51 protein-coding genes and 1 tRNA gene (1 of these 52 running past the window's edge) are annotated in these 57671 nt (G+C 78.2%); 25 read left to right on the top strand and 27 right to left on the bottom strand.

Going from position 1 to position 57671, the window contains the following annotated elements; genetic code table 11:
• Both ACI79O_RS12690 and ACI79O_RS12685 read left to right on the top strand, forming a co-directional pair.
• Positions 1-1947, top strand: partial view of a GNAT family N-acetyltransferase gene (locus ACI79O_RS12690; protein ID WP_456914321.1) — the 3' portion only. It extends 732 nt beyond the left edge of the window; 1947 of the gene's 2679 nt are visible here — the last part of the coding sequence; the start codon falls outside the window, past its left edge; its stop codon occupies positions 1945-1947.
• Positions 1944-3266, top strand: a complete 1323-nt coding sequence (locus ACI79O_RS12685) for a wax ester/triacylglycerol synthase domain-containing protein (protein WP_456914320.1) — start codon at positions 1944-1946, stop codon at positions 3264-3266. The genes ACI79O_RS12690 and ACI79O_RS12685 overlap by 4 nt, the downstream gene beginning before the upstream one ends.
• Here ACI79O_RS12685 and ACI79O_RS12680 read toward each other — a convergent pair.
• The 6 genes from ACI79O_RS12680 to ACI79O_RS12655 form a co-directional block, all read right to left on the bottom strand.
• Positions 3232-6090, bottom strand: a complete 2859-nt coding sequence (locus ACI79O_RS12680) for an alkaline phosphatase D family protein (RefSeq protein WP_456914319.1) — start codon at positions 6088-6090, stop codon at positions 3232-3234. The genes ACI79O_RS12685 and ACI79O_RS12680 overlap by 35 nt on opposite strands.
• Positions 6087-8471 carry a PEP/pyruvate-binding domain-containing protein gene (locus ACI79O_RS12675; protein ID WP_456914318.1) on the bottom strand — a complete coding sequence of 795 codons (2385 nt, stop codon included), beginning with the start codon at positions 8469-8471 and terminating at the stop codon, positions 6087-6089. The genes ACI79O_RS12680 and ACI79O_RS12675 overlap by 4 nt, the downstream gene beginning before the upstream one ends.
• Positions 8468-8767 (bottom strand): hypothetical protein, encoded by a 300-nt coding sequence (locus ACI79O_RS12670; RefSeq protein WP_456889314.1) that lies wholly within the window; start codon positions 8765-8767, stop codon positions 8468-8470. The genes ACI79O_RS12675 and ACI79O_RS12670 overlap by 4 nt, the downstream gene beginning before the upstream one ends.
• 120 nt (positions 8768-8887) lie before the next feature.
• Positions 8888-9811, bottom strand: a complete 924-nt coding sequence (locus tag ACI79O_RS12665) for a universal stress protein (RefSeq protein ID WP_456914317.1) — start codon at positions 9809-9811, stop codon at positions 8888-8890.
• Positions 9812-9813: 2 nt separating this feature from the next.
• Positions 9814-10836: an Acg family FMN-binding oxidoreductase gene (locus ACI79O_RS12660; protein ID WP_456914316.1), complete on the bottom strand. Its 1023-nt coding sequence runs from the start codon at positions 10834-10836 to the stop codon at positions 9814-9816.
• A gap of 40 nt (positions 10837-10876) precedes the next feature.
• The gene (locus ACI79O_RS12655) at positions 10877-11254 is read right to left on the bottom strand and encodes a hypothetical protein (protein ID WP_456889320.1); all 378 of its coding nucleotides are present in this window, start codon (positions 11252-11254) and stop codon (positions 10877-10879) included.
• 339 nt (positions 11255-11593) lie between these two features.
• Between ACI79O_RS12655 and ACI79O_RS12650 the strand changes: the two genes are divergently transcribed.
• Together ACI79O_RS12650 and ACI79O_RS12645 are read left to right on the top strand one after the other, a co-directional pair.
• Entirely contained in the window at positions 11594-12766 is a 1173-nt protein-coding gene (locus tag ACI79O_RS12650; RefSeq protein ID WP_456914315.1) for a hypothetical protein, read from the top strand.
• 17 nt (positions 12767-12783) lie between these two features.
• A complete protein-coding gene (locus ACI79O_RS12645; RefSeq protein ID WP_456914314.1) occupies positions 12784-15822 on the top strand; it encodes an FtsW/RodA/SpoVE family cell cycle protein in 3039 nt (1012 codons plus the stop codon).
• A 3-nt stretch (positions 15823-15825) separates the two neighbouring features.
• Here the strand turns inward: ACI79O_RS12645 and ACI79O_RS12640 are convergent, their stop codons facing one another.
• A complete protein-coding gene (locus ACI79O_RS12640) occupies positions 15826-16815 on the bottom strand; it encodes a rod shape-determining protein (protein ID WP_456889327.1) in 990 nt (329 codons plus the stop codon).
• Positions 16816-17084: 269 nt separating this feature from the next.
• Between ACI79O_RS12640 and ACI79O_RS12635 the strand changes: the two genes are divergently transcribed.
• From ACI79O_RS12635 to ACI79O_RS12620, 4 genes are all read left to right on the top strand, one after another.
• On the top strand, positions 17085-17480 hold the full coding sequence (locus ACI79O_RS12635; RefSeq protein ID WP_456889330.1) for a hypothetical protein: 396 nt from the start codon (positions 17085-17087) through the stop codon (positions 17478-17480).
• An 8-nt stretch (positions 17481-17488) separates the two neighbouring features.
• Positions 17489-17890, top strand: coding sequence for a nitroreductase/quinone reductase family protein (locus ACI79O_RS12630; RefSeq protein ID WP_456914313.1), 402 nt, complete (start codon positions 17489-17491; stop codon positions 17888-17890).
• Between the two features lie 85 nt (positions 17891-17975).
• Positions 17976-18641 (top strand): hypothetical protein, encoded by a 666-nt coding sequence (locus ACI79O_RS12625; RefSeq protein WP_456889333.1) that lies wholly within the window; start codon positions 17976-17978, stop codon positions 18639-18641.
• A 66-nt stretch (positions 18642-18707) separates the two neighbouring features.
• Positions 18708-19748 carry an Acg family FMN-binding oxidoreductase gene (locus ACI79O_RS12620; RefSeq protein WP_456914312.1) on the top strand — a complete coding sequence of 347 codons (1041 nt, stop codon included), beginning with the start codon at positions 18708-18710 and terminating at the stop codon, positions 19746-19748.
• A 36-nt stretch (positions 19749-19784) separates the two neighbouring features.
• On the opposite strand, the gene ACI79O_RS12615 is transcribed toward ACI79O_RS12620, so the two are convergent.
• Positions 19785-21302 carry a DUF222 domain-containing protein gene (locus tag ACI79O_RS12615; RefSeq protein WP_456914311.1) on the bottom strand — a complete coding sequence of 506 codons (1518 nt, stop codon included), beginning with the start codon at positions 21300-21302 and terminating at the stop codon, positions 19785-19787.
• A gap of 246 nt (positions 21303-21548) precedes the next feature.
• Here ACI79O_RS12615 and ACI79O_RS12610 point away from each other — a divergent pair, with 246 nt between their 5' ends.
• From ACI79O_RS12610 to ACI79O_RS12590, 5 genes are all read left to right on the top strand, one after another.
• Entirely contained in the window at positions 21549-22472 is a 924-nt protein-coding gene (locus ACI79O_RS12610) for a hypothetical protein (protein ID WP_456889340.1), read from the top strand.
• A complete protein-coding gene (locus ACI79O_RS12605) occupies positions 22453-23271 on the top strand; it encodes a DUF6544 family protein (protein ID WP_456889341.1) in 819 nt (272 codons plus the stop codon). The genes ACI79O_RS12610 and ACI79O_RS12605 overlap by 20 nt, the downstream gene beginning before the upstream one ends.
• A 5-nt stretch (positions 23272-23276) precedes the next feature.
• Positions 23277-23939, top strand: coding sequence for a hypothetical protein (locus tag ACI79O_RS12600; protein WP_456914310.1), 663 nt, complete (start codon positions 23277-23279; stop codon positions 23937-23939).
• The gene (locus tag ACI79O_RS12595; RefSeq protein WP_456889346.1) at positions 23936-24775 is read left to right on the top strand and encodes a hypothetical protein; all 840 of its coding nucleotides are present in this window, start codon (positions 23936-23938) and stop codon (positions 24773-24775) included. The genes ACI79O_RS12600 and ACI79O_RS12595 overlap by 4 nt, the downstream gene beginning before the upstream one ends.
• A 124-nt stretch (positions 24776-24899) precedes the next feature.
• Positions 24900-25871: a universal stress protein gene (locus tag ACI79O_RS12590; protein ID WP_456914309.1), complete on the top strand. Its 972-nt coding sequence runs from the start codon at positions 24900-24902 to the stop codon at positions 25869-25871.
• 10 nt (positions 25872-25881) lie between these two features.
• On the opposite strand, the gene ACI79O_RS12585 is transcribed toward ACI79O_RS12590, so the two are convergent.
• A complete protein-coding gene (locus ACI79O_RS12585) occupies positions 25882-26559 on the bottom strand; it encodes a phosphatase PAP2 family protein (protein ID WP_456914308.1) in 678 nt (225 codons plus the stop codon).
• Entirely contained in the window at positions 26552-28957 is a 2406-nt protein-coding gene (locus ACI79O_RS12580) for a phosphatase PAP2 family protein (RefSeq protein ID WP_456914307.1), read from the bottom strand. Before ACI79O_RS12580 ends, ACI79O_RS12585 begins: the two co-directional genes overlap by 8 nt.
• A 130-nt stretch (positions 28958-29087) precedes the next feature.
• Between ACI79O_RS12580 and ACI79O_RS12575 the strand changes: the two genes are divergently transcribed.
• The gene (locus ACI79O_RS12575) at positions 29088-30770 is read left to right on the top strand and encodes an RIO1 family regulatory kinase/ATPase domain-containing protein (RefSeq protein ID WP_456889354.1); all 1683 of its coding nucleotides are present in this window, start codon (positions 29088-29090) and stop codon (positions 30768-30770) included.
• Positions 30767-33178 (top strand): HAD-IC family P-type ATPase, encoded by a 2412-nt coding sequence (locus ACI79O_RS12570; protein WP_456914305.1) that lies wholly within the window; start codon positions 30767-30769, stop codon positions 33176-33178. The genes ACI79O_RS12575 and ACI79O_RS12570 overlap by 4 nt, the downstream gene beginning before the upstream one ends.
• A 9-nt stretch (positions 33179-33187) precedes the next feature.
• Here ACI79O_RS12570 and ACI79O_RS12565 read toward each other — a convergent pair whose 3' ends face one another.
• Entirely contained in the window at positions 33188-34162 is a 975-nt protein-coding gene (locus ACI79O_RS12565) for a hypothetical protein (RefSeq protein ID WP_456914304.1), read from the bottom strand.
• Positions 34159-34734, bottom strand: coding sequence for a flavodoxin domain-containing protein (locus ACI79O_RS12560; protein ID WP_456889360.1), 576 nt, complete (start codon positions 34732-34734; stop codon positions 34159-34161). Before ACI79O_RS12560 ends, ACI79O_RS12565 begins: the two co-directional genes overlap by 4 nt.
• A 197-nt stretch (positions 34735-34931) precedes the next feature.
• On the opposite strand from ACI79O_RS12560, the gene ACI79O_RS12555 reads away from it, so the two are divergent.
• A complete protein-coding gene (locus ACI79O_RS12555; RefSeq protein ID WP_456914303.1) occupies positions 34932-35603 on the top strand; it encodes a response regulator in 672 nt (223 codons plus the stop codon).
• Positions 35604-35622: 19 nt separating this feature from the next.
• Here the strand turns inward: ACI79O_RS12555 and ACI79O_RS12550 are convergent, their stop codons facing one another.
• Positions 35623-37332 carry a GAF domain-containing protein gene (locus ACI79O_RS12550; RefSeq protein ID WP_456914302.1) on the bottom strand — a complete coding sequence of 570 codons (1710 nt, stop codon included), beginning with the start codon at positions 37330-37332 and terminating at the stop codon, positions 35623-35625.
• 103 nt (positions 37333-37435) lie between these two features.
• Entirely contained in the window at positions 37436-37861 is a 426-nt protein-coding gene (locus ACI79O_RS12545) for a pyridoxamine 5'-phosphate oxidase family protein (protein WP_456914301.1), read from the bottom strand.
• Positions 37862-38067: 206 nt separating this feature from the next.
• Between ACI79O_RS12545 and ACI79O_RS12540 the strand changes: the two genes are divergently transcribed.
• Positions 38068-38550 carry a universal stress protein gene (locus ACI79O_RS12540; RefSeq protein ID WP_456889366.1) on the top strand — a complete coding sequence of 161 codons (483 nt, stop codon included), beginning with the start codon at positions 38068-38070 and terminating at the stop codon, positions 38548-38550.
• A 6-nt stretch (positions 38551-38556) separates the two neighbouring features.
• Here ACI79O_RS12540 and ACI79O_RS12535 read toward each other — a convergent pair whose 3' ends face one another.
• From ACI79O_RS12535 to ACI79O_RS12520, 4 genes are read right to left on the bottom strand one after another with little or no spacing between them, the layout of a single operon-like run.
• Positions 38557-38952, bottom strand: a complete 396-nt coding sequence (locus ACI79O_RS12535; protein ID WP_456889368.1) for a VOC family protein — start codon at positions 38950-38952, stop codon at positions 38557-38559.
• A 40-nt stretch (positions 38953-38992) separates the two neighbouring features.
• A complete protein-coding gene (locus ACI79O_RS12530; RefSeq protein WP_456889370.1) occupies positions 38993-39559 on the bottom strand; it encodes a flavodoxin domain-containing protein in 567 nt (188 codons plus the stop codon).
• Entirely contained in the window at positions 39556-40473 is a 918-nt protein-coding gene (locus ACI79O_RS12525; RefSeq protein ID WP_456914300.1) for a universal stress protein, read from the bottom strand. Before ACI79O_RS12525 ends, ACI79O_RS12530 begins: the two co-directional genes overlap by 4 nt.
• Positions 40470-41156 carry a CBS domain-containing protein gene (locus ACI79O_RS12520; RefSeq protein WP_456889374.1) on the bottom strand — a complete coding sequence of 229 codons (687 nt, stop codon included), beginning with the start codon at positions 41154-41156 and terminating at the stop codon, positions 40470-40472. The genes ACI79O_RS12525 and ACI79O_RS12520 overlap by 4 nt, the downstream gene beginning before the upstream one ends.
• Positions 41157-41408: 252 nt before the next feature.
• Between ACI79O_RS12520 and ACI79O_RS12515 the strand changes: the two genes are divergently transcribed.
• The gene (locus tag ACI79O_RS12515; RefSeq protein WP_456914299.1) at positions 41409-42407 is read left to right on the top strand and encodes a zinc-dependent alcohol dehydrogenase family protein; all 999 of its coding nucleotides are present in this window, start codon (positions 41409-41411) and stop codon (positions 42405-42407) included.
• A 104-nt stretch (positions 42408-42511) separates the two neighbouring features.
• Positions 42512-42802 (top strand): hypothetical protein, encoded by a 291-nt coding sequence (locus ACI79O_RS12510; RefSeq protein WP_456914298.1) that lies wholly within the window; start codon positions 42512-42514, stop codon positions 42800-42802.
• A 75-nt stretch (positions 42803-42877) separates the two neighbouring features.
• Here the strand turns inward: ACI79O_RS12510 and ACI79O_RS12505 are convergent, their stop codons facing one another.
• Genes ACI79O_RS12505 through ACI79O_RS12495 form a run of 3 tightly spaced genes read right to left on the bottom strand, consistent with a single transcriptional unit; the run spans position 42878 to position 45413 of the window.
• Positions 42878-43456 carry an Rv1733c family protein gene (locus ACI79O_RS12505; RefSeq protein WP_456889380.1) on the bottom strand — a complete coding sequence of 193 codons (579 nt, stop codon included), beginning with the start codon at positions 43454-43456 and terminating at the stop codon, positions 42878-42880.
• Positions 43453-44343 (bottom strand): universal stress protein, encoded by an 891-nt coding sequence (locus ACI79O_RS12500; protein ID WP_456914297.1) that lies wholly within the window; start codon positions 44341-44343, stop codon positions 43453-43455. Before ACI79O_RS12500 ends, ACI79O_RS12505 begins: the two co-directional genes overlap by 4 nt.
• A complete protein-coding gene (locus ACI79O_RS12495) occupies positions 44340-45413 on the bottom strand; it encodes an Acg family FMN-binding oxidoreductase (protein ID WP_456914296.1) in 1074 nt (357 codons plus the stop codon). Before ACI79O_RS12495 ends, ACI79O_RS12500 begins: the two co-directional genes overlap by 4 nt.
• A gap of 210 nt (positions 45414-45623) precedes the next feature.
• Here ACI79O_RS12495 and ACI79O_RS12490 point away from each other — a divergent pair, with 210 nt between their 5' ends.
• Complete coding sequence (locus ACI79O_RS12490) at positions 45624-47207, top strand: DUF4389 domain-containing protein (RefSeq protein ID WP_456914295.1); 1584 nt, start codon at positions 45624-45626, stop codon at positions 47205-47207.
• 56 nt (positions 47208-47263) lie between these two features.
• On the opposite strand, the gene ACI79O_RS12485 is transcribed toward ACI79O_RS12490, so the two are convergent.
• The gene (locus tag ACI79O_RS12485) at positions 47264-47800 is read right to left on the bottom strand and encodes a flavodoxin family protein (RefSeq protein WP_456874008.1); all 537 of its coding nucleotides are present in this window, start codon (positions 47798-47800) and stop codon (positions 47264-47266) included.
• Between the two features lie 141 nt (positions 47801-47941).
• On the opposite strand from ACI79O_RS12485, the gene ACI79O_RS12480 reads away from it, so the two are divergent.
• Together ACI79O_RS12480 and ACI79O_RS12475 are read left to right on the top strand one after the other, a co-directional pair.
• On the top strand, positions 47942-48925 hold the full coding sequence (locus ACI79O_RS12480; protein ID WP_456914294.1) for a proline racemase family protein: 984 nt from the start codon (positions 47942-47944) through the stop codon (positions 48923-48925).
• Entirely contained in the window at positions 48922-49818 is an 897-nt protein-coding gene (locus ACI79O_RS12475; RefSeq protein ID WP_456914293.1) for an ornithine cyclodeaminase family protein, read from the top strand. Before ACI79O_RS12480 ends, ACI79O_RS12475 begins: the two co-directional genes overlap by 4 nt.
• 3 nt (positions 49819-49821) lie before the next feature.
• Here ACI79O_RS12475 and ACI79O_RS12470 read toward each other — a convergent pair whose 3' ends face one another.
• The 4 genes from ACI79O_RS12470 to ACI79O_RS12455 all read right to left on the bottom strand — a co-directional run bounded on the left by ACI79O_RS12470 (position 49822) and on the right by ACI79O_RS12455 (position 52821).
• Complete coding sequence (locus ACI79O_RS12470) at positions 49822-51411, bottom strand: LCP family protein (protein ID WP_456914292.1); 1590 nt, start codon at positions 51409-51411, stop codon at positions 49822-49824.
• Positions 51412-51524: 113 nt separating this feature from the next.
• Positions 51525-52040, bottom strand: a complete 516-nt coding sequence (msrA, locus tag ACI79O_RS12465) for a peptide-methionine (S)-S-oxide reductase MsrA (protein ID WP_456889392.1) — start codon at positions 52038-52040, stop codon at positions 51525-51527.
• Between the two features lie 138 nt (positions 52041-52178).
• Positions 52179-52252, bottom strand: a tRNA-Ile gene (locus ACI79O_RS12460).
• 77 nt (positions 52253-52329) lie between these two features.
• Positions 52330-52821 (bottom strand): DUF1707 SHOCT-like domain-containing protein, encoded by a 492-nt coding sequence (locus ACI79O_RS12455; protein ID WP_456914291.1) that lies wholly within the window; start codon positions 52819-52821, stop codon positions 52330-52332.
• Positions 52822-53293: 472 nt separating this feature from the next.
• Here ACI79O_RS12455 and ACI79O_RS12450 point away from each other — a divergent pair, with 472 nt between their 5' ends.
• Positions 53294-54457 carry a M23 family metallopeptidase gene (locus ACI79O_RS12450; RefSeq protein ID WP_456889395.1) on the top strand — a complete coding sequence of 388 codons (1164 nt, stop codon included), beginning with the start codon at positions 53294-53296 and terminating at the stop codon, positions 54455-54457.
• 5 nt (positions 54458-54462) lie between these two features.
• On the opposite strand, the gene ACI79O_RS12445 is transcribed toward ACI79O_RS12450, so the two are convergent.
• The gene (locus tag ACI79O_RS12445) at positions 54463-55377 is read right to left on the bottom strand and encodes a maleylpyruvate isomerase N-terminal domain-containing protein (RefSeq protein WP_456914290.1); all 915 of its coding nucleotides are present in this window, start codon (positions 55375-55377) and stop codon (positions 54463-54465) included.
• A gap of 109 nt (positions 55378-55486) precedes the next feature.
• Between ACI79O_RS12445 and ACI79O_RS12440 the strand changes: the two genes are divergently transcribed.
• Positions 55487-56599, top strand: a complete 1113-nt coding sequence (locus ACI79O_RS12440) for a GGDEF domain-containing protein (protein WP_456914289.1) — start codon at positions 55487-55489, stop codon at positions 56597-56599.
• 353 nt (positions 56600-56952) lie between these two features.
• On the top strand, positions 56953-57453 hold the full coding sequence (locus tag ACI79O_RS12435; protein WP_456876701.1) for a DUF3145 domain-containing protein: 501 nt from the start codon (positions 56953-56955) through the stop codon (positions 57451-57453).
• Positions 57454-57671 lie beyond the last annotated feature (218 nt).

Below are 57671 nucleotides of genomic sequence, written 5' to 3'. Positions count from 1 at the left end.
CCCGCGTGCGGCGAGCTGGAGGGGTTCCCGTGCGTGCCCTCGGTCGCCGAGCTGCCGGGGCCGGTCGACCTGGCCGTGGTCTGCGTCCCCGCCGGGGCGGTGCCGGCGGTCGCTGCGGCGTGCGGGGTGCACGGGGTGCGTGCCCTGCTCGTGCTCAGCGGCGGGCTCAGCGCGGTCCCCGGCCTGGCGGGCGAGGTCCTCGACACCGCCGACCGGTACGGCATGCGCGTCGTCGGTCCCAACAGCGTCGGCGTCGTCGCCCCGGGCGACCCGTCCCGGCTGGCCGCCTGCTTCGGCGGGTCGGTCCCGCCCGCCGGCGACGTCGGGCTGGTCGCCCAGTCCGGCGGCGTGGTGATCGCCGGCGGTCAGGTGCTGGGCCGGCTGGGCCTGGGCGTCTCGGCCGCCGTGTCGATCGGCGACGCCTGGGACGTCGGTGCCCGCGACGTCCTGGCCTGGTGCGACGAGGACCCGGGCACGGCGGCGGTCGTGCTGTACGCCGAGTCCGAGCCCGACCTGCGCGGCCTGGTGCGGACCGCGGCGCACCTGGCCCGCCGGGTGCCGGTGCTCGGGCTGCGGACCGCCACGTCGCCGGCCGGAGCCCGCGCGGCGGCCTCGCACACCGCGCGCTCGGCCACCCCCGCCCGGGTGCGGGAGGCCGCGTGGGCCGCGGCCGGGGTGCAGGTCGTGCCGGACCTGACCACGCTGGCGGCGGCCACGGCGCACCTGCGCGGGCGTCCGCCGCTGCGCCCGGGCACCGTCGCGGTGCTGACCAACCTCGGCGGCGCCGGGGTGCTGACCGCGGACGCGTGCGTCGCGGCCGGACTGCCGGTCGACCCGCTGCCGCCCGCGCTGCAGCAGCGGCTGCGGGAGGCGCTGCCGCCCCTGGCCGTCCCGGCCAACCCGGTCGACACCGGCGCCGCCGTGTCACCCGGGCAGTTCGGCGCCGCGCTGGGCTGCCTGCTCGACGACCCCGCCGTCGCGGCGGTCGTCACCGTCACCGCACCGACCGGGGTCGGGGACCCCGGCCCGGGCGTGGCCGTGGCGGTCGCGGCGGCCGGCGACGACGCGGTCGCGGTGGTCGACGTACGGCCCGGGCGGCCGACCTCGCTGGAGCGGCTCGACCCGGCGGGAACCGGAGGGGGCCCGGCGCTGGTGTCGGTGAACGAGCCGGCCGTGGCGGCCGCGGTGCTGGCGGCCGCCGCCGGGCGGGCGGCCTGGCTGGCCGCGCCGCCGGTCGGGTCCGTGCCCGAGGGGGCCGACGTGCGGGCGGCCCGGGCGGTCGCCGCCGCGGTCCTGGACCGCAGCCCGGCAGGGGACTGGCTGGACCCGGACGCCGTCGCCGCGCTCCTCGCCGCGGCCGGCGTGCCCCTGGTCCCCACGCGCGCGGCCGGGACCCCGGGGGCGGCGGCCGCCGCGGCCCGCGAGCTGGCGTGCCCGGTGGCGGTGAAGGGCCGGGTCCGCGGGGTGGTGCACAAGGCCGACGCCGGGCTCGTGCGCCTGCCGGTGGACGACCCCGACGAGGTGCGGCGCGTCGTCGGCGGCTGGGCGGCGGCCGCGGGTGCGGACTGGCTCGGCGCCGTGGTGCAGCCGTTCGTCCCGCCCGGCGACGAGCTGCTGGTCGGCGCGGTCCGCGACGCGGCCGCCGGTCCGGTGGTCGTCGTCGGCCCGGGTGGGCGGGCCGCCGATGCGCTGGGGGGCCGCGTGCACCGGCTGGCGCCGCTGGACGCCCGGGGTGCCGAGCAGGCGGTCGACGCGACCGGGCTGTTCGCCACGGCGCACGGCCGCACGCTCGACCGTGCCGCCGTCGCCGACCGGCTGCACCGGGTGGCCTGGCTGGCAGACGCCGTCCCGGAGCTGGCCGAGCTGGACGTCAACCCGCTGGTGGTGGGTCCTCGCGGGGCGCAGGCGCTCGACGTGCGGGTGCGCGTCGCCCCGGACGGGTCGTGACCGGCGCCGTCCTCCGCGCCAGCGCGGAGGACCTGGGGATGCGCGCCCTCGGCCGCGGCGGCGTGCCGATGCAGTTCGGCGCGGTGCTCGTCCTCGCCCCGGGAGCCGAGGACGAGGAACTCGCCCGCGTCGTCGCCGACCGGCTCGGCGGGGTGCGGCGGCTGCGGCAGCGGCTGGTCCGGGTGCCTCCGGGCGCCGGCCGCCCGGTCTGGGTGGACGAGCCGGCCCCGGACGCGGCGGCGCACGTCCGCGCCGCCGCGTGCCCGGCGCCCGGGGACCAGCAGGCCCTCCTCGACCTCGCCACGGACCTGGTGGCCGGTCCCCTGCCGGAGGACCGGCCCGGCTGGGCCGCCGTCGTCGTCCCGGACCTGCCCGGGGGGCGCAGCGCGGTGGTCGTCGTGCTGTCGCACGTGCTCGCCGACGGGATCGGCGGGCTGGCCCTGCTGGCCTCCCTCGCCGACGGCGGGCCGCCGCCCGACCGCACACCGCCCGGGCCGCGGCCGCCCTACCGGTCCCTCGTGGCCGACGCCTGGCGCCGGCGCGGCCGGGCGCTGGCCCGGGGGCGGGACGTGGTCCGGCTGGCGCGGGATGCGGGTCGGTCGGCCGGCGGCCTGCACCCGGCCCGGGCCGCGCCGTGCAGCCTGCTGGCGCCCACCGGGCACCGGCGGCGGACGGCGGCGGTGCAGGTGCCGCTCGAGCCGCTGCGGGCGGCGGCCCACCGGGCCGGGGGCACGGTGAACGACGCGCTCCTGGTCGCGGTCGCCGGGGCGCTGGGCGGGCTGCTGGAGAGCCGCGGCGAGTGGGTGGACCCCGTGGCGGTCACCGTCGTCGTCACCGGGCGGCGGGCGGCGGGGGTCACCGCGCTGGGCAACGCCACCACCCCGCTGGTGGTCGCCGTGCCGGTCGCGGGGGACCCCCAGGAGCGGCTGCGCCGGTTCGCCGGCACGGTCCGCCGGGCTCGCGACGCCGCCACCGGCCCGCCGCTGACCGCGCTGATGGGGTCGGCGTTCGCGCTGCTCGCGGCGAGCGGCGCCTACCGCTGGTGGCTCCGCCGCCAGCACCGCTTCCACACCCTGGTCAGCAACGTGCCGGGGCCGCCGACGCCGCTGACCCTCGCCGGGCGGCGGGTCGAGCAGGTGCTGCCGGTGGCCTCCGGCGAGGCCGGGGACGTCACCGTCTCCTTCGACGCGCTGTCCTACGCCGGCACCCTGACCGTCACCGCCGTCGTCGACCCCGACCGGGTGCCCGACCTGCCGGTCCTGACCGCGGCGCTGCGGGCCCAGCTCACCGCGCTGGTCGGTCCCCCGTCGGCAGGGTGACGCTGAGGGACACCAGCACGGCCCCGTGCCAGTCCCGGCCGGCGAGCTCGACGTCGACGGTGTCCCCGCCGTCGTCGGTGACGGTCAGGGTGCCGAACTGCCCGGGGCCGGGGAACGCGCCCTCGCTGTAGGGGCCGCCCTTCACGGTGCCGGGGGAGTCCAGCGCCGCGGCGTGCAGCAGCGGGAAGCCGGCACCGCCGGCGGTGCTGTGGTCGGTGTTCGTGCCGTCGTCGATCGCGACCATGTGCGCGTCGCCGCTGACCATGACCAGGTCGTCGACGCCGGCGGCGGCGAGGGTGTCGGCGATCCGCCGGCGCTCGCCGGCGTAGCCGCCCCAGTCGTCGCGGCCGGGCTCGTCCGGGGCCACCCACGGCTCCGGGTTCACCCACACCACCGCGGCGTGCGACCGGCTGGCGCTCACCAGCTCCTCCTCCAGCCAGGCCAGCTGCCGCGCGCCGAGCATCGAGTCGTCGGTCCGCGCCGAGCGGGTGTCGGTCACCACCACCCGGACCCGGCCGACGGTGAAGGCGTGGTGGATCGCGCCGCCGCCGCCCTCGACGAGGTCGTGGTGCGGGACGAGGGCCCGATAGGCGGCACGGGCGGCGTCGCGGGTGGGGGAGGCGAAGTCGGCGTTCTCCGAGCCGTAGTCGTGGTCGCTCCAGACGTAGTCCACCGGCACCGAGCGGTACAGCGCCGCCTGCGCGGGGGAGGTCAGCACCCGGCTGTAGCGGTCGGCGAACGCCGCGGCGTCGCCGGTCCGGACGTCGGAGTAGTGCAGGTCGCCCATGTGCACGAACAGCAGCGGGTCGACCGCCCGGATGGCGTCGAACACCGCGCCGCTGGAGCCGGTGCGGGCGCAGGAGGCCAGCGCGAGCGTGAACGACGCCGGGCCCTCCGGCATGGTCGTGAACCGCCCGGTGCCGCGGGTGCCGTCGGGGTCGCCGTCCACCTCGACGGCCCACCGGTACGCGGTGTCCGGGGCCAGGCCGTCGACGGCCAGCCGCACGACCCCGTCGGCCGACGGGGGGACCGCGGCGGAGCGGACCGGGGGCCCGCCGTCGACGGGCTCGGCCACCAGCCGGGCCTCCCGGGCGTCCGCCCGGTCGAGCAGCGCCACGACCCGGGCGCTGCTGGTGGTGACCCCGCCGGACCAGGCCCAGACGACGGACTCGACCGGCAGCGCGAGCTCCGCCGACCGCGGGTGCAGGGGTCCGAAGAGCCGGTCGTGCACCTCGGCGGCGGCGCCGGTGGTGCCGGCGAGCAGCAGGGCGGTGACCATCGCCAGCGTGACCACCGAGCGCATCGTGCGGCGGTGCTGCCAGGCCAGCCAGAAGCCGACCGCCGGCACCAGGAAGGCCACCCCGATCAGCACGCTCACCCACGGCTGGTAGGTGGTGGCGGCGAAGACGGCCAGCCCGGTGCCGGCGACGGCGGCCAGCGCCGCGCCGACCGCCTGCCACCGCAGCGCGACCAGCAGCGCCACCGCGGCCAGGCCGAGGAGCCCCAGCTGCAGCCACCGGCTGAGGGAGGGCCCGATCGCCGTGCCCTCGGGGCTGGTCGGCAGGCCCTCGACCAGCGCCAGCGTGGTGAACAGCGTGAGCATCGCGGTCAGCCAGCCGCGCGCGAACCGGCGGACGGCGGTCTCCTCGTCCGGCCGCAGCCGCAGCAGGCCCGGCCCGGCGGCGACGTCGGACGGTGCCTCCCACGGGCAGCCGGCGCACCCGCGGTGCCACCGGGTCCGCTCCAGCGTCCACCAGGCCGCCAGGACGACCGCGGCGCCCACCAGCACCCCCGCGGCGGCGTCCGAGGGCCATGCCGAGCGGCTGCGGACCACGTCGACGACGACGAACCCGAGCGCTGCGGCGGTGACGACGAGGGTCGCCAGGGCCGGGCCGCGGCGGCGGGTGCGGGCGTACACGGCGAGCGGCAGGAACCCGGCGAGCAGGGTCGCCTGCACCACCGGCGCGCTGGGCAGCGACCCGGTCAGCCCGGCCAGCGGGCCGTCCGGCGGGTAGGCCCGCTCCAGCCGGTCGGCCACGACGGCCTGCGCGACCAGGACGGCGGCCGTGACACCGAGCAGGCCGAGCGCGAACGCCGCGCAGCGCCGGCCGACGAGAGCGACCAGCACGGCCAGGGCGACCGCGACGGGCACGCTGCCCAGCAGGTCCCACGGCAGCAGCGGGTCGCTGCGGCGGGCGACCTCGTCGTCGATCTCGGCGAGCAGTTGCGGCGCGCCGGCCGTGGTGAAGACGAGCTGCACGGCGGCGGCCGCGGTCAGCACCGCCGTCCAGCCGAGCAGCAGCACCCCGCGGCGCGAGCCGTCCCCGGGCCGCTGCCCCAGGGGCGTGCCGGCCAGCAGCGGGCGCAGCCGGACCGGCGGTTCGGGCCAGGTGACGAGCGCGACGGCGGCGCAGGTGGCCACGGCGCCCAGCCCGGCGACGAGGAGCAGCAGCAGCGCGTAGAGCCAGGCCGTCCCGGCGAACATGCCCACGTCCGGGGCGTAGTTCTTGGTCGCGCCGCGGGCGCCGTAGACGGTCAGGCCGCCGGCGGTGAGGGCGAGCAGCAGGTAGTGCACCCGCGGCCGCAGCCCGGCGGCGAGCGCGGTGTCCGGCGGCGCGCCGGTCCGCACGAAGGCGGCGACGGCGCGGGCGCGCAGCTCGGTCTCGCGGTCGCGGCCGCGCCGGCGGCGCCCGTGCAGGGCGTCGCGGAGCAGGACGACGCCGGAGACGAGCAGGCCGGCGCCCATGATCGCCGGGACGAAGATCTGCGCGCGGTCGACGTCGGCGTCGTCCCACCAGTCCTCGCGGACCCGCCGGGGGTTCACGACGGCTCCCCGTCCGGGTGCAGCACCACGGTGCCGGTGTCGCCGTCGACGGTGACGGTGCGCCCGTCGAGCACCGCGGTGGCGCCGGGCAGGTTGAGCACGGCCGGCAGGCCGAGCTCGCGGGCGACGATCGCCGCGTGCGACAGCGGCCCGCCGCGCTCGACGACGATCGCCCCGGCCCGCAGGAAGACCGGGGACCACCCGGCGTCGGTGGCCGCGGCCACGAGCACCTCGCCCTCGGCCAGCAGCTCCGGGCGCGGCTCGGCGAGCACGCGGGCCCGGCCGGTGTGCCGCCCCGGACTCGCCGCCCAGCCGGACAGGTGGTCGCCCTGCGGAGCCGCGGCCGGGGCGGGCGCGGGCACGCCGGTCCAGCGCAGCGGCGGGGGCGGGTCGGTGGCGCGCTGGTCGAGCCACCGGCGGCGGCGGGCCAGCTCGGCCGGTGGCGGGGGAGCGCCGCCCAGGGCCGGGCGCAGCTCGGCCTCGCGCAGCAGGTCGACGTCGGCCGGCCGGGCCAGCACCCCGGTCGCGGTCAGCCGGCGGCCGATCTCCAGGTGCACCCGGCGGACCTCGCCGCCGAGGGCGAGGACGGCGGCCTTGACGTCCTCGCGCCGGGCCAGGCCCGCCGTCGCGTCGGCGATCTCCCGGCGCAGCACGTGCATGCGGACGTCGACGACCTGGCCGGTGAGCACGCGCACCCGCCGCCACCGTGAACGGCCGCGCAGGTCCTCCTCGAGCGCGGCGCGGGCGGCGTCCCGCTCGTCCCGGCGCGACGGCGGGGCGGGGACCGCCGCCTGCCCGGTCTCGGCCCAGGTGGGCCCGGCGAACACCGACCGCGACGCCGCCGGTGACCGGTCCCGGCGGGTCCCTGCTCCGGTGGTGACGCGCTGGGCCGCGGCGGCCGCCGGCTGCTCGCCCAGGTGCCCGGCGAGCCGGGCCTGCAGCTCCGAGTACGCGGCGACGGCGGCGGAGGCGACGGCGAGCTCGACGGTCATCGCCCGGGCGCCGAGGTCGACCAGGCGGCGGCGGTAGGCCAGCAGGCCGCCGTCGTCGAGGTCCCCGACCGCGGGCGGGTCGGCGAGCACCGCGTCGACCGCGCCCACGACGACGCCCGCCTCGACCGCCGCGCGGCGGCGCGCGGTGCCGGCGCGCAGCTGCAGCCGGGCGGTGCGCCACCACGGGGCCCGCCGTCCCTCCCGGCCCCCCGGGGCGGAGGCACCGGAGACCGGCGCGCCGAGGTACTGCCGCTCCAGCTCGGCCTCGGAGCCGCCGGGCACCGCCCGCGCCGCGGCCCGCATGAGGTCCAGGTCGAGCGCGGCCCGGCCGCGGACCCGGCGCACCAGCTCGTGCGGGCCGGTCCGGTCGGCCGGCAGCCCCCAGAGCCGGCCGAGGACCTCCCGCAGCGCCTCCTCGACGAGGAAGGAGGCGACGTCCCACACCAGCGGCGGCAGCAGGCCCGGCAGGGTCTCCCCGATGCCCTCGGTGGTGAGCTCCGCGTCGTCGGGCTCGGTGTCGCAGCCGTCGTCGGCCCGCGCGGGACCGGTGGTGATCGGACGGGCCTGCACCAGCCAGGTCCGCGTGCCGTCCCACGCCCACTCGACGTCCTGGGAGCGGCCCTCGGCCTCCTCCACCCGCAGCGCCAGCGTGGCCGCCTCCCGGACCGCCGCGGGGAGGCCGGGGTCGGGGTCGCCGGTGCGCGGCAGCAGGAAGACCTCCGGGGTCCGCTCGCCGGAGACCAGGGACTCGCCCAGCCCCTGCACCGCCTCCACCCGCACCCGGTCGGGAGCGCCGCCGGGGTCGACGGTGAACACGACCCCCGCCGACCGGGCGGGCACCATCCGCATGAGCACCGCGGGCATCGCGACGTCGTCGTCGGGGATGCCCCACGCGCGGCGGTAGGCCACGGGAGCCGGGTGCCACAGCGAGGCCCAGGTCAGCCGGACCGCGTCGAGGACCGCCTCCGGGTCGACGTCGAGCGAGGAGCGGTACTGGCCGGCGAACGACGCGGCGGCCATGTCCTCGACGGTCGCCGACGAGCGCACCGCCAGGGGGCGGCCGGCCGCGACCTCGCGGGCCGCCGCGACGACGGCGCCGGCGAGGTCCGCCGGCACCGGTACCGCGGCGAAGGCGGCGTCGACCTCGTCGGCCGGTACCGGTGTCCCGCTGCGGAGCCGGTCGAGGAGCGGTGCCAGGTCGGGGGAGTCGGCCACGGTGCGGTAGGCGTCGGCGGTCACCACCGCGGTCGGCGGGACGGGGGTGCCGCGCTGCACGAGGCGGTCCAGCGACGCGCCCTTGCCGCCCAGCTGGGCCGGTGGCGCGGGCGAGCCCGCGGTGAGCCGGAGGACGGCGGTGGTGGCCGGTGCCCGGCCCGTCGCGGTGGTCACGGGCGCCCGACCGGCGTCCCGGTCAGCTCCGCCCGGTAGGCGGCGACACAGCGGTCGGCGAGCCGCTCCACGGGCTCACCGGTGGACGCCGACTGCCGGTGCAGCCAGGCCGCGAGGTCCGGCCGCAGCGCCACCGCCGAGCGTCCTCGGGTCCGCGCCCCGAGGGCGGCGAGCTGGACGAGCAGCACGGCGCCGAGGAGCAGCACGAGGTCGGTGTCGGCGCCGCGCAGCGCGTCGACGAGGGCGACGGCGACGCCCAGCAGCGCCACCAGCTGGAGGACGACGGTCCAGGGCACGACGGGCCTCCGGCGGATCGGGAACAGGTGGCTCGACGCTAGGGAGCGGCGGGCGGACCGGCCCCGGTCGACCGGCCCGCGCGACCAGGGACCTTCGGCGCTCCCGGACCGGACGGCCGGTCAGCCGGGCGTCCCGGCGCTCACCGCCGGGACGGGCAGCGGCACGACGAGCACCGGGCAGCCGGCGTGGTGCACGAGCGCGGAGGTGACCGAGCGCAGCGGCCGGCCGAGCACCCCGTGCCGCCGGTGGCCGACCACGAGGAGCTCGGCGGTGAGTCCGGCGGCCAGGAGGGTGTCGGCCGCGCGCCCGTGGCGGACGACCGGGCGGACCGGGACGCCCGGCCAGCGGTCGCGGACCGGTTGCGCGCCGGTCAGCAGGTCCTCGAGCAGGAGCTCGCCCCGGCGCTGCGCCGCGGCGTCGTCGGCCGGGTGGTCCCCGGCCGGTCGGGGCAGCAGGGACCCGCGTGACCAGCTGTGCACCGCGAGCACCCCGGTGCCGCGGAGAGCCGCCGCGCGCAGCGCCTCGGCGAGCACCGCCTCGGACCCCGGCCCGCCGTCGAGGCCGGCGACCACGCCGCTGCGGCCGCCGCCGGACCAGCGGCTGCGCAGCGGCACGACGGCGACCGGGCACGGCGCCGCGCGCAGCACGGCCGCCACGGCCGACCCCAGCAGCAGGTCGCGGGCACCGCCCGAGCCGGAGGAGCCGAGGTACAGCACCTGGGCGCCGGCGCCGGCGGCGGCCAGCACCTCGACCGGGTCACCGTCGACGAGCCGGGGTTCGACCGGCAGCCCGGGGTGGGCGCGGCGCAGGTCCGCCGTCACCGCGTCCAGCGCCAGGCCCCCGGCGGTGCGGAGCACCTCGACGGCGTCGAGGACCCGGGCGGGTGCCGGCCGCCGGCCCGGGACCCAGGGGACGACGAGCAGCAGCCGGAGCGGAACCCCGCGGCCGGCGGCCTCGCGCGCCGCCAGGGAGGCGGCGGCGAGCGCGTCGCGGGACCCGTCGACGCCGGCGACGACGGGACGGGGATCGACCTCGCCGGGCACCGTCAGGCCCAGGGCGCGTCGAGCCGGTCGATGGTGTCGTCGACCGGACGGCGGCCGGTCGGGGGCACGGGCTCGGCGCTGACCGGCGCCCAGCCGAGCCGGACCAGCAGCTGCGGCATCCCGGCCGGTCCGGGTGTGGCCGGCGCGCAGAGCTCGGCCAGCCGGGCCCGCGTGCCCGGCACCTCGAGGGGCTGGCTCACCGGGTCGGTGGCCAGGCCGATCGCGGTGGCGGTCAGCAGCACCGCGCTGAGCGCCTCGCCGGCGCGCAGCTGGTCGGCCGGCCCGTCGCCGGGGGTGGTGAGCACGGCCAGGACCGTGCCGTCGGCCTCGCCGGTGCCCAGCCGGCTCTCCTCGAGGCTCCCGTCGGCGAAGCGCCGGACCGGTACGGCCGCCTGCGGCCCGGCGGCCCCGGCGGAGGCGGGGACGTTGGCGGCCGGGACGCCCTCGACGGCGCCGCGGGTCCGCCCGGTCCAGGCCGCGACCTCCTGGGCCAGGCCCGGGGTGAGCGCCTGCTCCAGCGCCGCCGTCTCGACCAGCCGGACCACCCGCCACTGCCTGCCGGAGTCCAGCGCGGTCAGCCGGGCACCCTCCGCCGCGGCGGCCGCGGCCAGGTCGGCGAGCAGCTCCGGCGGGACCGGCCAGGTCGAGAAGACCCGCCGGTCACTGCGGCGGGTCTCGATCGCCCGGGCGAGCACCAGCTCGTCCGGCCGCGGCTCGGCGGCGGAGACCTCGACCGCGGCGAGGTGCGCCGGGTGCGCCCGGTCGGGCAGCCGGTGGACGGTCGCCGCCAGGCCGGCCGCGCGCAGCGCGACGCGGAGGTGGTGCAGCGCGGCACCGCAGCTGACGAGCAGGTCACGGCCCTCCGGGTCGGTGGCCGGCAGGTGCCGGGACGGGTCGGCGAACAGGTGCACCGACGTCCGGCCGACGCGCCAGCGCCAGGGCTGGGAGTTGTGCACCGACGGTGCACGGTTGGCCAGCGCGATGGCGGCGCGGGCCGTGGTGCGGTCGAGCGGCTGGGGGCTCACGGCTCCTCCTGGGACGGGGACGGCGGGACCGGGGTCGGGGTCATCGCCGGGCGAGTGGCCGGGCGGTGTGCTCGGTGGTGCGGGTGGCCGCGATCTCGCCGAGGACCCAGGTGACGACGACGGCGGCGATGAAGACGGCCAGCAGGGCCTCGCTGGTCCCCGACCACACGGTGGCGATCCCGAGCGCCAGGGCGACGACGCCGGTGGCGAGGGCGGCGCGGTGCACCGGGCCGGCGGGGGCGAACGCGGCGCGGCCGGTGACGGCGACCGCCGCCAGTCCCAGGACCAGGCCGACGGTGCCCATGCCCCGGGGGTCCTGCAGGAACGGCATCTCGCCGCGGATCAGGTAGCCGACGTAGGGGACGACGATCGCGGCGACGAGGACGGTGGCGATCGTGTTGCGGGTCGTGGACGTCATGACTGGCCTCCCGTGGCGCGGACCCGCGCTGGTGCGGGCTCCCTGCCGTCGAGCCTCGGCCCCGCGCTCCGCGTCGGCGGAGGGTCGGAGAGCACCACCGGGGCGGGTCCTGGGTCCCGCGTCCACCGGGAGCGCCCGTCCTCCGTCGCGACACGCCGGGCCCTGCGGCGCGACACGCCGGGTCCTGCGGCGCGACACACCGGGCCCTCGACCGCGACGCGCCGGTCTCGGAGGGGAATTCACGCAGCGACCCGGTGACAGCCGGGGCCACCGTGCTCCAACCTGGGCCGATCCGGACCCGGGGACATCTGAGCGCGCGGATGGGGCGGGTGAGTGGCCGTGGCGGACCTGACGATCGAACGGGCGGCCGGGCGCCGCGACGACGACCCCGCCCCCCACCTCCCGGCTCCGCGGACGCCGTCCGCTCTGCCGTGGCCACCCTCCGGCGGGGTCGCGCTCGCCCGCCTGCTCGCCCTGGCCCGGCTCACCACCCCCCAGGCCCTCGAGCTGGCGGCGGCCGTGCTGGAGGAGGCGGCGCAGCTGCCGGTGCCCGCGGGCGGGACCGCCGCAGGGAGCCGCGGCGGGCTCGACCGGGCCGTGGTCGGGGCCGACGGGCGCGTGGTCCTCCACCCCGCCACGACGCCGACCGCACCCGCGGTCGCAGCGGTCCTCGCCGACGTCGCGGCCGCCGCCCGGTCCCGCGCCGGCTCGGACGACCCGGCCGCGGACCCGCTCCTGGCCGCGCTCGACGCCGCGGTGGCCGACCTCCCCGACGCCGGCGTCCCCGCCGTGACGGGGCGGCTGACCGAGACCGTCGCCGCCGTCGACCGCGACGCCGCCCGCGCCGAGCTCGGTGCGCTCGCGCGGGCCATCGGCGCGGGGGGGCCGACGGGGGCGGCGCCGTCGAGGGGCGGGACCGGGCCGGCCGGCGCGCCCGACACCCGAGCCCGCCCGGTCAGGCGGGAGGGGTCCCGGACCGCGCGGCGGATCGGCGCGTGGCTGCTGTCGGCGGTGGTCCTGGCCGCGGTCGTCACGGTGGAGGTCGTCGTGCTGCGCGACGACATCGCCGCCGACGTCGAGGTGCTCCTGGACGCCGGCCGCAGCGGTGAGGAGCCGACCGCCGCGGAACCCGAACCCGACGGCGTCGAGATCCCACCGCCCGCCCCGGCGGCGGCCGGCAGCGTGGCCGGGGTCGACCTGCGCCGCCTCGCCGGGTGCGAGCCGGGCGCGCCCTGCACCGTGCGGGTGCAGGTGCGGCTCGTCCCGGGAGCCGCTGACCAGCAGGTGACCTGGTCCTACCTGCTCGCCGACCGCTGCACCGGCGCCACCTCCACCGCACCGGGCGGGACGGTCACCGTCCCGGCCGGGGGGACGCGGGCCGAGGCCGTCGGCGTCGTCGCCCTGCCGGCCCTGCCGGCGGTCGCGGTGCTGGCCGTCACCGACCTGCCCGCGGCAGCCGCCTCCGCGCCGCTGCCCGTGGGCTCCTGCCCACCCGAGCTCCGGACCCGCTGACCCGACGGGAGCGCCGCATGCCGTACTGGGTGCCCGCCGAGGGGCCGGTCGAGGAGGTCCGGAGCCGGCGGTGGAGCCGGCGCCAGCGCCGGGTGCTCTGGGCCGGCGCCGGGGATCCCGGCACGGAGCCCGACGGGCTGCCCGCCGAGGAGGGCGGCAGGCGGCGGCGGACCCGCGAGGAGCGCCGGGACCGCCGCAGCGCCCTGTTCGACCTGCTCGCCGTCGTCGCCGCGCTCGCCCTGGTCGGGCTGGGGCTGGTCAACCTCTACCTCATCGGCGACACCGAGCTGGCGCTGCGGCAGGGCGCGATCGCCGCTGGGGGCGTGCTGGCCCTCGCCGTGTTCTGGCGGGTGCGCGTCCGCTACCTCGGCGTGCTGGGGTGGGCGGCCTACGTCGCGGCCGTCGTCTTCCTGGTCGGCGTCCTCACCGTCGGGGTGACGGTCAAGGGCGCGACCCGGTGGTTCGTCCTCGGCTCGGTCACCTTCCAACCCTCCGAGCTGGCCAAGCTGGGGCTGCTGCTGGTCCTCGCCGCCGTCCTCGGCTCCGCCCGGCCGGCCTGGCGGCGGTTCTCCCTCGCCCTGTTGCTCGCGGCCGTGCCCATCGGGCTGACCCTGCTGCAGCCCGACCTCAGCACGACCGCCCTGCTCACCGTGCTCACCGCGTCGATGCTCGTCCTCGGCCGGGTGCCCGCGCGCTTCCTGCTGCCGCTCGGCGCCGCGGCCGTCATCGCGGCGCCGCTGATGATCAGCCTGCTGCAGCCCTACCAGCTGCAGCGCCTGGGCACCTTCCTGGTCGGCGCGCACGAGTCGCCGACCGGGTCGGGGTGGGCGCTGCGCCAGGCGCACATCGCGGTGGCCTCCGGCGGGCTCACCGGCCGGGCCGACGACCCGCTGCGCGAGCTGCGCGCCGAGTACCTGCCCGAGGGCCACACCGACCTCGCGCCGGCCAGCCTGGTCGGGCAGTGGGGGCTGGTCGCCGGCGCCGGGGTCGTGCTCGCCGTCGTCGTCCTCGTGTGGCGGCTCGCGCTGGCCAGCCGCCGGTCCCGCACGCCGCACGCCGCGCTCGTCGGCGGCGGGCTGGCCATCCTCATGGGCGTCGAGACCGTCGTCTCGGTGGGGGCCAACCTCGGGCTGCTGCCCCTGGCCGGCGTGCCGTTCCCGCTGCTCAGCTACGGGGGCACGGCGCTGGTCGTGCACCTCGCCGCGATCGGCGTCGTCCTCGGCGTGCGCCGGGACAGCGTGCGCCGGCGGCTGTGGGCCGAGCCGGTCCGGCGCAACCCGCGCCCGCGCCTGGTCCGGCTGGCCGCGGCTGCCGTCTCGCTCCTGCTCGTCGCCTTCGGGCTCTACGGCTGGCGGCTGCAGGTCACGCGGGGCGAGGAGCTCTCGCTCGCCGCCGAGGAGCAGATGACCCGCTGCATCCGGCTGCCCGCGCCCCGCGGCGCCATCACCGACCGGCACGACGTGCCGCTGGCCGTGGACGCCGCGGCCGCCGGCACCGGCGTGGACCGGGTGCTCGCGGTGCCCGCGCTGCTGCGCGACGACCCGGCGGCGGTCGAGCAGCTCGCCGGGCTGACCGGCCGCCCGCCCGCCGACCTGCGGGCGGAGCTCGACGCGGCCGACCCGACCACGCTGTCCCTGCCGGTGGCCGAGGTGCCGCGCGCCGTCGGCGACGCGGTCGTCGCCGCCGGCCTCCCCGGCGTGCTCGTCGTCCCGCAGCCCCGCCGCTGGTACCCCGAGGGGGCGCTGCTGGGCCCGGTCCTCGGCTTCGTCGGCGTGGCCACGCCCGAGGCCGAGGAGCGCTGGCCCGGCCTGCCCAACGGCGAGTTCGTCGGCCGGGCGGGACTGGAGCTGCAGTACGACGCGGTGCTGCGCGGCACCAACGGGCGCCAGTGCCTCTACGTCCACCCGACGGGCGTGCCGGTGGCGCTCGGCGAGCGGGTGGAGCCCGTGCCCGGGGCGGACCTGCGGCTCTCCCTCGACCTGGGCCTGCAGCGGCAGCTCGACAGCGGCCTGGCCGCCGCGCTGCGCGGCCAGCGCCCGGGGCGCATCGGCGCCGCCGTCGCGATGGACCCCCGCTCGGGGCAGGTCCTCGCCATCGCCAGCACGCCGTCGTTCGACAACAACCTCTACGGCCCGCCCGCCGACGCCGCCGCGCTCGAGGCGCTGGCGTCCGCGCCGGGGTCCCCGACGCTCGAGCACGTCACGCAGGCGGTCCTGCCGCCCGGGTCGACGTTCAAGATCGTCGTCGCCGCGGCCAACCAGGCCCGGCCGGTCTACGCCCCCGACCAGGTGATCCCGACCGGGGCGAGCTTCAGCTACGGCGGGCACGAGTTCGGGAACTGGCGGCCGATGGGACCGATGGACCTGTCCGAGTCGATCGCCATCTCCAACGACGTCTACTTCTACAAGCTCGCGGTCGGGCTCGGTCCCGAGGCGATGATCGACACCGCCCGGGCGCTCGGCGTGGGCCAGCGCACCGGCATCGACCTGCCCGGCGAGTCGGCCGGGTACCTGGGCACCCCGGAGTCCGTGGAGGCCGCGGGCGGCACCTGGTACGGCGGGTCCACGGTGATCCTGGGCATCGGCCAGGGCGAGATCACGGTGACGCCGCTGCAGAACGCCCGGTGGACCGCCGCCGTCGCCACCGGGAACCTGGTCACCCCGCGCCTGGGCATGGCCGTCGGTACGCAGGGGTCCTTCACGGCCGTGCCCGCGCCGGCGCCCACGCCGGTGCCGTTCGCCGCCGAGCTGGGACCGGTCCGCGAGGGGATGCGGGAGGCCGTCACCAGCGGCACCGCGATCCGGCTCTCCAGCTTGCCCGGGCTCGTCGGCGCCAAGACCGGCACCGCGCAGGACGGCGGCCTGCCCGCGGACGAGTACGACAACTGGATCACCACCGCCGCCCCCATGGACGCCCCGGAGATCGTCGTGACGGCGGTGGTGCAGGGGCCGGGGACGGGGGCGAACAACACCAAGGACCTGGTGTCCGCGGCGCTGCGCCACTACCTCGACAACCGGGACGCCGTCCTCGCCACCGGCCCGGTGCAGGTCCCCTGACCGTCAGCGGCGGCCGTAGGCGGTCAGCAGCGCCCGGTTGCGCAGCGCCCGCGCGGCGCCGTCGGCCACGCAGGTCAGCGGCTCCTCGGCCTGCTTGACCGGCAGGCCGAGCGCCCGCTCGAGCTCCTGCGCCAAGCCGGGGACCAGCGAGGAGCCGCCGAAGACGAGCACGCCCTCGCCCATCACGTCGGCGATCGCCTGCGGCGGGAGGTCGTCCAGGCAGGGGGTCAGGGTCCGGAGGACGTCGTCGACCACCGGGCGCAGGGCCTCGGCGACCTCGGCCGCCGGGATCGTGGCCAGCCGCGGCCGGCCGGAGACGCCGTCGCGGCCCTGCACGACGAGCGGCTCGTCCCCGGCCGAGCTGAGCCGGGTCTTGAGCGCCTCCGCCTCGAGGTCGCCGACGAGGAGCTGGTGCTGCTCGCGCAGGAACCGGACGACGGCCAGCGTCATGTCCTCGCCGCCGGTCTTGCTGGTCCGGGAGGCGAGCACGCCGCCGTAGCAGAAGGCGACCGCCTCGGACCGGCCGCCGCCGACGTCGACGACCATGTGCACCCGCCGTTCCAGCGGGTCGATGCCGCAGCCGACGGCGCCCGCGACCGCCTCGTCGATCGCGGTCACCGGCCGGATGCCCGCCTCCTCGGCGGCCTCGAGCAGCGCGCGGTGCTCCAGGGCGCTGGAGCCGACGGGCACGGTGACAACGGCCCGGACGGGCAGCCGCCACAGCCGCTGTCCCGCCGCGTGCAGGACCGCGCGCAGGTAGGTGCGGGCGGTCTCGAGGTCGGTGACCACGCCGTCGTCGAGGGGGCGCACCGCGGCGTAGCGGGACGGTGCGCGGCCGAGCAGGTCGGCGGCCTCGCGGCCGACGGCGAGCACGCGTTCCCGGCGGCCGCTGCCCCGGCGCACCAGCATCACGGTCGGCTCGTCGTAGAGGATGCCGCGGCGCACGTCGCTGACCACGGTGGTGGCGGTGCCGAGATCGATGCCGAGTTCCACGCGGTACCTCCTGACCGCCAGGGTGCCCCGCCAGTCTGGTGGCGCGGTCCGTGCCCGGTCCAGATCCCCGGGCGCGTCGCCGCGCGTCCCCGCCCGTGTCGTCCGGAGGTCCCGGCCGGGGGCGACCTCCGACCCTGCCCGGAGCGGCGCAGCGGTCCCGAGCATGGGGGCATGACGGAGGAGCACCCGTGACCGGGACCGCCGCGACCGACCGGGGAGGACCCGCCTTCGGACCACCCGTGGAGCGGGACGGGGCCACGGTGATCGCCGTGACGGGGTCGACGAGCCACACCGCGAGCGCCGGGGACGGCCATGGCGGGCGCCGCCCGGCCGCCGAGATGACCGGGATCCGGCCGTTGGGCGCCTTCGAGGTCCGGGACGGCCGGGTGCGCTGGCACCCCGTCGTCGACGTCACCCGGGTCGTCACCACCGCCGAGGTCGTCCTCGGCGCCGTCGCGGTCGCGTCCCGCCTCGCGGGCCGGCCGTCCCCGGCGGTCGCTCGGGTGACCATGGGCCCCGGCGGCTGGGTGAGCATGAAGGGCGGGGCCGTGGCGGTGCGCCCGGCCCGGCGTCTGTGGCGCCGGTCCCGGCCCCCGGCGCACGTCCGGCGGCCGTGGTGGGCCCGGCTGCTCGCCGCCAGCGCCCTCGAGCGGCTGGTCGGCTGAGGACGCCGGTGGTCCGGGTCCGCAACCGCCTGGTGAACCCGGTCGTGCGCGCGCTCTCCCGCGGCCCGGCCCACCGGTTGCTCGGCCGGCACCTGGTCGTGCTCGGCTACACCGGGCGGCGGACCGGCCGGCGGTACGAGCTGCCGGTGATGACCGCGCCCGACGGCGCGGACCTCGTCGTCCTCGTCGGCGGCGCGGCCGGCAAGACGTGGTGGCGGAACCTGGCGGAGGGCCCCGTCGACATCACCGTGCGGCGGGACGGGCAGGACGAGCCCCGCCGCGCCCGGCTGCTGCTCCCCGGCAGTCCCGGCAGGGACGACGCGGTCGCCGCCTACCGGTCGGCCTTCCCGCGGGTGACCGTCGCGCCGGCCGACCCGCTGGTGGTGCTCGAGACGGGCCGGTCCGGCTGAGCCGGCGCGGCCGGGGGACGTGCGGCACGGGCGCCGGGACCTCCGGCCCTACGGACCCGGTGGCCCGGGCACGGACGCTCCCGGGGTGAGCACCCCGATCCCCGTGGCGCCCGCGGGGTCCCGGATGTCCGGTCGCCGGCGCTTCCGGCGCCGGTGGCTGGTGGTCGTCACCGCGGGGGAGGCCGCCGGGTTCCTCGTCCCGGTGCTGGCGGTCCTCTCCGGGGCGGCGGACACCTCCGGCGCCGCGGGCCTGGCGGTGCTGCTCGCCGCCGGCGCGGCCGAGGGCGCGCTGCTGGGTGCCGCCCAGGCGTCCGTGCTGGCGCGGGAGCTCCCCGGGCTGTCCCGGCGGGACTGGGTCCTGCGCACCGCAGCGGCCGCGGTGCTCGCGTGGGTGGTCGGGACCGGACCGAGCGGCTGGGCCGCCTCCGTCCTCGACCGGCCGGCCTGGGTGCAGGCCCCGCTCGCGGTGCTGGCCGCCGCCGTGCTGCTCGGCTCGATCGGCGTCGCCCAGTGGACGGTGCTGCGCCGGCACGTGCCGCACGCCGGGCGCTGGATCGGCTGGACCGCGGCCGCCTGGCTGGCCGGCCTGGCCGTCTTCGCGGGGATCACGACGCCGCTGTGGCAACCGGGACAGGCGCCCGTGCTGGTCGCGGCCATCGGCGTCGTCGGCGGCCTGGCGATGGCGCTGACGATGGCCGCCGTGACCGGCCACGGCGCCGTCCGGCTGCTGGCCGGCGCCGGCCGAGGGTGACGAGGTGGCCGGTGGTCCGGGGCGCTCTCGCGGTGCCGGGCGCCACCGGGTAGGGAGAGGGGAGCGATGCCGAGCCGGAACGCCGACGACCAGGTGGAGGAGCACGGAGTGGACCAGCAGCAGTGGACAGCGGTCGTGGAGGCGGCGACCCGCGCGCCGTCGATCCACAACACGCAGCCGTGGTCGTTCCGCGCGGACGGCGACCGGCTGGCGGTGCGCACCGATCCGGACCGGGCGCTGCGCGCCCTCGACCCCAGCGGCCGGCAGCGGATCGTCAGCTGCGGCGTGGCGGTCGAGTTCGCCGCCATAGCGCTGGCCGCGGCCGGCCGCACCGCCGACGTCGAGACGCTGCCCGACCCCGCCGACCCGGACCTGCTGGCCGTCGTCGCGGTGACCGGCGAGCACGAGCCGACGGAGCACGACCGGGCGCTGGGGAGCGCGATCGCCGCGCGGCACACCGAGCGGGCTCCGTTCCTGCCCCGGGCGGTGCCCGCGGAGCTCGTCGACCGGCTGCAGGCGACCGCGGGCGGGTTCCGGGTCTGGTCGAAGGCGATCACCGAGTCGGAGGAGGAGGTCGCCACCGTCTTCCTCATCTCCCGGGCGGAGGAGATCGAGCAGGGCGAGCCGGAGTACCTCGAGGAGCTGCGGCGGTGGATGCGCACCGACCCGGCGGCCGTCGACGGCATCCCGGTCGGGGCGGTCCCGGCGGACGACCCGTCGACGCGGGCGTCGAACTGGCTCATCCGCGACTTCGTCGTCGGGTCGCGGCCGGGCGGCCCGGTGTCGCACGACCGGGACCCGGACGCGCCGCCGCCGGAGGTGGAGCGCCCGACCGTCGTCCTCATGGGCACCGACGGCGACGACCGCGGGGCGTGGCTGACCGCCGGCCGCGCGCTCGGCCGGGTGCTGCTGGAGGCGACCGCGGAGGGGCTGGCCGCCTCGCCGCTCACCCAGGCCCTGGACTGGCCGGCCACGCGGACGCAGCTGCGCTCCCGCCTGTCGCTCACGGGGTACCCGCAGATGCTGCTGCGGCTGGGCTACCCGGGGAGCGACCGGACGCCGTCCACCAACCGCCGCCCGGTCGCCGACGTCCTGACCTTCGGCTGACCGCCCCCCCGACAGCACCGCTCCCGTGCCCGTCGCTCAGAAGGGCGGTGGGTCGTCGGCGGGGTCGGCGGATGGCGGAAGTGGCCTGGCGTCGTCCGGTGGTGGGTCGGGCGCTGCCGCTGCCGGGGGTGGGCGTACGCCCGGTGGGTGGGTGGTGCGGGTGATGCCGGAGGGTGTGGTGACCGTCAGGGTCCCGTCGGAGCCCATGACGAAGCGCCAGCCGCGGGCGAAGGTCTTGAGCCGGTGGTGGGAGCGGCACAGGCAGCACAGGTTGGCGCAGTCGGTGGCCCCGCCGTCGGCGTGGGGGAGGACGTGGTCGGCGTCGGCCCAGCCGACCCGCTGGCCGCAGGTGGGGAACCGGCAGGTGCGGTCGCGGGTGCGCACGAAGGCCTGCTGTGCCGCGGTGGGGGTGTAGCGGTCGACCGGGTCGGGCCGGTCCAGCACCGGGCACCCGCAGTCCGGCTCGTCGGCGCCGTCGGGGTGCCGGTCGCAGCCTGTGCGTGCCAGCCGGCGCAGCCGGTCCAGCGTGCCGGTGGCGCGCAGGGTGCCGTCGGCGTCGGTGAGCGCCACCGTCACCGACCCGCCGTCGGGCGCCCGCACCCCGAGGGCGTCCAGTTGGGCCAGCAGCTCGCGCAGGTGCGCGGCGGTGATGGGCAGCCCGTTGACCTGCCCGGCCTCCGCCGAGCGGCCGGCGAGGGCGGCGAGGGTGGCGATGATGGTCAGCTGCGCGGTCACCGCCGGGTGGTCGGTCTGCCACGGGCGCTGGAGCAGGTCGGCGAGCACCGCGCAGCGCAGCTCGCCGATCGGCCGGGGATCGCCGTCGGCCTTGAGCATCCGGGCGAGTGAGTCGACGAGCGCGTGGCAGGCCGTGGCGACCTCGGCGGGCAGCTCGGCGGCCAGCGTGGCCATCCCCTCCAGCGGGGAGGGGTCGACCCGCACGTCGGCGCGCCGCTTCGCCTGCTCCTTCCGCCGGCCGACGGCGTCGGCGTCGAGGTCGAGCAGCAGTGCCAGGGCCCGCTGCTTGAGCCGGCCCACGGTCAGCCCGGTGGCCGCGGGCAGCAGCGCCGCCTCGATCCGGCGGGCGATCCCCGCCGGGGCGTGCTCGAGGACATCGACCAGCGCCCGGGCGCGGGCCTCGTCCAGGTCACCGGCGGCCAGCGCCGCCCAGGTGGCGGGCAGGCGCTCCCGGTAGGTCCAGGCCCGGTGGGCCAGGTGGTTGGCGGTGCCCCGGCCGCAGTTGAGCACCACCGCCAGCTCGGCGGTGAAGAACTCCGACACCCCGGGCAGCTCGGTGTCGGGCTGCCACGACTGGGCACCCGGCGTGCCCGGCCGCGGATCGTCGTCATCGGGCGAGTCGTCGGCCAGCCCGAGCACCAGCTCCGCCTCGTAGGCGGCGGTCATCGCCTTCAGGGCCGCGACCCGCTGCAGCTCGGCGGCCTTCTGCTCGCGGGACAACAACGCCACCGGCAGCCGGCGGAACGGCGCGGGCGTCGCGATCACCGCGGCGAGCAGCGCCTGCTCCACCGGCGACCGGTACTCCGCGACCTCCTCCACGACACCGAACCTACGGCGGGGGTACGACAGAACCCGCAGGTCGGAGCCGTGTCATCGCAGACGAGTTGCCGATACGGGAGCCGGCGCCGCAGGTCGGGCCGGTGCGTTGGGCCCAGCGGCTCAGGGTCCTTCGGCGGTGACCGACGGGGCCCCGGGCTGCCTAGCGTCGGCCTGCCACCGCACCCCGGTGGCCGCGGGAACGGCTCCGGGAGGCCTCGCCTCCACGGCGAGGACGAGGAGCGGCACGTGAGGACGAGACTCCGCCGGTTGCCCGGGCTGGTCGCCGCCGTCGCGGCCGCGGTCGCCACGGTCGGGCTGGTCTGGCGCCCCACGGGGCAACCGGTCCCGGTGGTGACCCCGCGGGGGCAGCCGGCGGAGCTGGCGGGCAGCGGGCTGTACGCCCACGACACCGTCTTCACCGCGGCCGGCAACACCGCCGTCGACGCGGTCGTGCTGGCCTTCGGCGTGCCCCTGGTGATCACCACGTGGCTGCAGCACCGGAAGCGGTCACCGCGCGGGTCCCTCCTGCTCACCGGCGCGTTCGGGTACCTGCTCTACGTCTACGCGAACTACGCGCTGGGAGTCGCCTACAACCCGCTGTTCCTGGCGTACGTGACGCTGGTGGCGACGGCGCTGGCCGGTCTCGCCTCCGCCGTCGCGACCACCGACCGGGCCGTCCTGCGCCGCCTGGCCGCGGACCCCGGCGTGCCGCACCGCGCCCTGTCGTGGTTCCTGCTGACCGCGGCCGTCGTCACCGCCGTCGTGTGGCTGCAGCCCCTGCTGGCCGCGCTGGCGAGCGGCGGCACCCCCGCCCTCCTCGACGTCTACACGACGATGGTGACCTCCGCCCTCGACCTGTCGGTCATCGCGCCGTCCGCGGCGCTGGCCGGCCTGCTGGTCCGCCGCCGCGACCCGCTGGGCTACCTGGTCGCCACCCCGCTGCTGGTCCTGATCGTGCTGCTGCTGCCCACCATCGCCCTGAGCACGGCCCTGCAGGCCGCGGCGGGGATCACCTTCACCGCCGCGGAGGTCGTCGGCCCGATCGCCGGCTTCGGGGTCCTCGGCGCCGTCGGTCTCCGGCTGCTCACCCGGCTGCTGCGCGCCGTGCCGTCCGGTCCCCCCGTCGACACCGAGCAGAGCGAGGTCCCCGGTGCGCCCGTCCACGTCTGACCGGCCGCGCACGCCGTCGCGGCCACCGGGCGCCTTCACCCGCCGGCTGGCCGCCGCCGGCCTGCCGGCCGAGCCGGCGTCGGCGGAGCCGGTGACCGAGGCCGACCTGGCCGGGCTGCCCTCCGCCGCCGTCCGCTACGTGCAGGCGATGGGCGTGGTCGGCGAGCCGCGCACCCGCTCGCTGCGCGCCCACTGGAGCGGCCGCTTCCGCCGCCGCGCCGACGGGCCGTGGCTGCCCTGCGACGCGTGGCAGCTCAACACCGCCGATCCGGTGGCGCGGCTGTACCGGATGCGGCTGCTGGTCGGCCGCGTCCTGCCGATGTGGGGGTGGGACACCTACCGGGACGGCACCGGGCGGATGCTCGGCAAGGCCCTCGGCCTGGTCACCGTGGCCGACGGGTCGGGGCCGGAGTTCGACACCGGCGAGCTGGTGACCTGGCTCGACGACGCGGTGCTCCTGGCACCGGCGATGCTGCTGCACCCCCGCACCCGGTGGGAGGACCTCGGCGAGGACCGCTTCGGGGTGTCGGTGACCGACGCCGGGCGCACCGTCGGCGCGGTGGTCGCCCTCGACGGCGACGGCCGGCCCGCGTCCGTGTGGACGGCGGATCGCTGGGCCGACCTGCCCGGCGGGCCGGTGCGCACGCCGTGGAGCACCCCGGTGGACGGGTGGACCGTCGTCGACGGCCGGCTCCGCATGACCCGCGGCTCGGCCGTCTGGCACCTGCCCGAGGGCGACCTCTGCTACGGCGAGATGACGCTGCACGGCCTCGACCTCGACGTCCCGCCGAGGAGGTGAGGGCCGTGCTCCGAGGACTCCTGCTCGCCGGCGCCGGGGCCGCCGGCCTGGAACTCCTGCACCGCCACCGGGACTGGGGCGCCACTCGCGCGGAGGCCGGCGCGGTGCTGCCCGGCGACGAGCTCGTCCCCGGGCCGGCCGGCCAGACGACCCTCGCCGTGACCGTGGCCGCGCCCGCCGAGGAGGTGTGGGCGTGGCTGGTGCAGATGGGCCAGGACCGCGGCGGCATGTACAGCCACGACTGGCTGGAGAACGCCCTCGGCCTCGACATCCACACCACCGACGAGATCCGCGAGGAGTGGCAGCACCTGGCTCCTGGCGACCGGGTCGTCGTCGTCCGCGAGGGCTGGGGCCCGCTGCCGGACGGCTACGCCTTCCGCGTCGTGCGGGTGGAGCCACCCCGGGCGCTCGTCCTGCGCCAGGCGCCGCCCGAGCACCCGTGGAACGGCGTGTGGTCCTTCCACGTCCTCCCGGGCGACGCGGGGGGCTGCCGGTTGCTGGCGCGGTCCCGTACGGAGGTCGACCCCCGGCTCGGCGCCCGGGTCGCCGGCCGGGTGCTGGAGCCGGTGACCCTGGTGATGACCCGGCGGATGCTGCACGGCATCCGCGAGCGGGCGGAGCGCCGCGCCGGCCGGACGGCGGCCCTGCCCGCGGGCGGCCCCGCGTGACCCCGCTGCTGCGCCGTCCGGCGAGCCTGGCGGTGGACGTCCCCGCGGCCGTCCGCGCGGGGGAGCCCCTCACGGTGACCGTCCGCGCCGCCGACGGCCGTCCCGTGCCCGGCGGGACCGTCGAGCTGGTGCGGGACACCGCCCTCACCCGCACCCGGCGTCAATGGGGCGGCGCCGCCACCGCCGTGGCGGAGCGGGCGACCGCCGTCGTCGCCCGTGCCGACCTCGACGCCGCCGGCCGGGCCCTGCTGGCCGTCCCGGACGGCGAGGCCACCGTGGCCGCGTACCTCGTACAGCGCGACCACACCGTGCGGGCGCTGGCCCGCACCGCCTCGGGCGGCGACGGGGAGGGGTCCGCCGCGGTGCGCGTGACCTCCTGCGGGGCTCCGGACCGCGCCGGCAGGGCGCGACCGGAGGTCACCGGCGCGGACGCCGTCGACCTCGCGTTCACGGGGCTCTCCGGCCACGACCTGCACCCCGGGACCGTGCTGACCGGCACCGTGGTCGCGACCGCCCGGACGACCCTCGCCCTCCGCGGGGTCCGCGTCGAGCTGGTCCTGGCCGAGCGCGTGCCGGCCCGGCCGGGGGAGCAGGTGGAGGAGGACCGCACCGCGGCCACCGCCGTCGCCACCGTGCCGGTGGCCGGCACGGTGAGGGCGCGGCCCGGCGAGCAGCTGCGCTGGACCTTCCGGGTGCAGGCGCCCGACCCCCTCCCTGCGCCGTCGGCGAGCACCCCGGAGTACACGCTCCGGTGGCTGCTGCGCGCCGTCGCCGACCGGCCGCTGCGGCGCGACCCCTCGGTCACCGTGGAGCTGCGCGGGGCGACCGCCTCCTGATCCCACCCGGACCAGGACGAAGGTCCCCGGCGGCGGGGACGTCGGCCCGCGTCCGGCCGCCCGCGGACGGCGCAGTCTCGGGTCAGCGTCCGGCGGGTGTCCGGGCAGGAGCGGAGGCGCGACGGTGACGACGGAGCAGACGAGGGACCACGCGGCGCGGCCCGGACGGGTGGTCGTCGGCGTGGACGGCTCGCCCGGGGCGCGGGTGGCGCTCGCCTGGGCCCTCGCGGTGGCCGCCCGCGACGGCGCGCCGCTGGAGGTGGTCAGCGCCTACCCCGTGGACTTCTACTGGGCGGACCCCTACCTGCTCGACACCGAGCGGCTCGACGCCATCCGGGCGGACACCGAGGACCGCGTGCGCCACCTCCTCGCCGACGTGCGCCTGGACCCGGCCGTCGCGGCCGTCCCCGGCACCGCGGAGGTCCGCGCGGACGTCGTGGTGGCCGGCGGGGCCCCGCTCGACCACCTGGTGGCCCGGGCCGAGGGCGCGGACCTGCTGGTCGTCGGGAGCCGCGGCCGCGGCGGCGTGCGCAGCACCCTGCTCGGCTCGGTCGCCCTGCACTGCGTGGCGCACGCGCCCTGCCCGGTCGTCGTGGTGCACCCCGGCGCCGTCCAGCCGCCGCCGCGCGTGGTGGTCGGGGTCGACGACTCCGCGGTGTCGCGCGTCGCGCTGCGCCGCGCGGCGGAGGAGGCCCGCCGCCTGGGCGCGACGCTCGAGGTCGTGGCCGCCTACCGGCCGGAGGCCTACTGGAGCGACCTCTACGCCGTCACCGCCCCGCCGGCCTCGGAGACCGAGGAGCACGCCCGCGCCCGGGTCGGCTCGATCGTCGCGGAGGTGCTGGGGACGGGGGCGGCGGCCGACGTCCGCGTCGTGCAGGGAGCGCCGGGGGAGGCCCTCGTCGAGCGGGCCGACGGCGCCGCGCTGCTCGTCGTCGGCAGCCGCAGCCGCAGCCGGGTCATGGGGATGGTCCTGGGCTCGGTGGCCCTGCACTGCGCGGTGCACGCGCCCGGCCCGGTCATGGTCGTGCACCCGGACCCGGTCGCCGCGGAGGCGGCTGAGGCGACCGCCGCGGCGGTGACGGCTCCCGCCGGCTGAGCGTCCCCGGTCAGGGGCGGCTCCCGCGGACGGGCCCCCGTCCTCCCGTGGCCGCCCCTGACCCGCGGGCGCCGGCCGGACGCGCCGGGATCCCGACGACGAGCGTGAGGGCGGCGCCCAGCGCGGCCCCCAGCGCCGCGCCGCCCACGACGTCGAGCGGGGCGTGCGCGCCCAGGTAGACCCGGGCCGCGCTGTTGAGCACCGCCAGGACCAGCACGACCGCCCGCCAGCGCGGCCGCAGGTAGGGCCACAGCACGACCACGACGCCGAAGGCGATGACCGCGTGGCCGGAGGGATAGGCGATCCCGGCCGACGGCACGTCGCGCAGCAGCGCGTCGGGGATGGTGCTGCCGGGCCGGCTGCGCTGCACGAGCCCCTTCACCACCTCCCCGTGCCCGAGCAGCTTGAGCGGCACCAGGGCGCACAGCGCCACCGCCAGCCGCCACTGCCGCAGCAGGAGGGCCGGGACGGCGACCAGCAGCGGCATCCCGAGGACGCCGACGAGCTGGACCACCCACAGCACCGGCTCCCAGGACGACGGCCAGCCGTTGACCCAGCGGAAGACCGCGGCCTCCGTGTCGCCCACGTCGCCCGAGGACACGGCCACCGAGCACAGCACCGTCACCGCCACGGCTCCCACCAGCAGGACCGCGTACGCCCGGGGGCGCTGCACCGGCCCGCTAGCCACCGGCCGGGCCCTCCGGGCGACGCGCCGGCCGGTCGAGCAGCAGGCCGATCACGCACGGCGCCCACGTGGTGAGCGACCGGGTGACCAGGACGGCGGCGCAGGCGGCCGCCACCGGGACCCCGAGGGCGCCGAGCAGCAGCAGGAGCGACGCCTCGGGGGCGCCGGGCAGGCCGGTGACGGGCAGGGCGATCCACACCAGGCGCAGGGCGGCGTAGCCGCCGGCGGCGGCGAGCACGGGGACCCCGCCGCCGGCCGCCTGCACCGCGGCCGACAGGACGGTCGCCTCGAGCGCGACGGCCAGCGCGATCCAGCCCAGCACCGCCATCCGGTCCCGAGGGGACGGCGGCGGCTGCCGGGACGGCGGGGCGTCGGTGTCGTCGTTGCCGCGGCGGGCGGTCAGCTGACCGGCCACGGCCAGCAGCCACGCCGCCGCGCCGGTGGAGGCGGCCGCCAGGACCGCGGTCGGGGTCCGCCACGCCGGGATCGACCCGTCGAGGACGGCGAGCGCGATCAGCAGCACCGCCGCCGCGGCCGCCCCCACCGGACCGGCGCGCCCGATCCGGACCGTCGCCGCGTCCGCGGTCGCCGGCAGCAGCCCGGCCCGCTCGAGCAGTCGCGCGCGGGCGCGGCGCTCCCCGTCCCGGCCGTGCACCAGTCCCACGTTCCGGGCGACCAGCGTGACGACGAGCGCCCGGCCGACCGACACCTGCCGGTCGGCGGCGTACCGGACGGCGGTCGCGCGGGCGAGGGCCGCCGCGGTGGCCAGGAGGCCAGCGCCGCCCACCCAGCGCCACCCCTGCGGCCCGCCGCTGGTGACGGTGGCAGCGATGCCCGCGACGAGCACCGGTCCGGTGAGGGCGAGGGCGCAGCCGAGGGCCACCAGCACCCGGGCCACGGGTCCCGCCGGGGGGAACACCGGGCGGTCCGGATCGGGCAGGTCCAGCCGGGCGCGGACGGCGGCGCGCAGCGCGACGCGGCGGGACGGGTCGTCGCGCAGCCGCTGCCGCGTCTCCGACGAGAGCGCCAGCGGCGTCAGCGAGGGCAGCGCCGCCGCGACGGCCTCCTCGCCGAGGACGTCGACCGCCGCGGCCACCAGCTCGACCGGGTCGGCGGGGGTACCGGGCGCAGCGGCCAGCGAGGCCAGCAGCTCGGCGACGTCGACGGCGGTCTCGTCGTCGGTGGCGCCGGTCCGGGCGTTGCCGAAGTCGACCAGCCACGGCCGGCCCTCCGGGTCGACCAGCACGCTGGAGGCCACCAGGTCGCGGTGCGCCACCCGCGCGGCGTGCATCCGGGCGACCTCGCCCCACACCTCCCGGAGCAGGCCGGGGGTCCGCTCCGCCGGTGCGAGCTCGTCGAGCGGCCGGCCCTCGACGTACTGCTGCACGACCACCGCGTCCCCGTCCCCGCCGCGGGCCAGCATCACCGACGGCACCCGCACCCCGCGGCGCTCGGCCGTCAGCGCGGCGACGGCCTCGTGCTCGGCCTGGTACCCGAGCGGTTCGAGCGCGTCGGCGTCCTTCACGTCACCGGCGACGAACTGGCGCCACATCCGGTGCAGCCGGTCCCGCTCGTGCCGGTCGGGCTCCAGGTACTTCACGTAGAGCCGGTGGCCCTCGCCGTCGACGGCCTGGAACGGCTGCGAACTGCGGGCCCGCACCGGAGCGGCGACCACCCCGGTCACCGGCAGTCCGAACCGTCGCAGCAGCGCCTCGACCCGGCCGGGCGGCACCTCCCGCGAGGGCACCCCGAACACCCAGTGCACCAGCGACCCGATCGCCCAGCCCAGGGCCACGCCGCCCACCACGTCGAGGGGCAGGTGGGCGCCCACGTACACGCGGGCGAGCGCGACCGTCCAGGCCAGCGTCCAGGCCACCCGCCGTCCCCGCCGGCTGAGGTACGGAGCCGCGGCGGTGGCCAGGGCCGCGGCCACCGCCGAGTGGCCGGAGACGAAACCCGCCCCGCCGATGGGGGCCTCGTGCAGCACCGCGCCGACCGGCAGGCCGCCCGGCCGCTCCCGGCCGACCAGGGCCTTCACCAGGTCGGCGCACACGTAGGCGAGCAGGCCGGACACCAGCAGGTCGCGGGCCGCCCGGAACCGGCGCCGCAGGACGGCGAGCAGCGCCAGCGCCGGGACGGCGAGGACGTTGCCCAGCTGCATGACCACCCAGACCACCGGCAGCACGACGGCCGGCAGGTCGTTGAACAGCCGGAACAGGTCCCGCTCGAGGGGCGGGAGCCGACCGCGCTGGGCGATGAGCACGCCGGTGCCGAGGACGACGAGGCCGAGTGCCACGCGGACCAGGTCGGTCGGCATCCGCTCGGGGGACCGGCGCCCCGGGGCGGCCGGGGGACCGGCGGCGTGCGACGCCTGCTCCTCGGGCGCGGTGCGGCTGGTCACCGGGCCAGTCCAGCGCTCTGCCGGGTCGGCGGGCAGGGTCCTCCGACCCTGCGCCCGGTGCCGCCCGGCCCGGGACACGGACCGGCCGGAGGGCCAGTCTCGGGGGGTGACCCCCGGAGGACCGTCCGCCGTGGACGGGGAGCACCCCGGGACCTCCTCCCCACCGGTCGCCGTCGTCCGGCCACGCCGCCCGTCCTGGCCCGGGGGGACGAACCGGCGGCGTCCCTCGGGCCGCGACCGCACGCTGCCCCGGCGCGTCCCCACCGCGGTCCGGGCGTGGTCGGCGGTGGTCGCCGCCGCCGTCGTGCTGCTGGTGCTGGCCGACCGTCCCGGCGGGCTGCTGGGGCTGGACCGGGCGGTCGCCGAGCTGGCGGGCCCGCCGGAGCGCCACCCCCGCGCGGCGGACCTCGCGCGCATCGGCGCCGTGCTCGGCTACCGCTGCCTTTGGGTCCCCACGGCCCTGGTGCTGGTGTGGACGGCGCGGTGGCGGCACCTGCTCGTGTACCTGGGCACGATCTCGGTCGTCGCCGCGGTCGCGCAGCTGGCCGTCGGCCAGGGCGTCCTCGTGCGCGCCGTCCGCGCCGAGGTCACCGGGACCCCGGCCGCCGTGGAGTTCTCCGCCTGGCCGGTCGTGGTCCTGGCCACGGTCTCCGTGGCCACCCTGTACGTGCTCACGCCGTCGGGCCAGGTCCGGCGGTGGGGCTGGGTCGCCGTCGCGGCCCTGCTGACCACCGCCGTGGTGCCGCGTGTCTCCCTCGGTCTCGACGGCGCCTCGATGGCCGTCGGCGCCGTCCTGCTCGGGGTGGGCACCGCGGCTCTGGTGTGCACGGTGCTGGCTCCCGAGGACGCCCTCCCCGTCACCTGGCGCCGGCGCGTGGCCGCCCACCTGACGCTCGACGAGGCCCGCACCGCCCGGGTCCGCGCCGCCGTGCTCGAGCAGCTCGGTGTCGAGGTCCTCGCCGTCGAGCCGTTCCGGCTCGACGGGTCGGCCGGCTCCACGCCGTGCCGGCTGGTCCTGGTCTCCGGCCCGCCCGACGCGGTGTTCGGCAAGCTCTACTCGACCACCCACCTGCGCTCGGACCGCTGGTACAAGGTCCTGCGGGTGCTCCGGTACGGCCGGCTCGAGGACGAGGCACCGTTCTCCTCGGTGCGCCGGCTGGTCGAGCACGAGGACTACATGCTGCGGCTGCTCCGCGACGGCGGGGTCCGGGTGCCCGAGCCCATGGGCGTGGTCGAGGTGGTGCCCGGCCGCGAGTACCTGCTGGTGACCGAGCTGGTGCCCCGCACCGTCGAGATCCGGCGCTCGCGGATGGGCGACGCCGTCCTCGACGACGCGCTGCGCCAGGTGCGGATGCTGTGGTCGGCCGGCGCGGCGCACCGCGACCTCAAGCCCTCCAACGTCCTCGTCCAGGACGACGAGCGCGTGGTGCTCGTCGACGTCTCGTTCGGCGAGCTGCGGCCCAGCCGCTGGCGCCAGGCGGCCGACCTCGCCGCCGTGCTGCTCGACTGCGCGCTCGTCGCGGGACCGGAGCGGGTGCTCCAGCGGGCCCGGCGGCAGTTCTCCGACGAGGAGCTGGCCGAGGCGGTGGCCACCGTCTCCTCGCTCACCCTCCCCACCCAGCTGCGCCGGTTGCTGGCCGACGACGGGCGGGACCTGGCCGGCCACCTCCGGGAGGCGTTGCCGCCGCACCCGCGGATCCGGGTGCAGCGGTGGAGCGCCCGGCGCGTGCTGCTGACCGCGGCCACCGTCGGCGGGGCGGTCCTGACCGTCGTGCTGGTCCTGCTCAACCTGCGCGCGGGCGGCCTGCTGTGAGCGCCGGCCAGGCCACGGTCACCGCCGTTCCCGGTGCCGCGCAGCGGACGTCGTCGTCCGGCCTGACCGCCGCCCAGGTCGCCGAGCAGGTCGCGGCCGGGCGGGTCAACGCGGTGACGACGCGGACCAGCCGCACCGTCGGGCAGATCGTCCGGGCCAACGTCCTCACGTTCTTCAACGGCCTGCTGGCCGTGCTGTGGGTGACGATGGTGCTCGCCGGCCGGTGGCAGAACGCCCTGTTCGGCGGGGTGGTCGTCGTCAACTCCGTCATCGGCATCGTGCAGGAGCTGCGCGCCAAGAGGGCGCTGGACCGCCTGGCCCTCCTCCAGACCCCGCGAGCCCGGCCCGTGCGGGACGGCTCCGAGCGCGAGGTCCCGGTGGCGGAGGTGGTCCTCGACGACCTGCTGGTGCTGCGGGCCGGCGACCAGGTGCCGGTCGACGGCGTCGTGCGCTCCACCCGCGGCCTGGCCGTCGACGAGTCGCTGCTCACCGGTGAGGCCGACGCCGTGGCCAAGGAGTCCGGCGACCCGGTGCTCTCCGGCTCCATCGTGGTGGCCGGCAGCGGGCGGGTGCAGGCCACCGCCGTCGGCGACGACGCCTACGCCGCCCGGCTGGCCGCGCAGGCGCGGGTGTTCACCCGCACCCGCTCCGAGCTGGTCGAGGGGACCACCCGGCTGCTGCGCTGGATCGCCGTCGGGCTGCTCGTGGTCGGCCCCGCGGTGCTGTGGAGCCAGTTCCGGTCCCCGGACAACGAGGGCTGGCGGGACGCGGTCACCGGCACCGTCGGCGCGCTGGTCGGCATGGTCCCCGAGGGTCTGGTCCTGCTGACCACGCTGGCCTTCCTCCTCGGCGCCGCGGGCCTGGCCCGGAGGCAGACCCTCGTGCAGGAGCTGCCCGCCGTCGAGGGGCTGGCCCGCGTCGACGTCGTCTGCCTGGACAAGACCGGCACGCTCACCCACGGCGACGTCCGCTTCGACCGGCTGGAGCGGCTGCGGGAGGACCCCGCGGCGGAGGGGGCACTGGCCCTGCTCGCCGCCGCCGACGCCGGCAATGCCACCGCCCGCGCCCTGGCCGACGCCTTCCCGCACGCCGGCGGCCAGGAGGCGGTCGACGCGGTGCCCTTCGACTCGGCCCGGAAGTGGTCGGCCGTGCGGACCGGCGCGGGGGCGACCTGGGTGCTCGGCGCGCCGGAGCTGGTGCTGCCCGCGCCGGCCGGGCCCGCCGACGCCGCGGCCCGCGACCGCGCCGACCGGCTGGCCGCGGAGGGCCGCCGGGTGCTGCTGCTGGCCCGCGCGCCCGCGCCGTGGACGGCGCGCTCCGGTATCGCCCAGCTGCCCGCCGGGCTGGTCCCGGTGGCGCTCGTGCTCCTCGCCGAGCGGATCCGCGACGACGCCGCCGAGGTGCTGCGCTTCTTCGCCGAGCAGGACGTCGCGCTCAAGGTCCTCTCCGGCGACAACCCGCGGACCGTCGGTGCGGTCGCGGCCGCGGTCGGGCTCCCCGGGGTCACGGGGGCGGCGGACGCCGTCGACGCCCGGACGCTGCCCGAGGACCCCGACGCGCTGGCCGACGTCCTGGAGTCCACGGCGGTCCTCGGCCGGGTCACCCCGCAGCAGAAGCGGGCGGTGGTGCGGGCGCTGCAGCGCCGCGGGCACGTGGTGGCGATGACCGGCGACGGCGTCAACGACGCGCTCGCCCTCAAGGACGCCGACATCGGGGTGGCGATGGGCAACGGCTCGCCGGCCACCCGGGCGGTCGCCCAGCTCGTCCTCCTCGACGGGCGCTTCGCCGCGCTGCCGCACGCCGTGGCCGAGGGCCGCCGGGTGATCGCGAACATCGAGCGGGCGGCCAACCTGTTCCTGGTCAAGAACGTCTACAGCCTGGTGCTCGCGCTCGTCACCGTCGTCACGCTGGCCGCCTACCCGCTCGAGCCGGTGCAGCTGACCCTGGTGTCGGCGGTGACCATCGGCGTCCCGGGTCTCGTGCTCGCGGTCGCACCCAACCGGCGCCGCTACCAGCCGGGCTTCCTGCGCCGGGTGCTGGCCTTCTCCGTGCCCGTCGGCGTGGTCACCGGCGGGGTCTCCTACGGCGCGTACGCGCTGGCCCGGGCGCTCGAGCCCGGGGGCGGGGTGGCCGCGGCCCGCACCGCGGCGCTGCTCGCGGTGCTGACCACCGGGCTGTGGACGGTGCTCGTCCTGGCCCGGCCGCTGACCCCGGGGCGGGTGGCCCTGGTGGCGGCGATGGCCGGGGTGGTCGTGGCCGTCCTCGCCGTGCCGGTGCTGCGGGAGGACGTCCTGCTGCTGGCGATGTCCCCGACGGTGGTGCTGGCCGGGGCGGGGCTGGGCGTCGCCGGCGCGGTGCTGGTGGAGGTCGTCGCCCGGATGCCGGGGGCCCGGGCCGAGCGGGCGTGACCGGTCAGGTCACGGCAGGCCCGGCCGGCCGTCCCCGGCGCGGGGCACCGGGATGCCGGCCGTGCCGCCCCGGGTGGCCGGCCGGGCGGGCGGGACGACGCCGACCTCGCGGCGCGGACCGGGGACCGCCCAGTGCTGGCGGCGGGTGCGCACGACGGCCGTCCAGCACAGCAGGGCCGGCGTCGCGGTGACGGCGGCGACCGCCGTCGTCGTCAGCGCGGTGCCCGCCGTCGCGCCGGCGTCCCCGTACAGCACCGCCGACCAGGCCGTCGCCGCCCCCGCCGCGCCGACCAGCGCCAGGCAGCCGGAGACGGCGAACGCGGCCGGGCCCGCCCACCGCGCCCCGCGCAGCAGGCCCGCTCCGGTCGCCGCCGCGGCGGGCAGCAGCAGGACGAGGTCCGCGACGGCCACCGCCCACCGGAGCGCGGGCCCGTCGAGGTGCTCCGTGGTCGGGGCGCCCGGGACGGCCGCCGGCCAGGCCGGCAGGTACGGGCCGGCGACGGCCGGGACGACGGCGGCCAGCAGCAGGGCGCCGATGAGCCGGCGGCTGCGCCGGTCGAAGGCCGCGGTCGCCGGCGGCACCGCCCACCAGGAGCCGAGGGCCACGGCGGCGCAGAGCGCCAGCACGGCCCCCGACAGCGGCAGGGGCGCCGCGTCGGGGCCGGGGGTGCCGCCGCCGTCGGGGCCCCGGGCGAGCCCGGCGACCAGGTACCCGGCGGTCAGGTACCCGGCCGCCAGTGAGGTGCCGAGGGTCAGCAGCGGCCCGGCGGGGGAGCGCCGGCGGACCAGCACCGCGGCCAGCAGGGTCAGCGGCGCGACGGCGACCAGGCAGACCAGCTCGGTGCCACCGGTCGGCAGCGGCGCGAGGACGGCGAGGCCCGCGACCGCGACCGCGAGGACCGCCGTCGCCGGGGCCAGCCGGCGGGCGCAAGCGGCGCCGACCAGCCCGGGACCGGCGGCCGCGCGCAGGGGAGCCCGGGTCACCTCGGGTCGCGCCACAGGCCGGCGTCGCCGGTCGCCGGCAGGCCCCCGCCGACGGCGGTGAGCTCGGTGGCCACCTCCCGTGCCCACCGGTCGATCGCCGCCCAGTCGCGGTGGTCGCCGGGGTGCTGCCCGACGGCGCGGTAGAACAGCCGGCCCCACAGCGGCACGCCCTCGACGTACACGACCCCGGCGAAGAGCCGGTGGGACCGGGCCCGGAGGCCGCGGGGCAGCCCCTGCCCGATGCGGGCGAGCTCCTGCCGGGCGAGCCACCGGGTGACCGCGCCGCGCGGGACGATGCCCGCGACGCTGAAGCACCAGACCGGCGGGGGAGCGCTCGCCGCGACCAGGCGCGCCAGCAGGTCCCGGGCGTCGGGCAGCCACGCCATGTCGTGGACGGCGCTGCCCACCACGACGGCGTCGTACCCGGTGGGGTCGACGTCCGGGCCGGCGGGTCGCAGGTCCACGGCGTGCCCCGCCTCGGTGAGTCGTGCGGCCACCCGCTCGGCCACCCCGCGGGTGGACCCGCCGGCGGTCGCGTAGGCGAGCAGGACCCGGAGGGAGGTGTCGTCCATGGGGAGACCGTGCCGCCGGGACCGGGGAGCGGGCAGGGCCGGAGGGCCCGTCCGCGGCGGGACGGACGGCGCGCACGTCACACCGGCCCGGGACCTTCGGCCCCGCGCGCCCGGGCCGGGTGGCCACCTAGCCTCTGGGGGAGGCCCGCCGGACGGCGGCGGCCGGGTGCCGGGAACGGCGGACGGGGAGGTCGCGGGTGGCCGACGACGGGCAGCAGGACCCGATCCGGGTGTTCCTGCTCGACGACCACGAGCTGGTGCGCCGCGGGGTGGCCGACGTGCTCGGGAGCGACCCGGGCATCAGCATCGTCGGGGAGGCGAAGAACGCCGCGGAGGCGATGGCCCGGGTGCCGGCGCTCAAGCCCGACGTCGCCGTCCTCGACGTCCGGCTGCCCGACGGCGACGGCGTGGCCGTCTGCCGCGAGCTCCGCAGCCGGATGCCCGACCTGCGCGTGATCATGCTGACCAGCTACAGCGACGACGAGGCGCTGTTCGAGGCGATCATGGCCGGCGCCTCGGGCTACCTGCTCAAGCAGATCCTGGGCGCCGACCTGGTGGGCGCGGTCCGCACCGTGGCCGCGGGTGGCTCGCTGCTCGACCCTGCGGCCACCACCGCGGTGCTCGAGCGGATGCGCCGGGCGGCGGAGCCCGCGGGGCCCCTGGCCAGGCTCAGCGAGCAGGAGCGCACGGTGCTGCAGCTCATCGGCGAGGGACTGACCAACCGGCAGATCGGTGAGCGCATGTTCCTGGCCGAGAAGACGGTGAAGAACTACGTGTCCCACCTGCTGGCCAAGCTGGGGCTCGAGCGGCGCACCCAGGCCGCGGTGCTGGCCACCGAGCTGCGGTCGGCCGCGCCCCGCCGCGACTGACCGGGCCCGGTCGGCCCGCTCAGGTCAGCGGGGCCCACCACCGCAGCCGGGTGCCGCCGTCGGGGAGCGCCTCGACGGCGAGGCCGCCACCCCGGCGGGTGGCCCGCTCCTCCAGGTTGCGCAGTCCGCTGCGGGCGGCGCGGGCGTCGATGCCCCGGCCGTCGTCGACCACCTCGAGCACCACCTCGTCGCCGACGTCGAGGGTGACGGTCACGTGCCGGGCGCCGGAGTGGCGGGCGGCGTTGCTCACCGCCTCCCGGGCCACGGCCACGACGTCGGTGGCCAGGTCCCCGGTGACGAGGGAGTCGACCGCGCCCGAGGTGCGGACCGTGGACTCCAGGTCGCCGGCGGTGCCGGCCACCGTGTCCAGGACGCGCCGGCGCAGGCCCGCCTCCTCGGAGGGGTCGGTGGTGTGCAGGTCGAAGATGCTCGTGCGGATGTCGCGGACGGTCTCGTCGAGCTGGGCGACCACCTCGCGGATCCGGCGCTGCGCCTGCGGGTCGCCCACCCGCGGCAGCACCGACTGCAGGCCGAGGCCCGCGGCGAACACCCGCTGGATGACGTGGTCGTGCAGGTCGCGGGCGATGCGGTCGCGGTCCTCGTAGACGTCGAGCTGCCGCGCCAGCCGCTGCTGGGCGGCGAGGTCGAGGGCGATCGCCGTCTGGTCGGCGAACGCCCCGACCAGACCCGCCACCGACGGGTCGAACGCCGGCGAGCCGGCCCGCCGGGCCGCGATCACCACCGCCGGCTCGGCGTGGGTCGACCGCAGGGGGACGGCGAGGCACGGTCCCCAGGCGACGTGCGCGTTGGGCCCGTCGTAGGCCACACCGGCCATGTCGAGCGTCACGATCCCCTCGGACCGGGACACGGCGTCCAGGACGGGGCTGGTGGCCGTGTCCAGCCGGCGGCCGGTGAGGTCCTCCAGCCCGTCGCCGACCTGCACCTCCACCTGGTAGCAGGAGCCGGCGTCCGGGCCGACCACGATCCACGCGGCCTCGGCGCCGGTCAGGGCGGCCACCCGCTCGGCGATCAGCCGCGGCGCCTGCCCGGCGGCGTCGGGGTCGAGCAGGGCGGCCCGCACGTCGGAGAGGGCCGTGGCCCACCGGCGCCGCTGCTCGGCCTCCTCGTAGAGCCGGGCGTTGTCGACGGCGACCCCGGCGGCGCCCGCCAGCGCGGTGAGCACGGCCTCGTCCTCGGCGGTGAACTCCCCGTGCCGCTTCTCGGTCATGTAGAGGTTGCCGAACACCGTCTCGCGGACGAGGACCGGGACGCCGAGGAAGCTGCGCATCTGCGGGTGCCCGGGTGGGAAGCCGACCGACGCCGGGTGCGCGCCCAGGTCGCTGATCCGCAGGGGGTAGGGCTCGGTGATCAGCTGGCCGAGCACGCCCTTGCCCTCGGGCAGCGAGCCCATGGCGGCCGCCTGCTCGGGGTCGATGCCCACGTGGATGAACGCGGCGAGACCGCCGTGCGGGGCGAGCACGCCGAGCGCGCCGTAGCGGGCGTCGACGAGGTCGCAGGCGGTCTCGACGATCCGCCGCAGGGTCGTCTCCAGGTCCAGACCGGTGGACACGGAGAGGAAGGCGTCCAGCAGCTGCTGGACCCGGGCCTGGTTGCGGGCCACGGCGGCCAGCCGGTCCTGCACCTCGCCGATGAGCTCGGTCAGGCGCATGCCCGCGAGGGAGGACTCGGCGGCCGGATCGGAGCCGCGCGCGGTACCGGTGGAGCTCATCGTGGTCCCTGCTGGCCGGCGGTGAGGCGTTGGCCCAGCCTGGCACGTCGGCGTCCGCGGGTGTAGGCCCCCCGGTGTGCCGGAACGGGCAGGTCCGGATCGGTCACGCGGGCCGGCGCGTGGTGGGCGCGGCGACCGGCAGGGTCCGCCAGCCGCGCACCACCGTCGCCTGCAGCACCACGTAGCCGCGGCCGTCCGCCGGCACCGGGTCGCCGGGCCACCCCGCGGCGTCCCACGCGCCGACGGCCGCCGGGTCGGTGACGGTGCGGGCGGGACCGACGACGGAGACCGCCCACCCGTGCTCGCCGTCGAACTGGTCCACGCACAGCACCACCACGCCACCGCGGTGGGGGAGCAGGTGGTCGTCCCCGGGGCGCGCCGGGACGGCGAGCCGGTCCCCGTCGACGACGTACCGGACCGGCACCACGGCCGGGAGGGCGTCCTTCGTGAAGGCCAGGTGCCCGACGCGGGCTCCGGCGACGAGCCGCCGGCACTCGTCGTCGCTCAGGTGCTGCCGGTGGCTGGTCACGTCCGTCCCTCCCGCGCCGCTCGGCCGGGCGCCCGCGCGCTCACGGTCCCAGCGGCGCGCCCGGCGCCGTCAGGGACCTCCGTCCCGGATCGCTGGGCCGGGTGGCCCGTCGCGCCCCTGGTACTGGGGACCTCGGACCCTGCCCCGCGAGCCCGCCCGGCGTGGGAGGGTCGGGCGGAGGGGATCGGTCGTGAGGAGGCCATGGGGTGGAGACGACGGCGCAGCAGAACGGCATCGTGGTCGGGGTCGACGGCTCGGCCTGCGCCCGCGAGGCGCTGGCGTGGGCCGGGCGGCTGGCTGCGCGGGCCGGCCTGCCGCTCACGGTGGTGCGGGCGTGGAGCATCCCGACCGCGCCCCGGCCGGCCACCTGGGAGCCCGGCTACGTGCCGCCGATGGCCGATTACGAGAAGGCCGTGGAGCAGGCGCTGGCCGACGACGTCGCCGCGGCCCGCGTGCCCGAGGGGACCGCGGTGACCTGCCGCGCGGTGCACGCCGCGCCGGCGGAGGCGGTGGTGGCCGCTTCCCGCGGCGCGGAGATGCTGGTGGTCGGCGTCCGCGGCTGGGGCGGCGCGCTCGGCCGGCTCGGGTCGCTCGCGCAGGCCGTGCTGCGCGAGGCCGCCTGCCCGGTCACCGTGGTGCGGTCGGGCACCACCCCGCGCATCGAGGGCGCCGGACAGCCGCTGGTCTGACCCGCCCTAGGCGAGGTTCAGCTGCCAGGACACCCCGAAGCGGTCGTTCACCCAGCCGAAGCGGCGGCTGAAGCCGTACCCGTCCACCGGCATCAGGACCGTGCCGCCGTCGGAGAGACCGGCGAACAGCCGGTCGAGCTCGTCGGCCGACGCGACGTCGACGAAGATCGAGAAGGACGGCGTGAAGCCGAAGTCGTGCACCGGGGGGCTGTCGAAGCAGCGGAACACCTGACCGGCGATGGAGAAGGTGGCCTGCTCCACCGTCCCCTCCGCGCCCTGGCCGCCCGGCCCCCACCGCGTGAGGCCCAGCACGCGCGCGTCGTCGAACAGCGACGTGTAGAGCTCGATGGCGCGCTCGGCGTCGCCGGTGAACATCAGGAAGGGCGTGACCTGCTCGGGCATGGCCGGAGGCTAGCCGCGGCCACCGACCGTCCCGGCCCCGTCAGCTCCGGGGGCCCGCGGGTTCCCGGCGTGGGGGCCGCGGAGCCGGCTCCTCGGCAGCCAGGGCGACCGCGATCTCGCGGGCCCACCCGCGGACGGCCTCCCAGTCCCGGAAGTCGCCGACCGGCGCCCGCATCGCGCTCGCCATCGCCCGCTCGCCGAAGCTCAGGCGGCCCGGGTCCAGCCGGCCCGGGAAGACGCGGCTCCCGCGCAGCGGGAGGAGATCGGTCAGCGTGGCGACGTCGTGGGGCTCCTCCGGCGGGAACGGCGGCGCGCCGATCGGCCCGCTGGAGAACAGCCACACCGGCCGTCGGCGCAGCTCCGCCACGGAGTGGACGGCCAGGTCGTGGGCCGGCCCGAGCCAACGGCCCGCGTACACGGCGCTGCCCAGCACCACCGCGTCCCAGAGCGCCGGGTCGGGGCGGGACTCGACCGGCACGGCGGCCGCGCTCAGCCCGGCCCCGCGCCCGGCCGGGCAGCCCGCGATCTCCTCGGCGAGCACCCCGGCGATCTCGGCCGTCGAGCCGTGGCGGCTGGCGACGGCCACCAGGACGCGGCGGCCGGTCACCGCCGGCCGCCCGGGGTGTCGGTCGTCGGCACCACCGCGACCGGGCAGGGCGGCCGGTGCACCACCGCGTGGGTGGTCGACCGCAGCCGGGCCGGGAGCCGGTGCGGCCGGGCGCCGACGACGAGCAGTTCCGCCGTCAGCGCCGCCGCGAGCAGGGCGCGGGCCGGGCGGTCGCGGACCACGGCCTCGCGGACGGGGACGTCGGGCTCCTTGTCCCGCCAGCCGGCGAGCGCCTCGGCCAGCACGCGCTGCTCGTCGGCGAGGACGCCGGCCCAGTCGCCCAGCGCGCTGGTGGACAGCAGCGCGGTCTCCAGCGCGACGTCCTGCCAGGCGTGCACGGCGAGCAGGTCCGTCGCCCGCATCGCGGCCTCGGCGAACGCGAAGGCGAGCACGGCGTCGTCGGCGGGCCCGCCGGCCACCGCCGCGACGACCGTGGTCCGCGGCCGGACCGCCACGGCCGTCGGCTCCGGGAGCAGCAGCACCGGGCACGGCGGTGCCGCGAGGACCTCCGCGGCGGTCGACCCGAGCAGCAGGCCCGAGACGCCGCCCACCCCCCGGCTGCCCAGGACGAGCAGCTCGGCGCCGCCGGCCGCGCGGGCCAGGACGTCGGCCGCGTCCCCGGGCACCACCGCCCAGCTGACGCGGTCGGCTCCGAGCACCTCCGCGGCGTCCCCGGCCGCGGTGCGCAGCGCCGACTCGGCGGCCGCGCGCAGCAGGCCGCCGGTGTCCGGGAACCCGGGGTCGTCCGTACCCGGGGACGGGGGCGCGGCCGCCGACCAGAGCAGCGCGTGGACCAGGCGCAGGGCGCAGCCGCGGCGGGCGGCCTCCTCGACGGCGACCGCGGCCGCCTCCCGCGCGGCGTCGGACCCGTCGATCCCGACGACGACGGTCCGCTCGGCCCGGGGCCGGGTCACGGCCGGCTCCCCGGGGACGTCGCCGCACTCGTGCGGGCCGGGTCGGTGCCGGTCGGGTCGGCGCCGGCCGGCAGCACGCGGACGGCCACGACGCCGCCGACGGTCCGGGCCAGCTCGGTCAGCGCCCGCTCCTCGGTGCCCTCCGGTCCCTCCGGCTCGCCGCGCAGCCGCTGGACGGTCGCCACCCCGTCGGTGACGGCGACCTGCCAGGCGTCGAGCTCCCCGGTGTAGCCCTCCACCAGCTGCAGCAGCTCGTCCCGGACGTCGTCGTCCGGGCGCACCAGCGTGCGCAGCAGGTCACGGCGGCTGACGATGCCGGCCAGCCGGCCGCCGTCGGTCACCGGGACGCTGCGCAGCCCCTGGTCGACGAAGAGCCGCGCGACGTCGGCGACGTCGGCGGTGACGTCGACCGACCGCACCCGTCGGGTCATCACGTCCCGCACCAGGCCGGGCGGCGGCTCCCCGCCACCGCCGCCGTCCCGGCGCAGGTGCAGCCGCGGGTCGGCGGGCAGCCGGTCGCGCAGCACGTCGGCCTCCGCGACGACGCCGACGAGCCGGTCGTCGTCCTCGACCACCGGCAGGGCGGCGAAGCCCCGCCCGGCCATCACCTCCGCGGCGTACCGCACCGCGGTGTGCGGGCCCACCGTCACCACGTCGCGGGTCATGACGTCTCGCACCTGCACGGCTCCTCCTCCGGTCGGTGTCCCGGACGCTAGGTCGGCCGGACGGGCCCGCCCAGGGTCGGCCGACGTCGTCGCGGGGGACGGAGGTCCCGGGACGGGAGGCCCCTCGCCTCCGGTCCGCGGGGCGCGGTCCGGCGGACGGTGGGGGGTGCCGCCCGGCACCGGTCCGGGCCCGACGTGAGGACCGCCGATGGACACGGCCCGGCAGCAGCACCGCGGCGACCCTCCGCCCGCGCCGGCCTGAGCCGGGCCGTGCGCGCCTGGGTCGTCGGCACGCCGGCGCCGGCCGACGACGGCCCGCTCGACCGGGTCGAGCGGGAGCTCCCCGACCCCGGCCCGGGGCAGGTGCGGGTCGCGGTCACCTGCTGCGGGGTGTGCCGCACCGACCTGCACCTGGCCGAGGGCGACCTCCCGCCGCGGCGGCCCGGTGTCGTCCCCGGGCACGAGGTGGTCGGGCGGGTCGACGCGCTCGGTCCCGGGGCGACCCGCTTCGTCGTCGGCGACCGGGTCGGCGTCCCGTGGCTGGGCCGCACCGACGGCTCCTGCCGGTTCTGCCGCCGCGGGGACGAGAACCTGTGCACCGACCCCCGGTTCACCGGCTGGGACCTCGACGGCGGCTACGCCGACGCCTGCCTGGTCGACGAGCGCTTCGCCCACCGGCTGCCCGAGGGACTCGACGACGAGCAGGCCGCGCCCCTGCTGTGCGCCGGGATCATCGGCTACCGCGCGCTGCGCTGCGCCGAGGTGCCGCCGGGCGGCCGGCTCGGGATCTACGGCTTCGGCGGCAGCGCGCACCTCACCGCGCAGGTCGCGCTCGCGCAGGGACTGCGGGTACACGTGCTCACCCGCGGGGCGGCCAACCGCCGGCTGGCGCGGGAGCTGGGGGTGGACTCGGTCGGCGACGCCATCGACGCCCCGCCCGAACCCCTCGACGGCGCGGTCCTGTTCGCACCCGCGGGCGAGCTGGTGCCCGGGGCGCTGCGGGCCCTCGACCGGGGCGGGACCCTCGCCGTCGCCGGGATCTGGCTGTCCGACGTGCCGGCCCTGTCCTACGCCGAGGAGCTGTTCCAGGAGCGACGGCTGCGCAGCGTCACCGCGAACACCCGGCGCGACGCCGAGGAGTTCCTCACCCTCGCCGGCCGGCTGGGCGTGCGGGCGACGACCACCGCCTACGACCTCGAGGACGCGCCGCGGGCCCTCGCCGACCTCGCGCACGGCCGCTTCGCCGGCGCCGCCGTCCTGCACGCGTGAGGGCCGTAGGTCCCGGTCCGCGGGACCCTCGCCCCCTGCGGTGGCGGCCCCGGCCGGGAGAGCGTAGGACCGGAACGACCGCACCCCTCCAGGAGGACCCCGACATGACCGCGCCCGACGCCGCCGGCGAGCACCCGCGCCGCGAGATGTCCGAGGACGAGAAGCTGATCGCGCAGTGGGAGGCCCGGCACGACGTCGCCGCCCGCGGTCACCGGCTCGACCCGCAGGCCGTCCAGGACTACCTGAGCCACGCCCGCGCCTCCGAGCGCGGGCGTCCCGCGGGGTCCGGCAAGGGAGCGTCACGGGCGCAGCGGGAGCCGGCCGGACCGGTCCCGTCGACGGGGTCCGCGCCGCCCCGGCGGTCCTGGTGGCGCCGGCTGCTCGGCCGGTCCTGACCGACGGAGGAGGGGCCGGGACGCGGCGCGTCCCGGCCCCTCCTCCGTACCGGCCCGGGGTCGGCGCGGCCGGGGTCAGCGGAGCCGGAACCGGGCCGCCCAGACCGGCTCGACCTCGGTCCACTCGCGCGCCCAGCGGCGCAGCCGTGCGCGGTCGAGGAGGGCGCGGACGGCGACGTGCAGCGTGACGGCGGCCGCGGCGACGAGCACGGCGGTGACGGTGCCGGCCACCGCCGTCGCCACCCGTGCGCCGGCCGGTGACAGCGGCGGGCGGGTGCGGCGCCCGTCGGGCTCGACCCAGATGGACACCGTCTCCCCGGCGCGGGTCCCCGCCGGGACGGGCACCTCGCCCTCGCGATCGCTGCCGTCCGGCCCGGTCCAGGCCGCCGGGGCGCCCGCCCCCACGCCGGGCACCGGCTCCGCGTCGGCCAGCAGCACGGCCGGCACGCGGTGGCGCTCCTCCTGCTGCTGCCGGACCTCGGCGGCGACGTCGGTGCCGACCGTGGTGGCCACGGTGAGCCCCACCGGCACGGCGAGCACGGCGAGCAGCGCGCACAGCAGCAGGGAGACCAGTTCGAGCCGGTCGTCCGGGCGGGCGGCGCGTCCCGTGCCACGCCGCAGCCGGGCCACGACCGGACCCGGGGTCGCGCTCACCGGGGCAGGGCGATGCCGGCCGGCCGCCGGGCGGCGCGGCGGCGGTCGGGTGGAGCCGGCGGGACGACCAGCACGGGGCAGCGGGCCCGGGTGGTGACGGCCTCGACGAGCGCGGTCCCGGCCGCCGAGCGCGGGCGGCCGACCACCAGCAGCCCCGCATCCAGGCAGCGGTCCACCAGCACCCTGGCCGGGTCTCCGGCCCGGACGTCGACCGACACCGGGATCCCCGGCCACCCGTCGCGGGCGCGGGCCACGTGCGCCTCGACGAGCCGCCGCCCGGCCGCGGTGACGGCCGCGGCGACCGGCGCCCACGGCTCGGCGAGGACACCGTCCACGCCCTGTCGCAGACCGTCCGCGCGACAGGCGTGGACGACGTGCAGCGAGGTGCCGCGCGTGCCCGCCTGGAGGGCCGCCGCGGCGAGCACGGCGGTGGTGCCGGCGGTCCCGTCCACCCCGGCCACCACGACCGGACCTCCGGGGACGCCCGGGGGCACGACCACGGACACCGGGCAGTCCGACGTCGTCACCAGTGCCCGGGTGACCGGACCCAGGCCGTCGGGACCGCCCCCGGTGCCGACGACTGTCGTGGCCGTGCCCGCGGCCTCGTCCCGCAGCACCCGGGCCGGAGGGCCGTCCCGCACGACCGTCCGCACGGGGAGCGCCGGGACCCGGGTCGCGAGGTCACGGCGGAGCGCGTCGAGGTGGGCGAGCGCCCGGGACCAGGGGCCGTGGTGGGCGCGTCCCGCGTCGGGGGCCTGCTCGACCGCTGTGACGAGGACCAGGGGGCGCAGTTCGCGGTGTGCGTCGTCCGCCGCGGCGAGCGCCACGTGCCGATCGCCGCGGGTGCCGTCGACCCCGGCCACGACCGCCGGCAGGCGGGCGGTCACACCCACGTCGTCCCCCCGCGGCCGTCGGGGACCGGGCGGGTCGGCGGACCGGGCCGGCCGCGGGCCGGGCGCTGGACGGGGGAGGCGCTGTTCTCGACCACCGTGCCGCGGGGACGGCGGGGGGTCGGTGAGGTGGCCGGTGCCCGGCCGATGCGCAGCACCGACTGGGGATGGGCGTCCCAGGTGAGCGCCGAGCGCAGCTGGGTGCGGGTGACGGGGACCTCGACGGCCTGGGTGAGCGGGCCGGCGACCCAGCCGCGGGCGGTGAGCTCCAGCAGCACCCGCTCGAGGGCCTCTCCGCAGCGCAGCCAGGCCAACGGGTCGTCACGGTGGGTGGCGAGCACGACGAGGGTCTGCTCGGTGCCGGAGCCGGTGTCCGGCGGGAGCAGGCCGGCGCCGGTGGTGTCGAAGTCGCGGACGGGCAGCTGGTCGTGCTGGCGGCCGTCGACGTGCGGGACGGCGCTGGTGGGCACGCCGTCGCCGGCGCGCGGCTCGCGGTTGGTCCACCGGCGCAGCTCGGCGCGGTAGGCGGGATCGGCGTTCTGGATGCGGTCGGCCTGCTGGACCAGGCGGGCGAGCAGGTGCACGTGGTCCTCGTGGCTGACCGGGACCAGGACGGTCTCCTCGGCGGCGGCCGCGGCGACCAGCACCCGGAGCAGGTCCTCGGGGAGCCGCTCGGGGTCGTAGCGGCGACGGTTGGTGCGGCGCCGGCGCACGGCGGGGGCGAGGGCGGCCAGCGCGGGGTCGGCCGGGCCGGCGACCGGGTGCAGCACCGCCATCAGGTCGGGGTCGACGGGGTCGGGCAGCCGGTCGACGCGGGCGGCGGTGCCGGCGGCGGCCAGCGCCACCCGGGCGTTGAGCAGCGCGGCGCCGATGCTCTGGGCCAGGGCGCGGCCGGCGGGGTCGAGGGTGGTCAGCTGCCGGGAGCGGTCGGCGGACAGCTCCAGCCGGTCGGGGTGCAGCCGGATCCGCCAGGGCTGGGTGTTGTGCACCGAGGGCGCCAGGACGGCGGCGTCGGCGGCCGCCTCGAGCAGCGGCAGCGACCTGGGGGCGGCGGTGCGGCGGGTCATGGCGCGACTCCTCCGGGCGGTGGTGCCCCGAGCGTCGTCCGTCCGAGGAGCCCCGTCCCGGGCCCGCGGTCCCCGGTGACAGCGACCAACGTCCCCGGTGCCAGTCGCCTTCGGCCGTGTCCGGCGAGCGGCCCGGGACGCGACGCTCGGGTCGGCCGCTCGCGCCGGGAAGACGCCCCGGGTCGCCGCGGCGGCAGGAGGAGGTGTGCCGTGAGCGAGCACGTGTCGCCGACGGCCCCGGCGGGGAGCCGGCCGCCCTACCCGGTGCGCGTCGACGGGCTGCTGGACGCGCGGCTGTCGCGCTGGCTGTGGCTGGTCAAGTGGCTGCTGCTGGTGCCGCACTACGTGGTGCTGGCGTTCCTGTGGGTGGCGGTCGTCGTCGTCACCGTCGTGGCGTTCTTCGCCGTCCTGGTCACCGGGCGGTATCCGCGGCCCCTGTTCGACTTCACCGTCGGCGTGCTGCGCTGGACCTGGCGGGTGCAGCACTACGGCTACATGGCGCTGGGCACCGACCGCTACCCGCCGTTCACCCTCGCCGACGTCCCCGGCCATCCGGCGCGTCTCGACGTGCCCTACCCCGAGCGGCTCTCCCGCGGGCTGGTGCTGGTGAAGTGGTGGCTGCTGGCGCTGCCGCACTACGTCGTGCTGGCGGTGTTCGTCGGCGGCGGCGTCTGGCTGGGCACGGGGTCCTGGGACGGGGACCGCGTCGGGGACGACGGCTGGGCCTTCGGTGGCCTGGTCGCCCTGCTGGTCTTCGTCGCCGGGGTGGTCCTGCTGTTCCGCGGGCGCTACCCCGTCCCGATCTACGACTTCGTGCTCGGCATGGACCGCTGGGCCTGGCGCGTGACCGCCTACGTGCTGCTGCTGACCGACGCCTACCCGCCGTTCCGGCTGGACCTGGGCGGCACGGACCCCGGGTCGGTGCCCGCCACGCCGCTGCCCGCCGCTCCGCCTCCGGCCGGCACCCCGGCGACGCCGGTGGCCGCCGCGCCGTCCGCGGAGGGCCGGTGGACCGCGGGGAGGGTCACGGCGGTCGTCCTCGGGTCGGCGCTGGTGCTCACCGCGACCGGTCCGCTGGTCGCCGGCAGCACGCTGCTCTGGGCCGACCGGGCCGAGCGCGACGCCGACGGCGTGCTGCTCATGCCCGCCGCGTCGGTGGACACCGGCCGCTACGCGGTGACGACCGAGGGGATGGTGTTCGAGGGCGACGGCCTGGACTGGGTGGTCGACGAGCTGCTCGGGACGGCGCGCCTGACGGTGACCCCCGACGACCCGGACGTCGAGCTGTTCCTGGGCGTGGCCCCGACCGCCGACGTCGACCGGTACCTGCGCGACGTGGGGCACGCGACGGCGGAGGAGCTGGACCCGGGTTGGGGGATCTGGGACGACCGGACGTGGGTGATCGACGACGTGCCGGGCGGGGCGCCCGCCGTCCCGCCGGGTGAGGCCGGCATCTGGACCGCCGAGGCCAGCGGCAGCGGCACCCAGGTGCTCGACTGGCGTCCCGACGAGGGGAACTGGACGGTCGTGCTCATGCGGGCCGACGGCGACGCCGGGGTGGCGGCCGTCGCCCGGGCCGGTGCCACGCTGCCCGGGCTCACCTGGTTCTCCGTCGGGCTGCTCGGGATCGGCGTGGTGCTGCTGGTGGTCGGCGGGCTGCTGATCGGTCTGGCCGTGCACGCGGCGCGGCCGCTGCCGCCGTCCGGGCCGGTCCCGGTGACCGGCCGGCCACCGGTGCCCAGCCCGCGCGGCACCGAGCCCGACCTGCCGGTGACCGGGCGGTCGGGGACCTGACCGCGCGCCACGACGCCCCCGCCGCGATCTCGCGGCGGGGGCGTCGTCGTGAGCGGCTACCGGCCGCGGGTCCCGGCGGCCAGGAGCGCGGCCAGGCTGCGGCCCCACCCGCGGGCGCGCTCCTCCTCGCCCTCGACCAGGGGCCCGGTGGTGCCGGCGACCGAGAAGTGCTCGGCGGGGGCGACCACCTCGGCGCCCAGCCGGCCGAGCAGCTTCTCCTCGGTGCGCGACGCGTGGTCCATGCGCGTGATCACCTTGTGGCCGTCGAGACGGGTGTCGAACGCCGCGGCGCGCACCCCGCCGGCCGGCGCCCGCACCGCCTCGAGCCACTCGCGCAGGCCGGTCGCGGTGTCGGGGACGACGGCACCGTGGTCGGACACCGCGCTGCCGCGGGTCGACGGGCGGGGCATGCCGAAGGCGTGGTTGGGACCGCCGACGACGAGCAGGGCCACGTCGGGCCCGATCTCGGCCGGCGCCTCCGCCGCGGCCACGGCGTCGGCGGGCACCGACTCCGACAGCCCGGCCGCGATCGCCTGCGCGATCGTGCGGGCGTCCCCGAACAGGGACTCGTAGACCACCAGGGCACGGGTCACGTGCTCTTCCTCCCTCTGACGTCGGGTGCTCGACGGCGCCGACGCTAGGGACGGCCGTGGTCCTGCCGGCACGGGCGGAGGGCCCGGGCGGACCGGGACGGAGGTCGCTGCCGGGTGCCGGGGGCGTGGCAGGGTGCCGGTGTGCTGCCGGCGACGATCGCGACGACGGACCACGACACGGGCGGCGAGCCGTTCCGGATCGTGGCCGACCCACCGGTGCCGATCCCGGGGACGACGGTCGCCGAGCGGCGGGCACGGGCGATCACCGACCCCGACGTCCAGCTGCTGCGGGCGGTGCTCTGCTCGGAGCCGCGCGGGCACGCCGACGTGTACGGCGGCTTCCTCGTGCCCCCGGACGACGACGGCGCCCACCTTCGCGTCCTGTTCTGGCACGAGGACGGCTTCTCCACCGCCTGCGGCCACGGCACCATCGCGCTCGGCGTGTGGGCCGTCGACACCGGACGGGTCGCCGCCCCGGACACCGGCAGCACCGACGTCGTCGTCGACGTGCCCTCGGGCCGGGTGACCGCGGTCGACTTCGTCGACGTGCCCAGCTGGGTGGTCGCCACCGAGGTGCCGGTGACCACCTCCCGCGGCGAGGCGACCGTGACCGTCGCCTACGGCGGGGCGATCCACGCGACACTGCCGGCCGCCGCGCTGGGCCTGTCGGTCACCCCGGAGCACCTCGGTGCGCTCATCGCCCTGGGACGCGAGGTCAAGCGGGCTCTCAGCGACAGCGAGCACGCCGTGCACCCGGACGACCCCCGGCAGGACGGGGTCCACGGGACCATCTGGTTCGACGAGCTGGGGGACGCCGAGGGGGAGGCCCGCCGGCGCAACGTCACCGTCTTCGCCGACGGCGAGGTCGACCGCTCCCCGTGCGGCTCGGGCACCTGCGCCCGGCTGGCCGCGCTCGACGCCGACGGCCTGCTGCCCGCGGGCACGGTGCTGCGGCACGAGTCGATCGTCGGCAGCACGTTCACCGGGACGGTGCTCGACCGGGTCGACGCCGGCGGGCGCCCCGCCGTCGTCCCGCAGGTCACCGGCACGGCCCACCGGACCGGGGAGCACGTGTTCTGCGTCGACCCGCACCACCCGCTGGTCCCCGCGTTCGTGCTGCGGTGAGGGTCCTCGACGCGGACGACGTCGCCGCCCTCGGCCCGGCGGCCGCGGTGCGGGCGGTCACGGAGGCGCTGCGCGGCGGGCTCGACCCCGCTGCCGACCCGGCCCGCATCCCGGTCGGCCTGGCGCGGGGGCAGTTCCTGCTGATGCCGTCGGAGGCGGCCGGCGCGGCCGGGGTGAAGGTGGCGACCGTCGCCCCGGGCAACCCGGCCCGCGGGTTGCCCCGCGTGCAGGCCGCCTACCTGCTGTTCGACGCGGGGACCCTCGCGCTGCGCGCGGTCCTCGACGGCACGGCGCTCACCACGCTGCGCACCCCCGCGGTCTCCGTCGCCGCCGCCCTCCCGCGGCTGACCGACCGCCCCCTGCGGGTCGCGGTGCTCGGCGCCGGCCCCCAGGCCACCGGCCACGTCGCCACGCTGGCCGCCGTCCGCCCCGTGGACGCCGTCACGTACCTGGTCCGCGACCCGTCCCGGACCCCGCTCGACGCGGTCGCGCTCGGGACGCCGCGGGCCGAGCAGGAGCTGGGTTCGGCCGACGTGGTCGTCTGCGCGACCTCGGCCCGGTCCCCGGTGTTCGACTCCGCCCTGCTGCGCGACGACGCCGTGGTGGTCGCCGTCGGCTCGCACGAGCCCGACGCCCGCGAGCTCGACGCCGCGCTGCTCGGCCGCGCCACCGTCGTCGTCGAGGACGTCGCGACGGCGCTGCGCGAGGCCGGGGACGTCGTGCTCGCGATCGCCGAGGGCGCGCTGACCCCGGCCGACCTGGTGCCGCTGCGCGACGTCGTCACCGGTGCGGTCGCCGTCCCCGCCGACCGGCCGCTGGTCGTCAAGACCGTGGGGATGTCCTGGCAGGACCTCGTCGTCGCGACGGCGGTGGCCGGACGCCACGGAGCCTGAGTCTCAGTTGATGCAGGTCTCGTCCGCTGCCGTGCGGGGCGCCTCGGCGCTGGGCTCACCGGCCGGCTCGGGCGGTGTGGTCGGCTCACCGATGCCGTTGAAGTCGCTGCCCAGGACCAGCTGCACGGTGCCGCTGCCGGCGTCCTCGCTGACCTCGGTGAGGGCGCCGGGGACCTGCGCGGCGAGCGTGGCGGCCAGCGCCTCGTCGCCGGCGGCGTGGCGGACGACGGTCTGCTCGTAGTCGCTGCTGTCGGCGTTGCCGGTGGAGGTCACCGTGAAGCCGGCGGCCTCGAGGTCCGCGGTCGCCTCGGCGGCGATCCCCGAGGTGCCCGAGCCGTTGTAGACCTCCACCGACACCTCCGAGGGCGCCACCGGAGCCGGGGGCTCGGGCGCGGGCGCCGGGTCCTCCGGCTCGGCGGAGAGGGTGGCGAAGAAGTCGGCCAGGGTGTCCTCGTCGGCGAGGCGCACGATCGACCGGCCGTCCTCGTCGCGGGCCGCGGCGTCGGCGATGGGCACGGTCTGGAACTCGATGCTCCCGGCGGTCACCGACTGCATCTGCTGGGCGAGGTCGAGGAGGTCGAGGTCCTCGTCGACGGTGAGCGACTCCGACGCCGCCTCGATCAGGTCCCGCTGCTTGCCGAGGTCGAGCAGCACGTCCTGCGACAGGACCTTGCGCAGCACGCCGCCGATGAACACCTGCTGGCGGACGATGCGGTCGAGGTCGCCGCGGGGGAGGGCCGCGCTGCCGTCCGGCCGGACGCCCTGCCGCTGGCGGACGAAGGCCAGCGCCTCGGCGCCGCTGATCGTCTGCTTGCCGGCCGGGAAGAACGCGCCGGAGAACTCGCGGTCGTCGACGGCGTGGCAGAGGTTGACCTCGACGCCGCCGACGACGCTGGTGAGCTCGAAGAAGCCGAGCAGGTCGACCTCGGCGTAGTGGTCGATCCGCAGGCCGCTGAGCTGGCTGATCGTGCGGATGAGCAGCTGCGCGCCGGCGGCCTGCTTCTCCTCGTCGGGGGCGGAGTCGTCGACCTCCGCGTAGCCGCGCGCGTAGGCGGCGTTGAGCTTGTCCATCCCGTGGCCGGGGATCTCCACGTAGGAGTCGCGCGGGAAGGAGACGAACGAGGCGCGCGACCCGTCGGCCGGGACGTGCACCAGGATCATCGTGTCGGTGTTGATCCCGGAGTCCACGCCGGCGCTGAGCTCGGCGAGCTGCTCGGAGGTCAGCGCGGCGCGGCTGTCGTTGCCGACCAGCAGCAGGTTCATCGCCTCGGGCGCGCCGCCGGTGTCGGCGTTGCCGTCTGCGGGGATGGCGTCGGTGCGGTTCACCGTCGCCTCGGCCACCCGGCCCAGGTACCAGCCCCAGCCGCTGCCGGCCAGCACGACGAGCGACACGAGCACGGCCACGGCGCGACCGAGGACGACGGCCGGGCTGGTGCGGCGGCGCGGCGTCCCGACCCGCCGGCTCCCGTGCGGGCCGGTGGCCTCGGCGGGACCGGAGCCGCGGACGTGGGGGGAACGGCCGGCGCGCGGGTCGAGCCGTGCCGGGAGCGGCCGGGCCGGGGGGTCGCCGTGCTGGTCGCGGTCGCGGCTCACAAGATCGAGGTTAGGGGCGTCCGGCGTCGGGTGGGGGTCCCGGCACCGTCGTGTCCGGTGGTGCAGCGCGAGGCCCTCCCAGGACCCCCGGAGGAGGCCCTGGGAGGGGACGCCTACCGGGTGGCCTGCTCCTGGCGGCGCGGCAGCACCCAGCCCGGCCGCACGTAGTGGCAGGTGTAGCCGTACGGGAACTTCTGCAGGTAGTCCTGGTGTTCCTCCTCGGCCTCCCAGAACGGGCCGGCCGCGGTCACCTCGGTGACGACCTTGCCGGGCCACAGGCCCGACGCGTCGACGTCGGCGATCGTGTCCTCGGCGACGCGCTTCTGCTCGTCGCTCGTGTAGAAGACCGCCGAGCGGTAGCTCCGGCCGACGTCGTTGCCCTGACGGTCGACCGTCGTCGGGTCGTGGATCTGGAAGAAGAACTCCAGCAGCTCGCGGAACGAGATCACGTCGGGGTCGAAGACGACCTCGACCGCTTCCGCGTGGTCGCCGTGGTTGCGGTAGGTGGCGTTCGGCGTGTCACCGCCCGAGTAACCGACCCGGGTCGACACCACCCCCGGGCGCTTGCGCAGCAGGTCCTGCGCACCCCAGAAGCAACCGCCGGCCAGGATCGCCGTCTCAGTGGTCATCGTCTGCCCTTCCTTGTTCGGGACGCTGGCAGAACGCCACGGCGCCTGCCGGGATTCCGCCCCGCGATCGTGGCAGGGACGATCCCGGGGGCGTCGAGGCGCGCCGGATCCTGCCGCGCTGACCTGCACGGATGTCGGTGGGGCGGGTGGGGCTCGAACCCACGACCCAGGGATTATGAGTCCCGTGCTCTGACCGGCTGAGCTACCGCCCCCGGTGCCAGCCTGCCAGACACCGTCCCCAGGGGGCAGCGTCCCGGGGCGGTGGCGCCGTCCCCGGGACACCTCCGGCTCAGTCGGGTCCGGGACGCTCTCCCCAGCCCTCGGGCCAGCCGTCCGACCAGCGCTCCGGACCGCCGTCGAACAGCCCCTGCAGCACCAGTGAGCCGAGCGCGACGAACAGCAGCAGCGTCAGCACCGCCACCAGGGCCAGGCGCACGGCCGTGGGCCCGTCCGAGCGCGCGCCGTGCAGCGTCGCCCGCACCTGCTCCCAGGCCATCAGCCCCAGCGGGCGCCACCCCGGCGGACCGGACGGCGCCGTCGCCGGAGGCAGGTCCGCGGTCAGGGGTGCCAGGTCGCGCAGGTGGACCGCGGCGAAGGCCGACGCCATCCGGTCGCTGCCCTCGTCGGGGGTGAGCAGCCCTCGCGCGACGGCGTCCTGCAGCGCCTGGACCGTGGCCGCCCGGTCGCCGTCGGACGCCCGCAGCGGAGGCGCCGGATGGGGCGCCCTGGATCCGTCCGTGTTTCCCCTCCTCCTGCACGGGTACGGCGGGCCAGCGTGCACGCGGTAGCTGGCAATCCCCTGTGAGTGGGGTCACGGGGGGATGACCAGCCAGTTCGCTCAGACGAGCCGAAGAGGCGCTTGTCGCCGAAAGTGCCGCATCCCACACGTCCCGTGAGACGCGCAGGTCACAGGCCCGCCCGTGCAAGCAGGCGCGCCAGGTAGTTGACCGTTTCGTTACCTGACCTCCGTCCGGCGTAGTACGTTCGCCGACGGTCCCGCCGGGCCCCACGCGCCTCGATCCCCGAGGACACCGGCCGGACCCCGCCTGACCGCCGGCCACCGCGCCGGGACCCGGGACCTCTCCGAGGCCCCTGCTCGGTCGCGCCCGCGTACGGCACACGTGGGTGAGCCGCGCGTCCACTCCGGACGTGGCGGTGACCCGGGAAGCGGACCCGAGGAACGGAGATCCGCCGTCTTGGCGTCCCTGCACCACCGGACCAGCCCGCGTTCCGCCCGCCGCATCCGTCGTGCCGTGGTCGCCACCGGCGCCGCTCTGGGCCTCCTGCTCACCGCGTCCGCCCCGGCCCTCGCCGACCCGGACGACGACGTCGCGGCCGCCGAGGCCACCGAGCAGGCTCTCGTCGCCGAGGTCGAGCGGGTGAGGTCCCAGGTCGCCGCCGCCGAGGAGCAGCTGCAGCGGATGACCGTCGAGGCCGAGGCCGCCGCGGACGCCGCGCTGGTCGCCCAGGCCGAGCTGGCCGCCGCCCAGCAGCAGGCCGAGCTCGCCGCCGCCGAGCTGCAGGCCGCCCGGGACGCCGTCGCGCAGGCGGAGGACGAGGTCGTCGAGCTCGGCCGCGAGGCCTACATGGGCAGCGGGGGCGAGCTCGCCGGGACCGCCTCGGTGCTGCTGGACAGCCAGGGTCCGCGCGAGGTCCTCGAGCGCGCCGCCACCCTCGACCTGCTGGGCGACCAGCGCGCCGAGACGCTGGAGGAGTACGAGCTGCTCGAGGCGCAGGAGGCCGCGGCCGACGCCGCCGCCCGTGCCGCCGTCGAGGAGCGCGACGCCGCCGCCCGCGCCGCCGCCGAGACCCAGGCCGCCGCCGACGCCCGCCTGGCGCAGGCGCAGGCCGACTACGACGCCGTCGCCGCGGAGAAGGCCCGCCTCGACGAGCAGCTGCGCGCCGCCGAGGTCGAGCTGCTGCGCCTGCGTGGCATCGCCGACGCCGAGGCCGCCTACGCCGCGCAGCAGGCCGCGCAGCAGCAGGCGGCGGTCAACGTGCAGTCCTCCGCCGGCGGGGGCATCGCGCCGACCACCGGCCGGGTCACCTCCTGCTACGGCCCGCGCTGGGGCACCATGCACCAGGGCGTGGACATCGCCGCCCCGATCGGCACGCCCGTGTACGCGCCCGACGGCGGCGTGGTCCTGCAGGCCGGTCCCGCCAGCGGCTTCGGCCAGGCCGTGTACGTCCAGCACGACGACGGCCGGATCACCCTCTACGGGCACGTCGACACCTTCACCGTGTCGGCGGGCGAGGTGGTCGGCGCCGGTCAGCAGATCGCCACGGTGGGCAACAAGGGGCAGTCGACCGGCCCGCACCTGCACTTCGAGGTGCACGAGGGCGGCCTGTACGCCAGCCGCGTCAACCCGGTGCCGTGGCTCGAGGCGCACGGCGTCTCGCTCGGCGGCGCCTGCTGACGGCCTCAGCCGCGGCGGCCGCGCAGCCGGCCCAGCAGGTCACCGGCGCCCCCGACGGTGCGGGCGGCCAGCGCCAGGATCGGCCCGCCCGGGATCCCGGGCACCGACTCGACGATCGGCGCCAGCCGCACCAGCTCGGGCAGGTCGCGCACCCGCAGCCGCCGCCGCACCAGCGCGGCGGCCGGGTTGACCCGCCCCGACGCGGCGTCCAGGAGCAGGTCGGCGGGTGCCTCGACGACGGCGCCGGGCGGGCGCTCCCCGTCCACCCGCCGCACCGTCCAGCCGGGCGGGTCCGCGGCGAAGGTCCACCCGCCGTCGGGCGTGAACAGGGTCGCGCCGCCGGAGATGCCCGCCGCGGCGGCCAGCGCCCCGGTGACCTCCGCGAGCGCGGCCAGCCCCGCCTGCAGCACCGGCGGTGGCGGCGGGGGAGCGCCCAGCGGCACCAGGTCCAGGCCGTGGACGGCGAGCTCGTAGGCCTGGCCCAGCACCACCGACAGCAGCGGCAGCCGGCCCACCGTGGAGACCGCCGGCGCGGTGTCCAGCTCGGCCGGCGCGTCGGCGAGGTAGCGCACCGTCGCCTCGCGGTTGCGGCGCAGCGCCGCCAGGACCTCCTCGCGGGGCGCGTCCCGGTGGGCGGCGGTCACCCGGGCGTTGGTGGCGTCGACGTCCGGAGGGGTCCCGGTGCCGCCGGCGCGCGCGGAGGCCTGCAGGTCCTCCAGCGCGGCGTGGTCGGGCCAGGCGCCCAGGTGGACGCACACCTCGTGCGCGCGCCAGCCGGGCAGCCGGGTGGGCCGGTCGAGGTCGACCGCGGCCGCCTGCTCGAGGAAGGCGTCCCAGGCGCCGAGCACCAGCGGTCCGACCACGTCGCGTCCGGCGGCGGCCAGGCCGCGCGGCCGGCCGGCTGCGTCCCTCGCTCCCATGACCGGGCCCTACCCAGCGGGCGGCGGGGCACCCCGGACGGGGGAGCCGCGCGGGCCCGGGGTGCAGGGTGGGGCGGGTCCTGCCGTACCCCAGGGGGTGAGCACGGCGGTGACGGGGAGCGTGGCGCGCGGGGGAGCCCTGCGTGCGCTGCTGCGCCGCGCGCCCCGCTGGCTGGGCGCGGGGCTGTACCGGCCGCTGGCCGACGCCGAGGACCGCGCCCGCTTCTGGGTCCGCCACGTGCAGACCGGGGTGCTGCTGAGCGAGGTGGCGGGCCTGGCCTCGCTGGCCTACACGCTGCTGACGCCGACGGCCGGCCACCGGCACCCGGTGCTGCTGGTCCTGGCCTCGTCCGTGGTCCTCGGGGTGCCGCTGCTGCTCCTGCTGCCCCTGCGCTCGATGGTCTACGACCTGCGCGGAGGCCTGTTCTTCTACACCTGGAGCGCCGCGGTCACCGCCGTCGTCACCGTGGCGGCCCGGATCGACGGTGGCGCGGAGAGCCCGCTCTGGGTCCTCTACTTCCTCAACCTGGTGTTCATGGCGGTGGCCTACCCGCCCGCCGGCGTGCTGCTCACCGGCATCGCCACGACCACCTGCTACGCGCTGGTGGTCGCCGGTCCGCTGGACTCCCACTCGATGTTCGTGGCCACCGTCCTGGTCACCGTGACGCTCGTCTGCGCCTTCACCTCGGCCAACCAGTGGGCCACTCAGGACCGGATGGTGCTGCTGCTGCGCACCCAGCAGGCGCTGGCCACCACCGACCCGCTCACCGGTGTCCCCAACCGCCGGGTCTTCCTCGAGCGCGTCGCGGGCGCCGTGGGCCGCGCCGGCCGCGGCGAGCGCGCCGTGGTCTGCATCGTCGACCTCGACGGGTTCAAGGCGGTCAACGACCGGGACGGCCACGCCGCCGGGGACACCGTCCTGCGCCGGGCCGCCGCCGCGCTGGGCGCCGCGGTCCGCGAGACCGACACCGTGGCCCGCCTCGGCGGCGACGAGTTCGCCGTCCTCGCCGGCTCCCCGGCGCCCGCCGACGACGCGGCGTTGGCCGGGCGCCTGCGGGACGCCGTCGCCGAGGCCGGTGCCGGCTGCGGGGTGACCGCCAGCGTGGGCTGCGCCCTGGTGCGCCCGGACGACGACGTCGCGGACGTGCTGCACCGGGCGGACGCGGCCATGTACCGGGCCAAGGCGGCCGGCGGGGACCGGGTACACGATCTCGTACGGTGACCGTCCCACCCGCGTGGCGGTGACCGAGTGTGACCGGCGGCCCCGGCAGGGGGTTGCGAGACACATTCGGCCGCGACCGCGCGTGACCGGGTGCCCGGTGTACCGTCAGGGCCGCCCAGGGGTGGCTGGGCACGGGGAAGGCGTCCGTGGTATGGCCCTGACCAGCACTTCCGTGGCGGCAGGGGTGCGCGGGACCACATCCGCACCAGCCGCCGCATCCGCACTGGCGCGACCGGTGCCTCATCGTGCACACTGTCGGTGCGTCCCTGGTCCACCGGAGCTGACCACAGCCTGTCACCGAATCGATCGTCCGTTGGGGAAGACGAGACCGATCGAGTCGATGGAGGTGCCTCGTGCAGCGACGGTCTACCCAGGGTGTCGTCTTCGTGCACTCCTGCCCGAAGGCGCTCTGCCAGCACGTCGAGTGGGCGCTCGAGCGCGTCATCGGCGCGCCGGTCTCCCTGTCGTGGGCCGACCAGCCCGCGGCACACGGTGCCTTCCGTGCCGAGGTGGCCTGGACCGGTGCGCCCGGTACCGGCGCCAAGCTGGTCGCCGCGCTGCGCGCGTGGCCGATGCTGCGCTTCGAGGTGACCGAGGAGGCCAGCCACGGCAACGACGGCGAGCGCATGTCCTACGTGCCCGGCCACGGGGTCTTCCGCGCCCCCACGAGCGCCAATGGCGACATCGTGGTGACCGAGCAGCAGTTGCGCACGCTGGCGGCGACCGCCACGTCGGCCGAGGCGTTCCGCCACGGGGTCGACCAGCTCCTCGGTGCGGCCTGGGACGCCGACCTGGAGGTCTACCGGTACGCCGGTGACGGCAGCCAGACGACCTGGCTGCACCAGGTGGTCTGAGGCCGGCGCCGGGCTCCTCCGTCACGATTGAGGCACGACGACGTGAGGCTCCCCGCCCCGGCGTCGTAGGCTCCAGGTCAGGTCGTCCGGACGTCGTCGGGGAAGCGGCGTCCGGACGGCCTCCCGAGAGGCCCGGCCCCCCCCGGCCCGGGGGGGGGGGCGAGCCGCGCCCCCCCCGGGGGGGGGTTTTGGGGTGCTCTGGGTGTTTTTCTTGGGGC

The sequence above is a fragment of the Geodermatophilus sp. SYSU D00696 genome, assembly GCF_054050235.1.
The sequence above is the reverse complement of the archived record's forward strand: the minus strand, read 5'-3'. Positions and strand labels throughout refer to the sequence as shown.

What these genes read in the sequence shown, in the direction of transcription:
- ACI79O_RS12655 (WP_456889320.1), bottom strand. Translation starts at nt 11,254, where the DNA reads ATGACGTCCACGACCCGCAACACGATCGCCACCGTCCTCGTCGCCGCG.
- ACI79O_RS12645 (WP_456914314.1), top strand. Translation starts at nt 12,784, where the DNA reads ATGCCGTACTGGGTGCCCGCCGAGGGGCCGGTCGAGGAGGTCCGGAGC.
- ACI79O_RS12620 (WP_456914312.1), top strand. Translation starts at nt 18,708, where the DNA reads ATGCCGAGCCGGAACGCCGACGACCAGGTGGAGGAGCACGGAGTGGAC.
- ACI79O_RS12560 (WP_456889360.1), bottom strand. Translation starts at nt 34,734, where the DNA reads ATGGACGACACCTCCCTCCGGGTCCTGCTCGCCTACGCGACCGCCGGC.
- ACI79O_RS12550 (WP_456914302.1), bottom strand. Translation starts at nt 37,332, where the DNA reads ATGAGCTCCACCGGTACCGCGCGCGGCTCCGATCCGGCCGCCGAGTCC.
- ACI79O_RS12535 (WP_456889368.1), bottom strand. Translation starts at nt 38,952, where the DNA reads ATGCCCGAGCAGGTCACGCCCTTCCTGATGTTCACCGGCGACGCCGAG.
- ACI79O_RS12510 (WP_456914298.1), top strand. Translation starts at nt 42,512, where the DNA reads ATGACCGCGCCCGACGCCGCCGGCGAGCACCCGCGCCGCGAGATGTCC.
- ACI79O_RS12495 (WP_456914296.1), bottom strand. Translation starts at nt 45,413, where the DNA reads ATGACCCGCCGCACCGCCGCCCCCAGGTCGCTGCCGCTGCTCGAGGCG.
- msrA (WP_456889392.1), bottom strand. Translation starts at nt 52,040, where the DNA reads ATGACCACTGAGACGGCGATCCTGGCCGGCGGTTGCTTCTGGGGTGCG.
- ACI79O_RS12445 (WP_456914290.1), bottom strand. Translation starts at nt 55,377, where the DNA reads ATGGGAGCGAGGGACGCAGCCGGCCGGCCGCGCGGCCTGGCCGCCGCC.